Below are 57,671 nucleotides of genomic sequence, written 5' to 3' on the forward strand. Positions count from 1 at the left end.
GTGCCTGTCTCATTATCAAACATTGTTCCCAGTGTACTGCCATCCGCTTCTTCTCCCGTTTCAAAGGTTGGATGGTAAACATACTTCTGCTGTTGATCAAGAATAATCGCATAGCCATTTTGTCCGATAGAAACTTCTGATGCCATCTGCTGGATAAAATCAATGTACAGGCTGATTCCCATTACTCCAGAACCGTCATCCAATGTTTTCGTGATACTTACTACTGTTCCTGTTCCGCTTGCGCTTTCAAATGGTTCTGAAATTTGCACCTCTCCCGGATTATCCACAGCATTGATAAACCAGCCGCGTTCGGTTGCATCAAATCCTTCCGGCAATTCAGAAACAGGCTGTCTATAGAATAGATCACCGTCATTAGAAGCCATATATACCTCGGAAACGCCTTCGTTCATTTCTTTATATTGTCCCAACACCTGTTCTAATGCCTCTTCATCATCATCAATTTGCCCACTATTAAATTGTGCTGCAAATGTATTCAAATCATTTATTTTTAATTCCAATGCATTGTCTACTGTCTGGTTCAGCAGTGCAGTAATATCTTCTACCTGCTCTGTTTTTTGATCCTCTAAAGTGCTGATAGAGCTGAAATATGTAATTGCTCCAATGATTATCCCCGGAGTCAATAGCATTAAAAAGAAGGATAATACTAATTTAAATCTAATTCCTTTTGGTTTCATTATTTTCTTCACAACTGAATCTCCCTTGCTGCTATATTTGATTTTCACGATTAAAATGGTAAGAGAAGAATTATTAACATCGACATATTCGCCTTCTCTTTAATGGTTTATTTAAAGTAGGCAAAAATACCCACAAAGCAAGTATACAGTAGCCGTTAATGATTCACTCCTTTTTCTGCTAAAATACAGTACTCGTCCTTAAAAATTCATACTTTATATTTATCGGATAATTTTTCATAATATAAACACATTCGTTTTGTTTTAAAACTTTCATTCTACTCCAAACTATCAACCCATGACTAAATACTTACAAAAAAAAAAAAAACTGCAGCTGATAACAAAGCTCCCTGCTTAGAATTTCGTTCAACTGCCGTTCTTTTTATCCATGTTTAATATTTATACATTTTAACCTTTTCCGTTAATTCCTCTGCCATAGACGATAATGATTTCGCCGATGCCGAGATTTCCTGCATGGATGCTAATTGCTCTTCCGTTGAAGCTGCTACTTCCTCAGAAGTTGCTGCATTCGTTCTGGCAATAGCGGCTAAATTATTTGCTGTTGCAGTAACCTGTTCAACAACGGCAGACATCTGCTCAGAAATTGCTGTAACCTCTTCCATCTGCGGTTTGATACTGTCACTTGTCCGTATGATTTCCCCAAATTTGTCAATTGCATCATAGGATACATCCAGGCCATCATTCACTGATGATGCCACCCGCTCCATTTTCTCAACAGCATTTTGGACATCACTTTGAATTCCTTGAACAATTGCGCTGATTTCACTTGCAGATGCCTTAGATTGCTCTGCCAGCTTCCTCACCTCATCAGCAACAACAGCAAAGCCTTTTCCATGCTCTCCGGCACGAGCTGCTTCAATTGCTGCATTTAAGGCAAGTAAGTTAGTCTGCTCCGAGATATCGGTAATTGCTTTGAGAATGGTATTTACTTCTTTAGAACGCTCTAATAAAGATGTTATATCTTTATTCGTATCTTCTACAGATGACTGGATGGATGTCATTTGATTTAGTGTATTACTTACGGCCTGTCCACCTACATCTGCCTGCCCGCTCATCTGGGTTACATATTCAGAAACCTTTGTCGAGCTTTCTACAATTCTTCCGACTCCGGTTGATACTTCCTCCAAGGAATTCACACTGTCTTCCGTACCATTTAACTGATCTTCTGCACTGGAGGATACCTCTTGAACCGCAAGCGATACTTGTTCCGATGAATTTGTCATTTGATCCGCATTGGCGTTTAACTCCTCTGCGGATGCTGCAACCTGCTGCGCATTTACTTCTACATCACGGATCAATTCTCTTAAACTGCTTTGCATCTCGTTAAACGCATTGCCTAGCTGACCAATCTCATCATTTTTGACAACTTTAATCTCTTCCGTCAAATCTCCGGTGCTGATTACCTTTGCTCTCCTTTTTAATCCATTGATTGGACGAAGAATAGACTGAATAGTGACCGCATTTATGACACAGCCGATTAGAAAAGCAGCAGTCATTACAATGATAAGTGTTTTTATAATGGAAGCTGCATTGTCCTGTACTTCACTGTAATCAATACTTCCAGCCAGCGTCCAGCCTGTGAAGTCATCGGTATCATAAACCAGAATTTTCGATTCATTATTCTCTGTATATTCAAAAGCTCCTGCATTCTCTGCGGATACTTGATTATAAAAGCTTTCTTCCATCTGTGCGCCTATTTCATTTTCAGGATGGAAAATAACATTTCCGCCTCTGTCTAACAAAACAGGGTAACCGCTTTCACCAATTTCAACAGAGGATGCCATTTCCTGAACAAAATCCATCGACAAATCAATGCCGACGACTCCTGAACCACCTGCCAACGCTTTAGAAAGTGTCACAACCATATCTCCGTCTAAAGCTTCTGTTGGGTAAGGGTCAGAAATAATTAATTCTCCCGGAGCTTCCATTGCTTCTATGTACCATGGACGATCACGAGCATCGAAATCATCAGGCAGTTCTGTTTCCGGCTGAATAACTAATGTGCCTTCTTCAGAACCAAAATAAACTTTATCTACTTCATCGTGAAAATGTAAGTATTGACCAACAACAATGGTTAGTTCATCGTCTTCCTCTTCTATCTGGTCCCCTCTTGTATTTTCAGCAAATACGTCAATATCTCTACTTTTCAAGGCAAGTGTATCCTCGATATTTTGTCCCATTAAAGTGATGATTTCATTTACCTGTTGTTCCTGCTGTGCTTGCATGGAATTGACGGAGCTGTTGTAAGTCAAAAAACCAATAAGAACGATCGGTATGATTAAGATAGATGAAAAAGATATAACCAGCTTTCTCTTCACTCCATTTATTTCTTTGTTTTTCTTTTTCAAGCGGTTCATCCTCCTTTTATTGGAAAAAATCCTCCGCTTTTAATATCGGTTTCATTTGTCTAAAATGAATCCTTTTTCCTTATTTCCCTACTTATATTCTATAACAAAAACTGACGAATAAACCAAAAGACCTATCCATTCCCTCCTTCTATTAAATGAAACCAATAATAAAAAACCAGACCTCTATACAAGTATGTTTCACTACTTGGAATAAAAGGTCCGGCTTTTTCTAGATTCTATTAATATTTGTATTGATTAATCTTCTCAGTTAACCCTTCCGCCATTGATGACAGAGATTTTGCTGCTGCAGATATTTCTTCCATAGAAGCAAGCTGCTCTTCTGTAGAAGCTGCGACTTCCTGAGAGGATGCTGCATTATTTCTGGCAATGGATGCTAAATCATTTGCTGTACTTGCCACTTCCTGCACTGCTGCTGACATTTGTTCAGAAATGGCCATAACTTCTTCCATTTGCGGCTTAATATCTGTACTTGATTGAATAATTCCTTTAAATTTGTCCATCGCATCATCGGATACTTCTAAGCCTTTGTCTACATTTGCTGTTACCTGCGACATTTTTTCAACAGCGTCCTTTACGTCTGTTTGAATTCCCTGCACAATCGCACTAATTTCACCGGCGGATGTTTTCGATTGTTCAGCCAGCTTACGTACCTCGTCCGCTACAACAGCAAATCCTTTTCCATGCTCTCCGGCGCGGGCTGCTTCAATTGCTGCATTTAGGGCAAGTAAATTAGTCTGTTCCGAAATATCTGTAATTACCTTCAGAATCGTGCTTACTTCATTGGAGCGCGTCATCAATGACATAATATTAACATTTGTATTATCCACGGAGGATTGAATAGACGTCATTTGATTCAATGTATCCGTAACAGCTTTTCCACCAATTTCTGCCTGTTCACTCATCTGATTTACGAGTTCAGCTACCTGTGATGAGCTCTCGACAATTCTGCCGACACCTGTCGATACCTCTTCTAATGAGTTAGCACTGTCTTCTGTACCATTCAATTGTGTTTCAGAGCTTGAAGATACCTCTTGAATAGCCAGTGATACTTGTTCAGACGAGCTCGTCATCTGATCAGCATTGGCATTTAATTCTTCGGCTGATGCTGCAACCTGCTGTGCATTAAATTCAACATCGCGAATTAATTCTTTTAAGCTGTTTTGCATCTCATTAAAAGCAGTGCCTAGCTCTCCAATCTCATCTTTTGTTTTCACTTCAATAGATTGTGTTAAGTCGCCCGTACTGATAATATGTGCTTTCTCTTTCAACTCCTTGATTGGTTTAACAATGGAACGTACGATAAATACCGTAACTGCCAGTCCAATAATAACAGCACTGATTAATACAATTAATAAGGTGTTAAAAACCGTAGCGGCCTCTGTTTGAATTTCACTATAATCGATTGTTCCAGCTATTTTCCAACCAGTTAAATCATTGGTTCCATAAACCATGATTTTATCTGTATCTTCATAGTTATATTCAAATTCACCACTACCTGAATCGTATAGGCTATTATAAAAGGCTTCGCTTGCTTCTTCACCGATTTCCATAACCGGATGATAAATAAAGTGCTGCGTTTTATCTAATAAAATCGCATAGCCGTTTTTACCGATTTGGACTCCAGATGCTACCTGCTGAATAAAATCAATCGATAAATCCAACCCGACAACTCCTGAGCCGTCCTCTAACGCTTTGGATACTGTGACAACCATATCACTATCTGCCCCTGCTGATACATAAGGCTCAGAGATAATAATTTCTCCAGGGTTTGCCATTGCTTCTATGTACCACGAACGTTCACGCGGATCATAATCTCCCTCTATCACATCCGTTGATGCTTCCATAAACGCCCCATCCTCAGAACCGGCATAAGCGGATACTACTTCATCATGGAAATAAAAATATTGCTCCAAGGCTGTAGCTAATCCTTCTGACTCATTATCTATCAGCTCTCCCTGAACCTGCTCCGCTAATACTTCTACATCCCTGCTCTTTAAAGCAAATGTATTATCAATCGTCTGATTCATAATCGTGATAATTTCTTTCACTTGATTTTCCTGCTGTGTCTGTAATGTATTGACAGAGCTATTGTACGTCATAAAACCAATTACAATGCCCGGAATCAATAACATACATATAAATGATATAATCAGCTTAAAACGAATCCCTTTTTTCTTCATTGCTGTCCCTCCACCCTATCGTTTTTCTTGAAAAAAGTGCTTCTATATTTATCTATCGGCTGCATATTAAGAAATTGAATACATTTTAAGTTATTTAGTCCTGCAAATTTTTTTAACATAAACTAATTATCCTAAAAAATGTATGAAAATATTCTTGCTAACGTAAATAAATATAGGTAAATATGTTTTTCCTACACAAAAAAGTACAGCAGTGAAAATTATCACTACTGCACTTTTTATATTTTCATCCTGATTCAATATTTATATTTTGAAACTTTCTCTGATAAATCTTCAGCCATTGCTGATAGTGATTTCGCAGATGCAGAGATTTCTTCCATAGACGCAAGCTGTTCTTCAGAGGACGCCGCCACTTCCTGTGAAGATGCCGCATTATTGCGGGCAATAGATGCTAAGTCGCTCACTGTTTCCGTTAATTGTCCTACAGCTGCAGACATTTGCTCTGAGATGGATGTAACCTCCTCCATTTGCGGTTTAATACTCTCACTGGAGCGCATGATTTCCCCAAATTTATCAATCGCATCATAGGAAACATCCAGTCCGCTATTTACATTAGAGGTTACTTGTGACATTTTATCGACCGCATTCTCTACATCCGTTTGAATTCCGACGATAATATCTCTGATTTGTGTAGCTGAAAGCTTGGACTGTTCAGCTAGCTTCCGGACTTCATCTGCTACTACCGCAAACCCTTTTCCATGCTCTCCAGCACGTGCTGCTTCAATCGCTGCATTTAATGCTAAAAGATTTGTCTGTTCAGATATATCTGTAATTGCATTTAAAATTGTGTTAACCTGTTTCGAACGTTCTAATAAAGATGAAATATTTTCATTAGTATTCTCAACAGACGACTGAATAGAGGTCATCTGATTCAATGTATCACTCACAGCCTGTCCGCCGACCTCTGCCTGCGTGTTCATTTTTTGAACCAATTCTGTCACTTGTGTAGAGCTTTCCACTACTCTGCCGACACCTGTTGATACCTCTTCCAGTGAATGAACACCGTCCTCTGTTCCGCTTAACTGATGCTCGGCGCTGGAGGATACTTCCTGGATTGCCAGAGATACCTGTTCGGATGAGCTTGTCATCTGGTCTGCATTTGCATTTAATTCTTCAGCAGATGCGGCAACCTGCTGTGCATTCAATTCAACATCCCTGACTAATTCCCGCAAGGTTTCTCCCATTTTATTAAAAGCTGTACCCAACTGACCAATTTCATCATTTGTTTTAACTTCAACCGATTGTGTTAAGTCTCCCGTACTGATAATTTCTGCTTTTTCTTTTAAATCCTTAATTGGACGGATAATGGAACGGATAAGTAGTAAAATAACAACTGTTCCGATAATTAAGGTAATACCCTGCGTAATAGTAACCGGAGTAGAAATTGACATAGCAGTAGTCCCTACTTCACTTTCATCAATTGTTCCTCCCAGCTTCCAGCCTGTCAAACTGTTTGTATCATATACCATAATTTTAGACATATTATTGTATTCATAGTTAAATGTACCGGAATCATTATCATACATTTTCTGGTAGAAAGATTCTTCCGCTTCTTCCCCGGCTTCTGATTCTGGATGATAAATAAAGTTTTGATTTGTATCCAGCAGGATAGCGTAACCATTTTTACCTATACTCATTTCTGATACAAGCTGCTGAATAAAGTCCATAGATACATCAATGCCAATTGCTCCTGATCCATCTTCCAGTGCTTTAGAAATACTGACAGCTATCTGTCCGTCGCCGCTCACTGTCAGATAAGGATCAGATATAATCACTTCTTCCGGATTTGCCATTGCTTCCTGATACCAGTCACGCTCTCTTGGATCATAGCCATCCTCCATCTCTAAATCCGGCTGCATATGGTAATCTCCCTCTGCAGTCCCAAGATAAAACTCAGGAGCCTCAGGATGTAACCCGATATAATCAGACATTATTCTCTCTAATTCGTCTGTATCCTCTATTACATCTGCCGTAATGACGCTCGATAAGACTTTCATATCATTCTGCTTCAGTTCAAATGTATTATTAATTGTCTGATTCATCACTGCGGTTAACTCCTGTACCTGATCCCGCTTTTGCTGTTCTATCGTATTCATTGAACTAAAATATGACATTACTCCAATGGTTATTCCCGGTACTAATAAAATTAAGATAAAAGATAAGACTAATTTAAATCGTATTCCTTTGGCTTTGAATATTTTTTTCATTTTTCCATCTCTCCTAATTGTCTATATTTATTTATCGGAAGAAATGAGAGAAAATGTATCTAAAAATGAGAAATTTTATAAAAACTTTTTATTATTTCCATTAAAAAGGTAATAAAAGTAATTAAAAGGTAATTATGCAATATAATAGATTCTATTAATAAACATAAAAAGGTCTTTTTTATTAAAAAAATAATTCATATAACCATTTAAACAAACTAAAGTTGTGCATATTTCAGATTACATTTCCTGAAATAATTACGGGATTTAATAGTTGAATCAATACTTATTGCCTATAAAAATAAACCCAAATCAAAAAGGTCTTTATTCTCGAATATAAAATAAATTATTTCTCCAATAATGCTATATACATTAAGACATCAAAAAAATGAATAATTTTAAGTTTAAAATACTTATATTTGGAAATAGATAAAATATAGAAAGGAATGATTTTTATGTTTAGTTTTATTTGGAGTCTAATTGTTGGTGGAATCATCGGCTGGATAGCCGGATTAATAGTAAGTAAGGATTTACCAGGTGGAATTATCGGAAATATTCTGGCAGGTTTCATCGGTGCCTGGCTTGGTTCTGCTATCTTTGGAGAGTTAGGACCTGAAATAGGAGGATTCTATATTATCCCTGCTCTGATTGGTGCTATTATCCTTATTGTCGTTGTCAGTTTCGTTATGCGCTTATTCCGCCGTTAAGTTCAGACGATACGGGAGAACGGATGAACAAAATCGAAGCAGCTGCATAGGTTAGGTATATAGCTCATACAGAAAAGAGGAATGTATATGCAACCTGACCCAAATCATGCTTATTCACATGCAGATGAATATCAAGTGATGGATTATCAGCATCCAGAGCAGTTTGATATGCCTGCTTCACAATATAGCCCATACCCTGCTCAAGCCCTTCATCAACATGGACCAGAGCAGCGTGCGTTCTTTTTTCCATTTATCGGCGGGTTAGCTGGCGGCTTATTAGGAAGTGCCTTTGGTTCTGGTCCCGGACCAGGATTCTATGGTCCCCCAGGGCCGCCCGGACCTCCTGGACCACCGGGACCAATGGGATATTACGGTCCGCCGGGTCCACCAGGCCCTCCTGGACCGCCCGGGCCTCCTGGATACTATAATGGATACCCGTATCCGCCATATTATTAGGTATCTGGAAAATAGAAAAAGGGAGAATAACACGGCATAAGCCTGTTAAACTCCCTTTTTCTTATGCTTCTTCTAATGTGTGTTCAAAAAGTCCGGTAAACAGGACCCGTCGGCTAAGACCGCGTCGTCCTGGGGTTGCGATTACTCACCCCATCGAAAAAAGTTGCTGCAACGCTGACACTAGCATATCCTGTGCGTCGAAAGTTCAAGGCGACTAGCTGCTATTTCCAAACGTATTTCTCACGTGTTGCGGTGGCTTCTACGTTGTCCACACGACGTGGGCGTTCTTAGTAGAAGATCCTCTTATCGCCGTGTCATCTTTATTGAGCTTTTTGAACATCCTCTACTACAAAATCATCATGTAATGCTTTAATCTCTTCTACCGTCAAACCAATCGTTTTTAAGAAGCCGGCAGCATTCTCATATTTTTCATACATATAGTCCAAGAATGCTTCCATATAAGAAGGCTCACATTCCAACATTGTTTTAAATTGATTGCGCGACATCAGCAGCGGGCGATTATTAAGCTCTTCATCCGTTATTTTCTTGTACTCTCCTGTTAAAGCATAATCCTTCACAATAATATCTCTAGGTACACCTGCTAAATCTAATAAAATAGCAGCCAGGACACCCGTACGATCCTTTCCGACACGACAATGAAAAAGAACAGGATTTCCTTGCTTTTTTAGAAATATGTCCATGATTTCTTTAAATTTCGGTTTACTGGTCTCCAACATTAAGATATACATATCTATAAGACTTTTCGGAATTTTTGTTGTAAATGTAGCTGGATCCAGCAATGGAATATTATAAAAATCATAAAGTGCTTTATCTTCTTTTCTATACTTTCCTTCCATGCTGAGACGCAAATCTATAATGGTATGGACGCCTTTTTCCTTTTGCAAAAAAGCATGTCCCTCCGGGGATACATTATGTAAGGAATCAGCACGGTAATATTTCCCCCATTTTGTCTGTTTGCCATCCTTTGTCGGATAGCCTCCTAAATCACGAATATTTTGTGTTCCTTCTAATTCAATATGTCTTTGCGGATTAAATAATAATGCCTCTGCAGTCATACTTTTATTTCCCCCTTTATGTACAAGCCTTATCCTTCAATAATTTTGACATATACCTTCCGTGTTCTTGGTCCATCAAACTCACAAAAATAAATACTCTGCCATGTTCCAAGGACTAGCTGTCCATTTGAAATAATTAACGTTTCGCTGGCCCCCACAACGGAGGATTTCATATGACCATCTGAGTTTCCCTCCATATGAACATAAGCCGCTTTATTCGGAAAGGTTTCGTTCATACCAAGTGATAAATCACGTCGGACATCTGGGTCAGCATTTTCATTAATCGTAATCGCACCAGTTGTGTGTGGACAATACACAATCATGATCCCTTCCTGCACACCGCTATTTGCTAAAATTTCTTCCAGCTGGCTATCTAAAAAAACGAATTCCTGCTTCTTATTTGTTTTTATTTGAAATAATTCTGTATTTGTAGGCAAACTTTCCCACCTCTTCCCTTCGAAATCATGTCAAAAGTATACTTCCATCTTAACGAAAGTTCTGCTAATCAACAAATAATTAAGCAGTTTTGAAACATAATCTTATCTCAATCGTAAGTATGTATATAACCTTAAAATAATCAATCAATACTTAGCACAATCATAAAGAGGAGTGAAGAGCTTGCGAAAAAAATACATATTTCTTATTGGTCTTAGCCTTGCCATCCTCTCTGCCTGTTCAAGCCAAGAGAGTACCGCTGAAGAAAATACCGAAAAATTGATTCAGCAATTACAGGGGGAGGAGTACCAGCAGATTGAACAAGAATACTTTTCAGAAGCATTGCAGGAAAAATATCCAGCTGCAGAATTACAGCTCTCCTGGGAAGCAAATCGAGGAACTGTATTGGATGAAATAAAGAACATGGAAGCTGCTGCTAAGGAGGAAAAAACAACTGTTTCTGGTGAAGTTATTTTTGATGACGCAACAGTGACGGTTAAAACGAAATGGAATGAAGAAGAAAAGCTGGAAAGCTTACAAATTGAGCGCCTGTATGAAGAGTTAACACTGCCTGGTTCAGCTGTAGAGGAAGAAATTACAATCGAAGCTGAGGAAGGCTACCCCTTAAGTGGAAAGCTGACCCTTCCGGATGATGGAGAAGGACCTTTTCCTGCTGTCGTGCTCGTACAAGGCTCAGGACCGAGTGATATGGATGAGGCTATCTACAGTTACAAGCCTTTTCAAGATATTGCCTACGGATTAGCAGAGAATGGAATTGCTGTTCTCCGCTATGATAAGCGTACATTTACGCACGGTGCGAAAATGATGGAAGATTTAGGTCCTGCCCTGACAGTTAAAGAAGAAACCATTGATGATGCAGTAGAAGCAGCACGTCTGCTACAAGCGGATGATCGAATTCAGGCAGATCAAGTATATATTGGCGGACACTCACTTGGTGGAATGCTTGCACCACGGATTGATGAAGAAGCAGATACAGCCGGAATGATTCTTTTAGCCGGTTCTCCTCGTTCTCTATGGGAAATTATGTACGATCAGCAATTAGATTTGATTCCTGAAAATCTGAGTGATAAAGCAAAAGAGCGGGTAAAGGAGCAGGCTGAAGCATTTAAAGAGCTTACAGAAAGCTTTCAGGATATGTCTGCAGAAGAAGCAATGGAATATGATCTTTCTGGAATGAGCGGATATTATTTTCAAGAAATGGATCAGTATGATGTTGGCCAGATAGCCCTTGATTCCAACAAACCGATACTTGTCCTTCAGGGAGAAGCAGATTTCCAGGTAACGATGGAAAAGGATTTCGCCGCATGGCAAAGCATTTTTGAGAATGACCCGCAGGTAACGTTAAAATCATATCCAAACCTTAATCATATCTTTATTTTGTCTCAGGGAGAAAATAAAGGAAGTGTTCAAGAATACCAAATTCCCGGTCATGTTGATGAAAAAGTAATTACAGATATAAGCGACTGGATTATTGAGCATAAAAATTAAAAAAAGGAGCATAAAAATGAAATTAAAACAATTAATTATTCTATTAACATCTTTTTTATTAATTATCGTACTTGCAGCATGTGGAAATTCAGATTCACCCTCTGAAACAGATAATGACAATAGCCCGGAAGATACACAGACAAATCAAGAAGAGACGGAAGAGGAAGAAACAACAGGCAATGAGGATACTGCTTCCATAACATCTGAGGAGGCCTCTGAAACTGCTGAAGCATTTTTAACACTGGTGGCTGATGAAGATTTTGAAGGGGCAGCAGCACTTTTTGATGATACTATGGCGTCTGAAGTAACTGCAGCTGATTTAGAAGAGATTTGGGATCAGCTTACTACAGATTTCGGGAAGTTTGCAGGATACGACTATGTGGATGAGCAGCAAGTTGATGGATATTACTCCATTCTTTATGAGGGAGCATTTAATAATCAGCCTGTTGTTTTAAATGTATCTGTTAATGGAAATAATGAAGTTGGCGGATTTTTTATTCAGTAAGCATGTGTAAAGCCGCTTCTTATTCCATAACGCCCCTCGTTCTAGTTTACAAGTTGAGAATCGGACTATAAAATAATACTATAGGTGTATGTGTTCAAAAAGTCCTTTATAAGAAATTATTGTTTTTACTGGCAGGAGGAAAGCTTTTGTTAAACCAAGCATTAATTAAGAAAATTATTATCGGTATTTTACTTGTAGCACTTGGTGTGTTCTTGTACTTTTACTTTTCAGTATTTATACCTGTCTTACTCGCATTACTGACAGCAGTTATTTTTGAACCGCTGGTAAAGCTGTTGAAGAAAGCTTTAAAAACAGAAAAACGAATTTGGCCGGTAACCATTGTCTTTACAACATTTGTAGTGGCAGCGTGCGCATTGCTTTATGTTATGCTTACAAGCACAATCAGCCGTATTGTAGAATGGAGCTATAATGTTCCGAAGTATGGAAGTGAAATTCAATCTATTATTAATGAAATTATTTATAAATTTAATGATTTGATTGCTGATTTACCTCAGCGCGATGCAATTATCAGTGAACTGGAACGACAATCGGAGCGGTTATTAAACACCGGATATGACTTAGTGGAGAGCATGATCGGCATGCTCGGATCATGGGTGCAATCTATTCCCAACCTGCTCTTTATATCTCTTGTTTATCTTATCACTTTCTTCTTATTCAGCCTTGATTTACCAAAGCTGTTTCAAGCATTCTTTGCTCTTTTCCCAGAGAAAACAGCTATCAAATTAAATAACTTCTTCGGTCGTTTAAAAGTAGTGTTCTGGGGATACTGGAAAGCACAGTTCTTACTTAGTATTATGATTTTTGTCATTACTTATTTGAGCTTATTATTTATTTCGCCGCGATTTGCACTGTTAATGACCTTTATTATCTGGATTGTAGATATTATTCCTCTTTACGTCGGTCCTGCATTAATCCTTGTTCCCTGGGGAGGATTAATGATGATGATCGGAGATGTTCCAACTGGCCTGCAGCTGATGATATTAGCATTATTCCTGCTGGTTATCAGACGGATTACGGAACCAAAGGTACTTGGCGATCAAATGGGACTCGCAGCGTTGCCGACAGTCTTATCCATGTATTTTGGTTTTGTCTTTTTCGGGGTACTCGGGCTGATTTTTGGACCATTCGTTGTCAGTGCATTCCAGGCAGCCCATGAGGTTGGATTGTTCCAATTTGTAAAGAAGAAAACAATTGAGAATGCAGAAGAATAGCGATAATATTGCACAAAAATCCGAATCTGAATTCACACTTTCTTAATCTAAAAATGTGAATCAGATTCGGATTTTTTATAAAAGTATAATTGCGGCTTTAAATATGTCTTTCATTACTCGATTATTTCATTCAGTGCATAACCGACGCCATTTTCTTCATTGCTTCTTGTTACATGATCTGCATATTCCTTTACTTCCGGCTCTGCATTCTGCATTGCCACAGCAGTTCCTGCATATTGGAACATGGAAACATCATTATAGTTATCTCCAACGGCCACAACATCTTCCTGGGGAATGTGATAGTATTCCGCCAGTCCTTTCAAGGCATTTCCTTTACTCGCATCTGGATGAGCAACCTCTAATTTTTGATAGCCTGAGGTTGTTACAGAGATATCCTCTCTATCCTTCCAGGCTTCCGCAAGCTTCTCTAATTCTTGACGACGGAATGACAGGATAAACACTTTGTAAGGCTCCAATTCTGCAACTCCCGCTTCTAAGTAATCATCTACTTCGACCATACCATATTGCATATTTTGTATTTGAATAATATGTTCTGCATTTTCTTTTTCCTCTGGTGTATCAAAAAGCGTTTCCTTTTCCTCTTCCAGAATCGGCTGTTTATCTTTTTGGATATATACACCTTTATTTGTATAAATTTCAAAATATAATTCCGCCTCAGATACTTTTTCCATTATTTCTATTAACTTGTCTGAAGTAAGTATCTGGCTGCGGATAATTTCATCATTTACACTTGTTAATGAACCATTCGCACAGATTAGTGGAAGCTCCAAATTAGCTGCTGCTGCAATCTCCTTCATATCATGCAGTGATCTTCCAGAGCAAAAAACAACGCTATCTCCATTCGCTTGTCTTTTGCGAATGGCTTCCTGATTTACTTCGCTAATTTTTCCATCTTCCCCCAGTAACGTACCATCTAAATCAATTGCTATTAACTTCATTCGCTTCACATCCTTCCACCTGATATCTTACCATATTTTAATACAGGTTTATTCTCTGAAATATTTCTATTCATTTCTTTCTTATAAAAATAGCGGGACAGGATTCAACTGCCCCGCTATCTATTAGATCCTACATTCCCAATAAAGTGGTTACAATCCAGTTAGAACCATAGAATATCATAAATTGAACACCGATTCCTACACCGAGGAAGCGATTCAATAAACCTCCGACCATAGCCATTCCAAAAGTAACAGTAACACTCACCAGGCCGCCTTCATAAAACGCAAGCAGCGTAACTACACCAATAAACATCGCTATAATTGCTTCCTGGTTAATATGTTTTAGGACAAGAACTGTTGCTTTTCTTGCAAAGTTCATTGAGAATGGGTAAGCGATAATTGCGGCAACAATAATTCCGATCAATCCGTAAAGAAGAAAATCCAGCGGCTCCATTAACGTATGTAGATTATGAACCGGCTCTGTTGTAAATACAGGCGGTGCATTAAATAATGCCTGCGCCGGACCAATTGCTACAGGACTGAGCGGAATTCCGAATGCAACCAGCGGAATAATCGTTTCCGCAATATAAGTAGACTCTGTTACACCATTCATCGTAGAAAGACTAGTCGTTGATTTTTTGTATTGCCCCTTCACACGGGATCCTATCAATTCCCCCATCAATGCCGTCATCCCGACAGGACTGAGAGCAAAGGTCAGGGAAGACAGGAAGGATGTTCCACCGACTGATCCTGCTTGTTTTTTCGTTAAAACTTTAAATGGATTGGGAAAATAGCCGGACCAGGATTTCTTTTCTGGAGCTAATTTATATTCATTTGGCTGTTGACGCTGAATCATTAACCGTCCACTTGCAGAAGACGCTAATAGAATATCTGTAAACATTGGTCCAATAGCAATTCCCAGGAAGAAGCTTATGGATAATCCTGTTCCTAAAATCGTTGTGCTGACCAGATTTAACCCTTGAATCACAAGAGCAAGTGGAATAATTAAAATAATACTTGCCCAGCGCCCCTTGGAAAAATAACCGATTAAAACAGCGGCTAAAGTAAAAATAATCCCTGCATTTTCTTGAAAAAATTCGCCAAACTGACTCAAGAAAACAGCAAATGCCAATGACACAGGAAGTGCAATAAATGCACCAATAATTCCTCCAGAAATCATTTTTCGCAAAGCAATATGCGGCAGACCAATTCTTCGCATAAAGTTGGCATGATCCAGCATTGGCGTCGCTGTTGTATCTCCAGGCACACCCATTAACGCAGTTGGTATCGCATGCGTGAGATGCTTTGAAAGTACCGCCGACATAAAAAATGCAAAAACGGCCTCTGGCGGTGCCCCTAACAATACAACAATTAATGTTGCCGGAACAAGCACGGCTGTTTCATCCGAACCGGAAATTAAACCGATTGCGGTGAATATAATCCCCGCTACAATTGCCAGCAGAATTGATATGAGTAATACATCCATTTTTGTTCATTCTCCTCTTTCACCATTTCTTCTCTTCTGTGTGATGCTGCTCCTTATCATCAGGAATAAACATGTCATAAAATCCTTGTTCCTTCATTTCTTGCGCTGTTACTGGATCATTTAATATAGATTCACGCTCTTCTTCCATATCCAGTTGCAGCTTCTCATATATTTCCGATAGTTCATTGCTCGTAGATGCTGTTTCATTTAAGGTTCTTTTTGGTTTAAATAAAAACGTGTTTATCAGCAGGCCTATTACGCTTCCGGCTATTCCTAGCAGCAATGAATAGGACTGAATCATTTCCTCTGGAGCAATTCGTGGAAAAATAAGCTCTCTGCCTATAAAAAAACCAATAAAACTGAACATCACGCTGATGATAATTGTAAAAATTAAATGCTTCCCATAAACTGTATCACCAATAATTTCAACATATGTCCGGGAACTCTTTGGTTCTTGTTCTGCCATATTTCAGGTCCCCCTTCTCTAAATTCATTTATCTGCAGAATGAAATAATCTGATTATACTACATACAAGCTAATTATACTAGAACCTATTAGCAGATACTAATTATAGATTTAACTCCTCTTTACCTCGTCTAAATATTTTTCCAGTGCCAGAAAAAAATATAATTTAATCTCTCTAACATTTATTCAAAATACATAGCAAATCTTATAGTTTATTCAGTAGCTTGAATTATAAATTTCTTTTTCTAGTAAAATAAATATTTATTTTACTTTCCTGTTACTACTATTATTTCAAAATTTTATGTAGGATAAAACAAGATGCATTATCACAATGTTGTACAAAGATGATTCTCTACTTTGTGATGTAAACGCATTCATTAATTATTCAGCAATTGTTATGATTCTAATCAAAGGAGGCAGGCGTTGTGTTAGGAGAAAGAGAAGAGATTATTTTTAACGCACTAATCAATGATACAAGTATTTCAAGTTCAGAGCTTGCAGATAAATATAATCTTTCTCGCCGACAGTTAGGCTATACCTTTAAAAAAATAAATGCTTGGTTAAAAGACAATCATTTGCCAGAAATAGAACGAACCAGGAAAGGTCAATTTATTATCGATCACTCTATTTTAACTGCAACTGTGAAGCAAAGTTCTGCTGGAGATTCCAAGTTCCGGGACGGAATTATGTCTGAACAGGATCGGGTAAAATTTCTGATTATGGCCATCTTGGGCGGAAAAGATACTATTTCATTAAGCGATTTAACCAGACAGCTGGATGTCAGCAAAAACACCATTTTAAATGATATGAAGCATGCTCAGAGGCTGTTAGATTCTTATCAATTGGAAATACAGCATACCAGAAAAGAGGGTTATCAGATTATAGGAAATGAATTTCAAGCACGCAAGATGATGATAGGACTTGCAAATGAATTAATCCTGCATGATGACAACAAAAGAAAACTCCAGGAAATACTGATGCTCGAGGATGAACTGCTTGACCAGTTTGAGCGCCGGCTGGAACGGGTGGAACAAAAGCTTACCATCCAATTCACAGATGAAATTATGATGTCGCTCCCGGCAATATTTGTATTAATTCTGCGGAGAATCCAAAAAGGGTATCCAATTCAACCTTTCTTTATCCGCTACGACGAGCTTTCTAATACAAAGGAATATCAGGCGACGGAAGAAATTTTATACGATAAAAGTCTTCCAACTCCTGAGCGTATCTTTATTACATTGAATCTGTTAACTGGCAGTGTCCACCGGAATTCTTGGGTGACAGAGGACTACATTCCTGACTTAATTCCGGCGATTGATAAAATGGTCCGGCTTTTTGAAAAAAATGCCTGTATTAACTTTCATGATCGTAAGCAGTTAATTGATAAGCTCTTGCAGCATTTAACACCGGCGTACTACCGGATTAAATATCAGCTGACAGATTCCATCCTTTTCGAAGATAACGAGAATGAAGAATTTGAACAAATCCGTCACCTGGTTCATTTAGCAATTAGTCCACTCGAAGAAGTGATGGAAAGCAGGATTCCTGAAAATGAAGTTACTTACATTGTCATGTTGATCAGCGGCTGGATGCATAAACAGGGAGAAAGCATAGCCCAGAAAATAAAAGCACTGGTTGTCTGCCCGCGCGGAATCTCTGTTTCCCGGCTAATGTTCCAGCAGCTGTGTGAGCTGTTCCCTGAATTTGTATTTTTGGATTGGCTGTCTGTCAGAGAGTTTTTACATTACGAGCTGGATTACGATATCGTTTTCTCGCCAATTACGTTAGAGACAGATAAAAAGCTGTTTATCTGCAAACCGGTTCTGCGCGCAGAAGATAAACAGCGCATTCGAAAACAAGTCATGCTGGAAATATATGATTATATTCCAAATGAAATCAATGTGGACGATTTAATAGAAAAGATTCAGCAGCATTCCAATATCTCTGATGAAAAAAGTTTGCGAAAGGAGCTCTATGCTTACATCCATCGCAATAAGAATGCAGCCATTACAAAACAGGCCTCTGCAAATGAAGAGAAAGACTTACATGATTTTCTGACTATAGATCATATTACGCTAAGGGAATCTGTCTCCTCTTTTGATGAGGCCATTCGATTATGTGGTGCACCGTTACTTAAACTTGGATACATTACACCAAATTACATCGATGCAACCATTCAGCATTCGAAAGAGGATTCTTATATTGCTATCGGCGAGCATGTTGCTATTCCTCACGCCACACCAGAGGAAGGTGTTCAAAAAGTTGGTATGAGCCTGTTAAAAATTCGTAACGGTATCGCTTACGGGGAAGAAAATCATCAGATTCATTTGATGATTATGATTGCTGCAGTTGATAAAAAGCAGCATATTCATGCACTAATGCAATTAATGAAGGTTGCTTCCTCGTCTAGCCTGTTACCGAAACTGATTCAGGCAAGTTCGAAGGAATATATATACAAATTGATTCGAGATTATATTATTAATTGATTTATAGAAGGATGTTCAAAAAGCCCAATAAACAGGACTTTTGAATACGCACTAATAGTTAAGGCAGGAGTGGTATTTCATGAGTGAATTTCGTTTTAATGAGGAAGTTATTTTAATGAATTTAGAGGCTGCTGACTACACTGAGGTACTTCAGCAGATGGGAGAAAATCTAGTAAAACATCATTATGTCAAAGACAGCTTTATTCCGGCAATTATCGAAAGAGAGCAAGAATTTGCAACTGGATTACCGACAGCAGGCGTATCTGTGGCTATTCCACATACAGATGCTGTCCATGTAAATCAGAAAACTATCAGCATAGCAACATTAAAGAATCCGGTAGACTTTGTCATTATGGGAGAAGAAAGCGAGACCACTCCTGTTCAAATCGTATTTATGCTGGCAATGGATGAGCCTCATTCACAGCTTAAGCTTCTGCAGGATTTAATGAAAATTTTTCAAGAAGGTACTTTTCTCGATCAATTACTTCAGACAGATAGTGTGCTGGAGATGAAGAAACAAGTAACTGAGAAACTTAATTTGAGTGACTTTAAAGGAGGTGAGAAGCTATGAAACAAGTACTTGTAGCTTGCGGAGCAGGAATTGCTACATCCACTGTAGTGAACAATGCGATTGAAGAATTAGCGAAAGAAAATGGGATAAAGGTAGATTTAAAACAAATCAGAATTGCAGAAGTAAGTACCTACGAGGATACAGCAGATCTACTAGTTACTACTGCAATGACAAAGAAGGAATATTCTTTCCCGGTTATTAATGCACGCACATTCCTGACAGGGATTGGTGTAGAAGATACAAAGAAACAGATTTTAGAAGAATTACTAAAATAATATTTTGCTGCTCTATTCCTTTTAAAGTTCCTCTTAAATAGAGCAGCATCCTATTCCATAGGAGGGAATTTCTTATGCAAGGATTTGTTGATTTTATACAAGCATTTCTAGGTTTAGGGGCTACTGTCATTTTACCTGTTGTCATCTTTTTACTTGGAATTTTATTTGGCCAAAAGCCTGGGAAAGCTTTTCGCTCCGGTTTGACAATTGGTGTTGCATTTGTAGGTATTTTCCTTGTTATAGACTTATTGACTTTAAATTTAGGCCCTGCAGCGCAAGGAATGGTGGATAGACTCGGTGTCAGTTTAAATACAATTGATATTGGCTGGCCGGCAACCTCATCCATTGCATGGGCATCAACAATTGCTGCCTTTATTATTCCGTTAGGTTTAGTTGTAAACGTTATCATGCTGGTAACTAAAACCACGAAAACAATGAACGTAGATATTTGGAACTTTTGGCATTACACCTTTATGGGAGCGATTGTTTATACCGTATCCGGAAGTATCGTACAAGGGTTAATTGCAGCAACATTATTCCAGATTATTTGTTTGAAAATAGCAGACTGGACCCAACCAATGGTTCGTGATTTTTATGAGATGCCTGGTGTTTCAGTAGCAACAGGAAGTACGATTTCTTATGCACCATTTATTTTTGTTGTCAAAGGACTTCAAAAAATCCCTGGTATCAACAAACTCCATGCTGATCCAGATTCCATTCAAAAGCGCTTTGGTGTGTTTGGAGATTCCATGGTTATCGGTTTAATTCTGGGAGCTGCAATTGGTGCTCTGGCCGGCTATGGTGTTGGTGACATTATTAACATTGGTATTTCTATGGCTGCCGTTATGGTATTGATGCCAAGAATGGTAAAAATCCTAATGGAAGGATTAATGCCAGTATCTGAATCTGCCCGCACATGGCTGAATAAGCACTTCGGTGATCGTGAAATTAATATTGGTCTGGATGCAGCTGTTCTTTTAGGACATCCATCTGTTATTGCTACAGCGTTAATTTTAACTCCAGTGACTGTACTGATCGCTGTTATTTTACCAGGAAATGCTGTACTTCCTTTTGGGGACCTGGCAACTATTCCATTTGTTATTGCCTTTGTTGTTGGAGCTTCTAAAGGGAACATTATTCATTCTGTTATCGTCGGTTCGATTATGATTGCAGTTTCACTCTATGTGGCAACAGATATCGCTCCATTATTTACGGATATGGCGATGCGTGCAGATATTAATCTTCCTGAGGGTTCAGCGCAGGTATCCAGTATTGACCAGGGCGGTAATATTGTGAACTGGGTAATTTGGAGATTCTTTGACCTTTTTAATTAATGAAAAATTCTATTTGAATCAAGAGTTACTTTTGATATGTAAGTAGCAGAAAATAATGATGTTATGAAAAATTACTTATGATTCTCTTTTCTTTAATGCATGAGCATAGCTCATCATTATTTCTGCTAACCCTTTCTTTCGCACTGAAACAAAAAGGAAATTATTGAAGAGGAGAATAAACGATGAAAGCTCTCGTTAAGACCGAACTGGGACATGGTAATTTACACCTCCAAGATGTAGAAGATCCCATTGTTTCCAGCCATCAAGTAAAAATCAGAGTTGCATACGCCGGAATCTGCGGCTCCGACATCCATACCTATGAAGGACATTATAAAGTCGCAGCTCCAGTTACATTAGGACATGAATTTTCAGGTGAAATCGTAGAAATTGGAGAAGGTGTATCAAATTTTAAAATCGGTGATCGCGTTACATCAGAAACCACCTTTTATATCTGTGGGCAATGCCACTATTGTCAATCAGGTGACTATAATTTATGTAACCATCGTAAAGGGCTTGGCAGCCAGGTAAATGGCGGTTTTGCCAAATATCTAATCGCGCGTGAAGAAAGTCTTCACCATTTGCCGCAGGAGGTAGATGATCGTTCAGCAGCAATGACAGAGCCCTTGGCGTGTACGTATCACGCCATTCAAAAAACAGTAATCCGTGAGGGAGATCTGGTTATTGTCCTCGGCCCGGGCCCAATCGGCTTATTTGCTGCCCAAGTGGCAAAAAGCTATGGAGCAACTGTTTTAGTTGCCGGCCTGACAAATGATCAGATCCGTCTCGATAAAGCTACGGAGGTTGGCATGGATTATGTTATCAACCTTCAAAAAGAAAACTTAAAGGACAAAGTAAATGAACTGACAAATGGTTACGGTGCAGATGTTCTCTTAGAATGCTCTGGTTCAATTCATGCAGCCAATCAAGGATTAGATTTATTAAGAAAAAAAGGCCACTTCGCGCAAATCGGCATCTTCCCGGAAGCTCAGGTTGCCTTCGATATGGAAAAAGTCATTCAGAAGGAAATACAGGTGGTTGGAAGCAGAAGTCAAAAGCCAGCTGATTGGGAGCCTTCCATCCAATTAATGAAGGAAGGCAAAGTGAACGCAAGAAGCCTGGTAACGCATGAATACTCTATCGACCAATGGGATAAAGCTTACCAGGCAATCAAAAGCGGAGAAGCTATTAAAGTCTTACTGACCCCTCTGGATGATTAAAGTGTGTGAAATTGATATCGAAATGAGGTTTTAACATGGTTGATATGTTTTTAGATTTTATGCTTGGCCCTATGCGCGGAATAAGTCAATTTTATTTTGAATACCAGCTTATCTTTAACTCGATTATCGTCGGTATCGCCGGCTATTTCTTAGTGAAAAAGAGAAAAAAATCGAACCAGTCGCAATAGAAAGGAGTTCTGATGTGAAGGCTCTAAATTTATATGATATAGAGGATTTACGTTATGAAGAAAATACACCTCTTCTTCAACTAACTAGTAATGAGGAGGTTCTAATCCAAGTTAAATCCGCCGGAATATGCGGTTCGGACTTGTCCCGATATAAGAAGCTTGGGCCCTATGTTTCAGGAACAACCTTTGGTCATGAATTTTCAGGAATTGTAGCTGCTGTCGGGAGTGCAGTAACACATTTTAAAGAGGGTGATCGAGTAGCCGCCTGCCCGACTTTTTCCTGTGGTCACTGTATCTTCTGCAGACAGGGAGCCCCGACTCGCTGCACCGAACTGACAGTTATTGGTGCAAAGCATCCCGGTTCTTATGCTGAATACGTTATCCTGCCCGCATCTCATCTGTTACAGCTGCCAGATGAAATTGACTTTGACACTGCTGCCATGCTGGAACCCGCTTCCGTCGTCGCACATGGTTTTTACCGTACATCCATTCAGCCGGGTGCAGCAGTAGCTATCATGGGTGTCGGCAGTATCGGACTTCTCTCGATTCAGTGGGCGAAAATTTTTGGAGCAGCGACTGTTTTCGCCATTGATATTGATGATAACAAGCTTAAAATTGCTAAGCAGCTGGGTGCTGATATTCTTATTAACCCACTGAAAGAAGATACAGAAACAGTTATTAAAAAGCATACTTCTTTAGGAGTTGATCTGGCAGTTGAATCAGCAGGCTCTCCCATTACAAGTGAGCAGGTGCTGGCACTTCCTAAAAAAGGCGGCGAGGTTTTATACTTGGGAATTCCCTATGGAGATATTACCCTTCAGCGCTATTATTTTGAAAAAATTGTCCGGAATGAACTGCGCATCCTTGGATCCTGGAATGCATTATCTACACCTTTTCCGGGAAAAGAATGGGAGACTGGCCTCCATTTTATGAAAACGGGCCAGCTTGATGTGAAGCCGATGATTTCACATCATCTTCCGTTAGAAAAAGGCCCTGAGATTTTTCATCAGCTTACGCATAAAGAAATAGATGCTGTGAAAGTTCTCTTCCATCCTTAGGTTATGAAAGTGAAAAAAAGAAGCCGGGAACCACTCCGACTTCTTTTTTATAGCGGTTTAAATATTCTCTTCACCAATTTTCCTTAATAAAAATACGCCCTATCGGCAATCCCAAAATACGATTATACAGCTTCTGATAAAAGGAAATATCATAAACATCCGTACTATCCAAATTATCCATCATTCTTAATGGAACAAAAAATGAATTCACCTTCATATTCGGATTCATATGCAGTCCATTCTTTTCATAGAAGCTGATTCGGCGAAGTCTTGTCGTATAGTCCTTCTTATCCTTCGCTGCTTCTGGATCCTCTACTTCCAGCAATATGCCATTAGGGGATAAATTATTTAGCTGACTGATTAAAGTGCCCCCAAGTCCATTCGACCTATACTTAGGAAGAATAGCCAGATAGGAAATAAAAATCCCCTGTAATGACGGCAATTTCTGATAAATAGCATAACCATATTTCTCCTGTCTATCCGTCAGATAAACAGCTTCCATCCTCCCCTTTTTGAAATTACGCTTCAGCACAAAATGAGGAAATAGTTCGAGCCGTTCAAAGTCCTGTTTTAAATAGTTGTAGAGAACCTTTATATTTATATTGGTCGGATTCATCTCTTCTAAATAGTATTTCTTTTTTTGCATCGAAACCTCCATATTTTTATATGTACTTAATCAATCCATCATAAGCAACCTCAACCCCATAAGGTTCAAATATCTCCAATAGATCCTGATACAGCAATCCGCAGTTATGAGAAAAATGCGTTGCGATAATTTGCGTCTTTGCATTTTCTTCATTCCACGCCTGAAACTGCTTCTGCACCTCTATAACCGTTTCCACACTCATGTGGTTACGGCTTTTAGGATTTCCATTCTGTCCAACTGTGCAATCCAATATCGCCATATCGATCTTCTTGCCTTTGAGCCAATCCCATGTTTTTTCAGGAAACCAGCCGGAATCATTTCCATAGAGTAAATACTTGCCATCCTTTTCTATAAAGAATAAAAAGCAGGTTTCCCGCGGATCATGATCTGCCAAAATCGGAGTAATTTTTGCCTGCCCAATCCAGAAAACTTCAAAAGGTATTAATCTTTTCATCATAAATTGCTTTTGAATACTGCCTTCCTCTAAAAAACCAATTCTACATTGATGCAGAGCTAAATCATTTCCATAAATATTTAAAGGCTCTTCTACACCATGGGCAAAGCCTTCAATACGAGAAAGCAGGTCCCCTGCACAAAGATGATCGTAATGTGTATGTGTCAGTAAAAGGTGATTCACTTTGGACATATCAATCTCATCTCTTACCGCTTGATAATAAGCGTCCGGCGGATAATCCACTCTCCATGCATCATCAATAATGACAGAGCTTCGAGTACGGATATTTCTTCCCTTTGCCTTCCTGGAATCCTGACAAGCCTGGCATCTACAAAATACATTTGGAAAGCCTTCTGCAGCTGCCGTTCCTAAAAAATGTACCTTCATCTATAATCCCTCCCCAAAGCTAAGAAACAGCTACCATAATAACGCCTATAACCATAACAAGAGCAGCAATTATCCGTTGTCTTCCAAAGCTTTCCTTCAAAAAGACAACCCCTAAAACAGCTCCGATTAAAATACTCAATTCTCTTACAGGAGCTACATAACTCACAGGAGCATGAACCATTGCAATCAGGACGAGGATATACGCCAGCGGATTAAATAGACCAATCCCGATTGTTTCCAATTTTCTGCTGCTCCAATCCAGACGAACATCCTGCCAGTGTTTCTTTGCAAACGGAAATAACAGAAGGCTTACTCCCAGATTGGTTCCATAGTTAAGCAAAATCGGGTGGATTATCGAAACACTGACGATATACTTATCTAAGAGTGAATAGCTGGCAATCATACAGCCAATTAAAAGGCCATAAAGAATGGAAGAAAGCACCGTTCTTTCTCTCAAAATCCGAAAGCCACCGGTAAAAATAAACACACTGCAAATAATTAGAAAAATACCCATTTTTCCTAATCCGTTTAATTCTTCCTTCAGTATGAAAAATGCAGCAAATGCAATCAGCATCGGACCTATTCCCCTTGCGATAGGATAAATAAGCGAGAAATCGCCAATCCTGTATCCTTTTTGCAGCGTTACAGCGTACAGCAAATGCAATAAAGCACTTGCTGCTATTAATCCGACCTCCACCCATCCAATGCTTACATCCGTCCACAAAATAACCCCTAAAACAAGCGGACTATAAATTACTGTACTTGTGAATGTATATAGCCATACAAACGAAGTACCTCCCAATGACTTTTTAGCGAGAAAATTCCAGATTGCATGCAGGATTGCTGCAGTCATAACAAGAGATAACGCCCATATTGACAATCTTTCACTTCCCTTATATTTGACCTGTTCTTAAACTTTCCATAGTAGAGACTTTCTTACCTCACACTATCTCTCAAAATTAACTCTGTAGCCAATAATATTTTTTTTGCAATAGTTCTTCCGTCTAAGCGTTCTAACAATGTATCTACTGCAGCTTCTCCCATCTCTTCTGTGAATACTTTCACTGTAGACAGTGAAGGGTAAACATACTTTGAAATAGACATATCGTTGATTCCAATAATGCTTACTCTTTCCGGCACTGAGATATTTGCTTCATGTAATGCTCTTAAACTTCCAATTGCCATGACATCACTGCTGATAAAGAAAGCAGACGGTAATCGTTCACCCAGCTCTTCAATTGCTTTTTTCATAAGTTTATAACCGTTGTCAACGGAGAAAATATCAACATAAACATAATCTGGCTGAAATAAACCTAACTCCTTCATATAAGAGCAGAATGTCCGCTCTCTCAAATCAGGAATAACCTCTTTTTCTCCTTTAGCAATTTCTCTGCCGCCAATAAAGCCGATTTCCTGATGGCCTGTTTCCAGGAAGTAATCGATCACTTTATAGGTTGCCCTCTCAAAATCAACAATCACCGCATCAAAATGGTCCTGATCGGGACTGTAGTCAACAAAGACAACATGCTGATTAACCTTTGCCAATTCTTTTACCTGGGAATAACTAAACTTTCCAACAGCAATTATTCCATCAACATCTTTAGACGCTATTTCATTGATATTATCAAAGAAATAGACATCTGCATTCATATTTAATTCTTTACAGCGTTGTTCAATTCCCAGACGAATCGATAAATAATATAAATCATTTAATTCTTCCTGTTCTGTATACCAATGCACAATTGCAATCTTATGCCCCCCAAATTTATGGGCCGATTTCTTTTGATAAGAGAGCTCTTCTGCTGCTTCAAATATCCGTTTTTTTGTCTGATCTGTCACGGATAAGGACGCATCATAATTTAATACACGTGAAACCGTTGCCGCTGAAACACCAGCTAATTTCGCAATATCTTTAATCGTTGCCATGTAAACACCTTCTTTATCCCCTCTGTCATTCGTATTAATCGTACCACTTTTATTTCTAAAAATCATGATAATTCTGGGTTTTCGAAAGGGTTAACGGCAATCTTTTATTATGGAATCAATATTTTTAAAGATTTATTTTATTGCTCCAGTCGCATACGCAGAATAAAAATCATCAATATGAATAGACTGTCCGTGATTAAGCCTTGATTCTTCAGCAGCAAATGCCATTAAATGACTCCTTAATGAAGTAGCAGCAGAGGAAATGCTTTCCTGCTCTCCATAATGATCAATATCATGCAGGAACGTACGAACAATATTATTATCCCCGCCGCCATGACCGCCAACTGGTTTGCTAAACTTAATAATGGATTCCTGCTTACTTGAAAAATCGTAAACAGAAATTTGGTTTTCAGCCATATTACCCCGAATTTCACCTTTTGTACCCATAATCTGCACCATACGCGTCTGCTCTCTGGTGAATCCTGACATGCTGAAGGTTGCCGTAGCCCCATCTTCAAATTCCATATTAACAACCTGGTGATCTACCACATTATTATCGGATTGATACACACACTTCCCATAATCCGTTTCATTAAGTGCTTTAATAATTCCTTCATTGGTATGATCTTCCGTGAACTTTTTAGCCCAGCCTCTGCCCTCACCTAAATAATAGCGTCCTGCATGAAAAGGGCATTCCAATTCAACTGGACATCCTTCTAAACAGCGTTTGGGAGCTCCTTCTGGTTTATTTTCTTTTCGAAAATGCATTAACGAACCATAGGAGCTGATACGCTCACATTTTTTCCCCATAACAAAATTAATAATGTCCATATCATGACAGGATTTCTGTAATATCATTGGGCTCGACTTCTCTTTATTACTCCAATTTCCCCGTACAAAGCTATGCGACATATGCATAATTTCCACATTTTCATTCAATTGGATAGAGGCAACCTGCCCTATATCACCACGTGCAATAACCTGCTTAATCGTTGACCAGAATTCTGTATAACGAAGCACATGGCAGATGGTCAGCTGACGATTATACTTAGCTGCTGTCGCCTCCATCTCAATACATTCCTTTGGATCAGGAGACATCGGCTTTTCCAAAAGAACATGATATCCCATTTCCAATGCTTTTATGGTCGGTTCATAATGGAAACGATCTAAGGTACAAATAATTGCAATATCTGCTTTTTTACCCCCTTGCAAAAGCTCTTCCCAGGAGGTGTAGCAAGCATCTTCCTCCAGTTCATATTCTACTTTCACTCGATTTCTCCGTTCATCATTCGGATCGGCTACTGCGACAATTTGAAGTTCATTAGGATAATTTAATGCATAAGGAGCATACGCTCTGGCTCCACGATCTCCCGCACCAATCAATACAGCTTTTTTTGCTTGCATATTTATTCCTCCTTATAAATTTATTCTGCTCTACGCTCAAATCTGGCGAATGTTAACTGTCCTCCCCATGTTAAGATAAAAGCAGCCACACTTCCTCCCATTAAAAATAGCAATCCGGGCATACTGATAAAAACAAGATAATAGATTCCTGCGACGGCCATAAACAAAACTATCGTCAGGACGGGATGTAAAAACCCAATCATAAACGGCCATAATAGATACTGTATATTTGACAGCTTAAAATGTGAGAATACAGGAAAGAAATACAGGAGAATCACAATAAATAAGACTGCTAAAGCAAGGATAGCAAAGCTTGCAACATAATACACAGCTTCTTCCTGCGAACGTAATATTTGATATTGGATAAACAAGCCATAACCGATGAAAAAGAGTATACCTCCAAGAATATTACTTCTCAGAAACTCCTGTTTATACGTCTTCCTAAACAATGGAAATATTGGTCTATCACCATCACCTTGAACCCATTTCCGGACAACGGCAAACATAGCAGCCGTTGCAGGCATTATTCCCAGCACACCCAGACCAAGAATTGTAAAACCTACCCATAGAAAGTGAACATATAGAAATCTCGTAATCCATAGACAAAAATTATAATATCCTGCAATAAATCCTGTCATTTTCTCCCCTCCTGTTGTACATATCTCAAATTTAAGATATGGAATATGTTTAAAGTTGAAAACATTGCTAATTTAATTATCGTTTCTTATTCTTTTACAGATCCAATCAATACACCTTTGACAAAGAAACGCTGAACAAATGGATACACGATTAAGAGCGGCAAAGAAGATACAATAATAACTGCATACTTAATGAGAGAGGCTGTCTCAATTTGTTCCGCAAATGAATTCACTGATCCTCCTTCACTACCTGCCCCGCCAGTCATTCCTTCGTTTAAGATTAATATTTCTCTTAAAATCAGCTGCAAAGGATATTTCGTTTCATCTGATAAATAGATTAATGCGTTAAAGTACTGATTCCATAAACCAACTGCATGGAATAATGCCATAACAGCAATAATTGGCAAGGATAGAGGTAAAACAATTTTAAAGAAAATATGAAAATCGGTAGCGCCATCAATTTTTGATGCTTCCACGAGCTGATCCGGGATACTCTGCTGAAAGAAAGCACGGGCAACGAGAATGGACCAGGCTCCAACAACATTTGGAACGACAATTGCCCATATCGTATCAATCATCCCTAACGACTGAATGACCAAATAAGTAGGGATTAACCCTCCATTAAATAACATGGTGAACAAAATAAACCACATAATAAACTGTTTCCCTGCAATTTCTTTCCTGGATAAAGCATAGGCACAGGGCAATAATATGACTAAATGAAGAATGGTTCCAACAACCGTATAAATAATCGTATTTCGATACCCGGACCAAATTGCATCATTTTGAAAAACTGTTTTAAAACCACTAAACGAAATATCTACCGGCCATAGCCACATTTTACCTGTATTGACGGCAGATGGACTACTGATAGAAGCACTTAATACAAAGATAAGCGGGTAAACAATCAGCAATACAATAATTGTTACGAATATCGTATTGAGAACATCAAAACCCTTATCGGACAACTGAAACTTTCGCATATCAATTCCTCCTTACCACAGACTGTTCTCACTGGTTTTCCGCGCGATTTGATTGACGATTACCAGCAATGTTAAATTAATGACGGAATCGAATAGACCAATTGCTGCAGCAAAACTATATTGTCCTTCTAACAAACCAGTTTGATATACAAACGTCTGAATAATATCTGATGTCTCCGCATTTAAGTTATTCTGCATTAAGAGTACCTTCTCAAATCCAATCGCCATAAAGCTTCCAATATTTAAGATAAATAAAACCACAATGGTCGGTAAAATCGCCGGAATATTAATATGAAGGATTCTCTGTATCCTTGACGCTCCGTCTATCTTTGCAGCTTCATGGAGCTCTGGATTAACTCCGGATAATGCTGCCAAATAAATAATGGTTCCCCACCCTAACGTTTGCCATTGACCAGACCATACAAAAATATGGCGGAACCATTCCGGGCTTGTAAGGAATGAAATAGACGATCCGCCCAAAGAAGTGATCACATGATTTATAATTCCAGTAATTGGGTCCAGAAAAGCAACAAGCATCCCTACAATAACCACAACAGACATAAAATGCGGCGCATATGTAAGTGTCTGTGACCATTTTTTAAAAGGACCATTTTTCAGTTCATTTAACATGAGCGCGAATATAATCGGCAATGGGAATAAAATAAGCTGATAAAGGCTTAAAATAATGGTATTTTTAATTAACCTCCAAAAATAATAAGAATCGAAAAAACGGGAAAAATGGTCAAATCCAACCCAGGGGCTCCCTGTAATTCCTTCTGTTGCATAAAAGTCTTTAAAAGCAATTTGCACCCCATACATTGGAATATAATGAAAAATAGTAAAGTAAAGAATTGCCGGCAAAAGAAAAACATATAATCGCCAGTTTAAAAGCACATTTTTCTTAAATCTATCTAATCTGCTATTCATGCTTATTGCGCGTGCAGGATTCTTTGCCATTCTAGCCCTCCTTTTACAGCCATAACTACGCATTAACAAAGTAAAACTTTTATAGAGTAACAAGTCTATCATCAAGCACTTTCAAACGAATAAACTCTATAGGTTATGCATCTTAAGGATACAAGAGGGAATGATTCTGCATTCCCTCTCTCAAAAGCTCTCCTTCGCAATTAGTCTGCTGTGGCAAATCAGGTACTTCTCTTAGTTGCTCAAGTAGCGTTCGTAAGCATCCTGTTGAATTTCCATATACTGTTCTAATCCCATGTTTTCAAGAGTTTCAACATAGGTATCCCATTCTGAGAGCGGAGTCTGACCAGAAATAAATTGATCTGTCATTTCTGTTACATACTTCTCAATATCTGCCCCCACTGATGTCATGGTATTATTCTCCTCTTCTGTATACGTGAAGGATGGCCATACTTCTTCAATAAAATCTGGCTCCAGTTTTTCAGCGGCCTCTTTGGATGATTCTGTACCTTCAGCGCCTTTAAAGTAATCCTCCATTAAAATTCCTGGATATTGACCGCCCGGCCAAGTCAGGTATTGCGCTACTGCCTGGTCTAATGTTAATCCATCTGGATTATCACGTATTTCTTCTACATACTCATACTCGCCGTCTTCTGTTTTTTCAAAAGTCTCTCCTTCAATCCCCATAAAGAACAGTTCAGCACCTTCATCGCTGTAGAAGTAATCCATCCAACGCGCAGTTGCTGCCGGATTTTCATTTTGACTGGTAATGACAAACCCAGTCGTACTGGAAGGGAATGAGATACCGGTAAATGCTTTATCTCCATGAGGACCTTCCAATGTCAACCCACCTGTAAAGCTGTCTCTATGCTCTCCAGGAAATAGTTCTGCCGGGCTATGATTATACGTACTTCCATAGACTCCTTCACCTGCATTTGCATAAAATTGTTCCGGGCTGATAGAGAAAATATTCTCTTCAATTAAGCCTTCATCATACAGCTTGTGAACATATTCAATCATTTCCTTATAGTTTTCTGTCGTCGGATAAAAGCGCACTGTTTTTCCATCTGGATCTAAATCAATAAAGCGATGCCCTTTTCCTTTATTTCCGATTCCAAAAGAACCTTTTAAATAAGTGAGAAGTCCATTGATGGATTGTGCACCAAATGGGATTTCCTCGATGCTTTCATCCCCGCTCGGATTACCTTCCTTCACTTCTTTTAAATACTCATAAAATTCATCCGTTGTTTCCGGCACGTCCATGTTTAATGCTTCAAGCCAGTCTTCACGGATCCACGGTCCTTCACTAATACGCAATGCAGAAAACTCAGGGTCATAAATTAATGGGAAAGAATAAATATTGCCGTCCGGGAACGTAATCGCTTTTTCTACTTCCGGGTACTCTTCTAAGATGCTTTTTAGATTTGGCGCATGCTCCTCGATAAGATCATTTAAAGGAATAAAGGTTCCTTGCTGTCCATACTTAAAAATATCAGGAACAGGAATTAATGCGCTATGGAAAGCATCAGGCAAATCTCCACTTGCCAAAGCAAGATTTCGTTTCTCACTCAGCCCTTCATGCGGTACCATGTCCCAATTCACATTAATATTTGTCATTTCCTCATACTCATTCCAAATTAGAACATCATTCCAATCATCTGCGGTTGCCGGTGCCTTTCCTGCGAAAATATCTAATTCAATCGGTTCTTCTACAATCGGCAAGCCAGAGTCGGTCAGATTATCCAAGTCTTCCTCTTCCGCCGCATCACTGCTTGAATTATTATTACTACACGCAGCTAATATAAGAACTAACAGCATCAACACAATAAATAATTTTTTTAGTTTCAATGAAAACCCTCCCCTTAAATTAAATAGTTTAGTTTAATAAAAGCGATAACTGAAATGCTCAAGACTGCAATATAGTTTCTTTCACCCCCTTCTAAAATAACTTTTAATCAGTTCATTTTAAAACGCTTACATTTTTAAGAGCATTTCTACTCGCTCCAATTACTCCGGCATCTTCTTTCAATTTACTGACTTTAATTAGACTATTTGCCTTCTCCTGTACTAAAATCATATAATTATCAACTAATTTATTTAGTAAATCAACGATATACGGCTGGTGATTAATTACACCGCCCCCACAAACTATTTGATGCGGATTAATTAGGCAAGCAATGGTATAAATTCCTCCAGCTAACGATTCAAGCATCTGGTTAATAACCTTTTCAGCCTGTTTTTCATTTTTTTGATATTTTAAAAACAATGTTTCTATTTCCATATCTGGATCATTATAGATGTCTCTTGCCAGCTGTAAAATCCCGGGCCCTGAAGCGATATTTTCTAACGTTGTACTTGTCTGCGACTGGTCAATTCCCGGCATCGGAAGAAGACCAAGTTCCCCTGCAAACCCATTTCCTCTAAGAAAATTCCCGTTATGTATAATCGAACAGGAAATACCAGTACTTACAGTCACATAAACAAATGTTGCATTCCCTGGTAAATTCGCTGCCTCCCATTCTGCATAAGCGGCCATATACACATCATTATCTATCGTAATATTTTTTACTGACGGAAATTGCTCTTTCAATCTCTTAATAATAGGAAAGTTCCTCCACGGTAAATTATTTTGGAAAATAGCTAATCCCTTCTCGCGGTCTACTTTCCCTGGAACGCCAACTCCCATTGAAGTTACTTCCTGCATAGAAACATCTGCTGAAAAAATTAATTTTTGAATGCATCTGACTACTTGCTGAAACATTTCCTCCGGATTTTCCTTTATACTCGGCAGTTCACAACGATGAACAATGTTCCCGACAGAATCTGCAACAATTGATGCAATTTTTGTTCCTCCAATATCTACACCAATCACATATTCCAATTTATCACCACCTCAAGTAAACATTTACTTATTATTTAATAAATTATTTACTAATGTTTTTCTTATATTAACATACTGTTTTTTATTCGTCTATAATATTTTTAAAATTAAAAATTAACAAATAAATACTTCTTATACAATCAGTTTACTAAGAATAAGGAGCTTTGTTTAATCTATCAAGTAAAAAAGACGCATCCTCGGATACGTCTCTTATCATTTATCATGAAATTTTCTTAACCTCAATCTGTTTTAAATAATACTCCATCTGATTTAAGCTAATTCTTCCGGTTTGTTCTTCTAAAGCATTTAATACCCCCATCACAATTCCAAACCGGATAAAATCCTCCCCTTCCAGCCCCCGCCGGCAGCCTGCTGCCAATCCGGCGATCACTGCATCTCCAGATCCGACTGGATTCACTGCTTCTACTGTCGGACACGCAACCTGGTAAATTTTATCACCATACTTTGCAATGGCTCCGTTTTTTCCAAGTGTAACAATAACCCAGGATAATTCATTAAATACTGGCTTTCTTAATGCTTTTATGACATCTTCTTCATACGAACATATTATCCCTGCAAGCTCTTCAAATTCTTCCTGGTTTGGTTTAATCAAAAATGGAATATATTGATTTTCTAAAGTATTCTGGATAAGAGAGCTTTTTGTATCCAGCAATACATGTTTATTTGCTTTCACAGCAATATCGATCAGCTGCTGATAAAAGTTTTCTGGAACACCTTCAGGTAAACTGCCAGAAATGGTGATTACTTCTACTTTTTCTGCCTTTTCTTGAAAAGTAGCTAGAAACGTTTCTATTTCCTTTTCGGCAATTGTCGGGCCTTTTTCCAGAACTTCTGTCTGCTTCCCATCATGAATAATAGCAATACAATTTCGTGTTTCTCCTGCAATTGGGGTAAAGTAATGCATAATACCATGATGATTTAATTCCTCTTCAATAAAGCTGCCAAGATGTCCTCCCGCAAATCCGCAAGCAGTCACTTCTTCCCCCAATTGATGAAGAACCCTTGTAACGTTCAGACCTTTGCCCCCCGCTGTCTTAGATACAGCTGCTGCACGATGAATACGATTTTCCTGAAAATGTTTTACCCGATACTGTATATCCACCGAGGGATTTAGTGTAACTGTAAGGATCACTGTCATTCTTCCCCTTTCGTGCACAATCTCATCTTAAGCGTTACCAGCACTCATGCAAATAGCGATTTTTTCCTGGACAGCGGCTTTCATTGCTTTTTTAGCAGGCTCCATATACTTTCTTGGATCTGTTTCATCCGCATGGTTTATTAAATATTCCCTCAACCCATAAGAAAAGGGGATTTTTAATTCTGTAGAAATATTAACCTTTGCACATCCCAATGCAATACACTTTTGTACATCTTCTTTTGAAATACCAGAAGCTCCATGCAGCACAATAGGAATATCAATTAAATTTTTAATCTTTTTCAACCGCTCAAAATCCAAATTGGGCTCTGTTTCATATAAACCATGACCTGTTCCAATAGCAACAGCAAGAGAATCTACACCAGTCCGTTCTACAAACTCAATAACAGTCGCCGGATCAGTATAAGCCGCTTCACTTGCTTCCACAATCAAATCATCCTCTTGACCGACAAGCTTTCCCAACTCTGCTTCTACCGTTGCTCCATAAGCATGAGCCTCCTCCACTACTTTTTTGGAAATAGCAATGTTTTCTTCAAAAGAATGATGTGAGCCATCAATCATCACAGATTTGGTCCCAAGCTCTAAAGATGCTTGAATAGAATCAAGTGTTTCATGATGATCTAAGTGCAATGCTATCGGAATATTATTTTCTTTTGCTGCAACTTCTGCAATTGCCTGAATATAGGCACGTCCGGCGTATTTCATAGTTCCTGGTGTTGCTGCCAAAATAACGGGAGACTGTTCCTCCGCTGCAGTCTGAACTACTGTTTGGACTGTTTCTAAATTATGAATATTAAATGCTGGAACTGCATACCCTTCTTTATTTGCTTTGATGAGCATTTCTTTTGTATTCTGAATCTCTCCCATTGCAGCACCTCCTCTTATTTTTCTCCATCTCCGGAATAATCATAAATCGTAACCCCTTGAACAACTCGATTGAGACTTCCACTTGGACTTGGATTATCTGGTGTAACTCCTAATTGAGCAGATTTCTTTAAAGCCAGCACTTGCGGAAGGATAATATAAAGCAGGCTATTATAAAAATCATTTTGAATAACCGACTCGGTATGGTTAACAAACAATGACCAATCTGCCAGCTCTTCTACTGCCTTATCATAACGTTCTCCAATTACAATCAGCTTCAGCTGTGAATCCTCTGCTGCAAGTTCTCTCACAATATCCAAATCATACTTTCTTGTATATGGATCCTCTGAAAGAAACACGACAACTGCAGATTGATCATTCAAAATAGATTTCGGACCATGACGGAATCCAAGGGAAGATTCATAGACTGCAGCTACCTCGCCACCTGTAAGCTCCAACATTTTCAAAGACGCTTCATGCGCCACATGCTGAAGCAGTCCGGATCCTAAATAAACAATCCGGTCCATAGGGATTTCTAATATTTCTTCGACAGTTGGAGTAACTCTACCTAAAACGTTTTCTGCACACTTGGCTAACAATTCAAGACGCTGCTTTGATGTTGGCTTAAGAGAAAATAGCTCGTAGCATAAAAGCATCATACTCGTATAGCTGCTGGTCATCGCAAACCCTTGATCATGTGCATCATCAGGAGTTAAGATACTTAGACTATTCGCATCATTCTCTGTCCGCTTAGCCAGCTCCCCTTCCTTATTACATGTAATCACTACTTGATAAAAATCCTTTACTATCTGTTCACCCAGCTCAACAGCAGCTACACTTTCCGGGCTGTTTCCTGATCGTGCAAAAGACACAAGTATTGTCGGCACTTCTTTAAATAAATAGTTTTCGGGATTCGATACAATATCTGTCGTTGCTGCTGCTTCAAACTGAACAGCACCCTGATATTGTCGCTGCAATACATAAGCTGTAACATCTCCTGCAAAAGCTGATGTCCCAGCTCCTGCTAAAAGTACTTTAACCTGTGTATGCTTTTTTAAAATAGATTGGATAAAATCCTGATACCGCTTTCTGTTTTCCTCAAAGTTAGCAAAAGCCTCTAACCATACTTTGGGCTGCTGATTAATTTCCTTCGCTGTATATCCTCCATAGCCTTCTTTTAATTCCTGTTCCGTTAATTGAAACATATCAAATTCCTCCTCTTCATCTGGTTATGTTGTCATGACCAGATGTTTTTTATAAAAAACGCGAACAATTTTATCCGCGTTTAATTTACGTTAATTCAACTCTGTAATTAAACTTATCTCCTCTGGCAACACTAATTGTATATTCAATCAGCTGCTCCTGATGATAAGCAAAACGTTTAATCAGCATCACCGGCTGATTTTCTGCCAGCTTCAAATAAACTGCCTCCTGCTCGCCTGCAGAAGTGGCTGAAAAATCTTCCTCTACACGTGTAACTTTTCTTTGATAATCCTCTTCAAACACCTCATACATCGGCTTTTCAATTAATCGCTGCTTCGTTAAACCAGGAAAAAATTTTTGCGGGATATAGGAAGTCTCATAGATAAGTGGTTCTTCATCTGCCAATCGCAGACGGATAACCTCATATACCGTTTCTCCTTCTTCTAACCCTGTCGCTGTCATCAGCTTCTCGTCAATTGATTTCTCCTGGAACTCTAAAACATTTGATTGTGGGTTTTTATTCTTTTTTCTCATTTCATCAGTAAAGCTGTAAAGTCTTTTTAAATCTTGTTTAAACGCTCTTTGTGAAACGAAGGTTCCTTTGCCATGAAGCTTATAAATATAACCTTCCTGCTCCAATGCCTGGAGAGCCTGCCTCACAGTAATTCTGCTCAGCTCATAACGATCACATAATTCCCGCTCAGAAGGAAGCTTTTCGTGCTCATGATAGGTTTGGTTTTCAATTTTCTCCTTTATTTCTTCAATTAATTGCAGGTATAAAGGAATTTTGTTTGACTTATCCACGTATTCCAGCATCCTTTCTCACAACTGGTTATTACCAGTTGTGTATACTATATCGTGTTTTTGAATGAAAGTAAATACTTTTTTAAAAGATAAGAAAATATATATAAATGCTTAGGTCACCGCTGCAATGGTTTTCATGGGGGGAGTAATCGCAACCCCAGAAATACACTACGCTTTCCATGGGCCCCAAGCTCATCTCCTCGAAAAAAAGAAGAACACTTTTTTCCTGCGGAGGCATACAGGATGTATGTCAGTTCGGTGCCTGAGACAAGACGTCGCGAACTTAACCGAACTTCCTTTCATTTTGGGACTGCGATTACTCGTCCCACCGAAAACCGTCGCGGCGGACATCTCCTTGGCAAGTACCCCAGTATTTTAAAGACCAAGTGATTTTCTTGGTTTTTCTTACTGTGAATAGCAAGTTTAAAGACAGAAACCAGTTGAACCATGGCATACAATCACTATTTTCAGCAGCTGTATTATTGGACAGTCATAGATGCTTTATACCCTTTTCTGATAACCTCCTGAACCTGATGAACAGTTACATAAGCGTTCACATCAATTTTTTTGATTAATTCTTTCGTCTTCAGAATATCTTTTTTCCTGCATACCAAATATAATATTTTCTTTTCATTTTTGGAATATCCGCCATGCCCATCTAAAATCGTGATTCCATGAGCCATTTTATATAATACATCATTTGCTATTTCATCAGCATGATTGGACATGATAAATATCGCTGCTCTTTCATCCATTCTATCCACAAAGTAATCAATTAACTTAGCACCAATATAAACGGAAATAACTGTATACATGCCTTTATCAACTCCAATAATAAATACAGAGCTCAGCACAATAATAATATCTATCAGCAGCATCGCGTTTCCGACAGATAAACCCAGATACTGATTCAGTCCTCTTGCTAATACAGTAGTTCCGCCATTTGTTCCTCCAAATCTAAATATCAGTCCTAATCCGCCCCCTACAAATAATCCTGCAAATACAGCAGAAAGCAAAACATCATCTGTTAACGGTCTTGTATTCTCTGTCAGATATAAAAGTAACGAGGATGAAAATACAGAAAACAAAGTATAATACATGGTTTTTTTCTTAAATAATTTAAAGCCTGCCAGAATAAGAATCAGATTAAATATCAGATTTGTTACACCTAATGGCCAATTAAACAGATAATGTGTAATCACACTGATTCCTATTATTCCACCTTCGGAGAGCATATTGGGTATAATATAAAAATTAACACCAATAACAAAAAGAAGACAACCAATAAAAATTCCAAACAATTCCTTAAAAACCTGTTTCATTTTAATATCCGCTACTTTCCATAGTTAATATATCATCTAAAAATACTTTGTAATTCTTTCTCTTTACTAATCTTTGTATATTTTCTTTATTCTGAGCCCATTTTGAAAACATCTCACATAAGATATTTAAGTGATGATCTCCGTCTCTTTTCGTTTTTATTAAAAATAAAACTCTTACAACATCATTGTCCCAGACAATTGGATAATTAAGGACAGCAATATAACAGACAGGCTTCCTGCAAATCTTATACAAGTCTTGTAAATGAACGATATTATTCCCTATCTCATGTGCGACAAATGGATTCGCTAATTCGGAATGCGGTTCAACAATACCTTGTGATTTTAGATCCTGCAGAATATTTTGAAGAATACTTTCTTTATCGCTGCCTTCTAAATGAAAGTTCGAAAAAGTTTCTTGAAAATATCTGTTAAAATAACCGCTAAAGTCTCCTCTATAAAAATCAATATTATTAGCAATTTGCTGGATCTGCTTGATATAGTCTCCTTTTTCTATTGCAACCTGTGGAATTGCTTGGGGTATATCCAATTCATAGGAAGATACAAAAATATCATAATCCCCTATCCGTCCTATAATATCTTCTACAGAATCACAATTTGTGATAACATACTTATCCTGTGGGAACTTATCCCGCAGCTCTTCTAAATACATTATTGTTTCTGCGCGGCCTCTCCCGCTGACCATACAGATTGAAATTTTACTTTTTTTGTTTAAATTACGTAGTGCAACATTAAAATAAAGCATCAAATAGCCAAATTCATTAAGGTTTATTTTTATATTAAAATAATCCTCCATTACTTTGACTGCAGATATCGTAACCTTTGCAGCAAAAATATATTTTTGTAAATTTTCATGTACAATGGGATTTCGTAAAACCATGCCGCTTCTTACTCTTCTCAACATCTGGTAAACATGCAAAGCTAAATATTTTTTTAGAATAAAATCATTTGAAACATCGATATCAAAATTATTCTTTATCTCAAAATAAACTGCTTCTAACGCTTGATCAATTCTGGGCCAATTCGCTTCTTTTATCATATTTTTATTTTGTAAAATTTGCTTTGTCTCCAAATGCATGCTGATATACAGCATTTCATTATCATTTAATTCTGCATTAAATTTCGAGTTCAGTATTTCCACAAACTGCTTACTAGCCCTGCCTACATGAGAATTATCCTGGTTTAATTCCTTCGTGGTGTCAGCATGTAAATCAATAGGATGCTTTTGCTTATTTCGTATAATAGATATTAATACGTAGACAGCTATGTTCTGTAAGGAAAAGTCTGATAAGATAACATTAAAGCGATCGCATACTTCTTTTAACACGCTCTCTGTCTCGGGAATAAATGCACGATTATAGTTTTCAAAGCGAATATCTGGGTCGTTATGATTCTCTGCTCTGAAGTTATTTTGAAAAAAGTACTCTTCTATACAGGTTCGTTTATTTAATTCATGTCCCTTAATCGTTATTCCATAATTAGCTTTTGATATTAGAGATAATTGGTAAGAATATAAAATTCTCTTCACTTCAGGCATGTCCACATTTAATGTTGATCTGCTTACAAACATTTCTTCTGCTAAATCATCTAATTTAATATATCCGACATTTACTAGTAGTCTCCGGATAATATAAAAGATACGTTCATAATTATTTCTTTTATTTAAATGCAGTCTATTTATATTGATATGGGATAAATATTTATATAGATTTAACTTTACCTCTTCTGTTTCAAAATATAATTTATATCCTTTATTCTGGGTAGAATCAATCATAATTCCTTCTTTATCCAGCTTATTCCTTAAATTTTTTATATCACTTTTTATTGTACGGACAGAAGCGTCTGCAGCTAAAGCCAATTGTGCCGCTGTTTTATATTTTAATGATAATAATTCATTTAATATTAATAATTCCCGTCTATTAAAATACAAATTAATTACCTCTCTTCAAAAGAAGATATCTATTATCTATTGTAAAGAACCCCTATCTAAAATCTATATAAATTTTAGATAGGGGTGTAAAGCAATAAAGGAGAGATTTATTCCACAACTAACGGGAAATTCCATCGTTTTCGGTACTAAATCAATACTCTCCACAGGTAAAATCCATTAAATAATCCCTATTAAAGAACCAATAATACCAATAGCGATTGTTACTAATAAAATAGTAGTCGGCTTCATTCCTTTTTTCAAAAGGTAGAACATAAGAATAGTATACAATAATGGTAATAACAACGGGAAAATTTGATCTAAATATTCTTGCATTGGAATTTTTTCATCTCCAATAGTAAATACAAGGGAAGACTCCAGTTTTACCATAGAGGCTGTCATCGCACCAATAACCATCAAACCGACAATTGTTGCACCTTTGGATATTTTTTGCATGATTCCTGAGTTATTAGCCTGATCCATAATCTTTGTTCCAAATTTGTAACCAAATACACCACCATAATATCTGACAAGCATATGAGGTACATTAAATAAAAGCAGGAAAAGAATAGGTCCAAGTATACTTCCTTGTTGAGCTAAGGATAAACCAATACCTACTGCAATAATACGCAAGGTCCCCCAAAATAACGAATCCCCTATACCAGCAAAAGGACCCATCAAACCAATTTTTACATTATTAATAATCTTTTTATCAAAAGATGGATTTTCACTGGCTTCTTTTTCTAAAGCAGTAGCAACACCAGTAATGGTTGTTACAACATGGGGAGTTGTATTAAAAATGTTCATATGTCTTTCTAATGCTTCTGCCCGGTCTTTCTCATTTTTATAATATCTTTTAATAGCGGGCCACATTCCAATGGAATACCCAAGCGCCTGCTGTCGTTCGTAATTATAAGAAGCTTCCAGCATAAAAGAACTCCAAAATATTTCACGCATTAATTTTTTCTCATCTTTGGTTAATTTTCTTTTATCAGACATCAAACAGCTCCTCCTCATCCTCTTTATCAGTTGTATCCTGATCGCCGCCATTTTTACCGCCAAATTCATAGACAATGATGAAAGCCAGCACGACACCAAACAAGGTAATTCCCAATATAGGAATATTCATATAAGCTAATAATGAAAAGCCTAACAAAAAGTATAAGACATTTGTTTTTTTCATCATTGGAAGTAATAACAAAGCAAAACCGACTGCAGGCAATAATCCTCCTGCTACTTCTAAACCATTCATAATGGCGTCAGGAATATTATTAACAAATGCTTCCACGGCATTTGATCCAAATAATATAGCTACAAACCCGACAACAAAGTACAGCGCACAGTGAAGCAGTAAGCCTCCAACATTAAGATTTATCATTCCTTTTATATTAGCTGCTTTTGCCAGCTTCATTGCATAATCCATAAACCAGCTTCGAATAATAAAAACCAGAACTTTGATAGATTGTGCTAATAAAGCAATTGGTAATGCTAAAGCAAGAGCAACTTCAGCTCCATTATTACCGATAATTGCATACGCTGTTCCAAGTCCGGCACCAACCAGGACATCTGGCGGGACAGCTCCGCCCACTTGAATAAAACCCATAAAAACCAGCTCTAATGTTGCTCCAACCAGCAGACCGGTCTGTACATCCCCAAGTGCTGCACCAATAATTGTCGAAACGACAATTGGTCTGATTACCATTGGTGTTCCAAGCATCTTTTCAATAAACCATAGTAAAGCTAGAATTATACCTACAATTAATGCTGTTTGCATGACAATCCCCCTTAAGCTAATTAGTTTTTCATTTTATTCTTTAAATCCTTGTACTTTTTAGCGCTTTCATCAGGAACCTGTCGAGCTTCTATTTCATATCCTAAATCTATGATTTTATCCAAATAGTGCATATCTTCCTTAGATACATAAACCGTTGACGATAGAGCTTTCTTATCGTCTTCTTTTTGCATATTACCTAAATTAAGAACAGGCTTTTCATCTATTTCCTTTATAAATTGATAGGCCGACTCTGGATTAGAACATATAACAAATACCCTCATTGCTTTTAACTTCGGATGTTGCACAAGCTTTACTGCTTCCTGAACAGGACGAATAGCGAGTCTCACTCCATCAGGATTACTTAACTTTAGTGCCTGTTTTCTAACCTCATCATTTGCTGCGTTATCATCTGCTATAACAATAGCTTCATAAGATAATGCTGATTTCCAGCTATATGCCACTTGTCCATGCAATAATCTATCATCTATTCTCATTTGAATAATCATTTATTTCTTCCTCTCTACATTTTTATATATCAAATATTTCATTAGCCGCTTCATTCGTTTGATGCTTTTGATTATCTGTATAAATAATTTGTTCTTTGGATCTTTTAACAATCTCTTTTAACTTTTCTTCTGTTACATCCACCTCGTTCAGCATTACTGCTTCCAAAAGTAATGGAAGATTCACTCCAGTAATGAAGTGTGTATTTTCTCTATCCATATATTCGAGAAAAGCCTGGTTTACACTGCCGCCAAATAAATCTGTAAAAATGATAACAACATCTTCTGTGGCAGCATTCTGCTCAAAAAATGTTTTTATTTTTTCTTTTAAAGGGACTTCATCTAAATAAGCATTCATATAATGCAGGTTATCCTGCTCACCTAAGATCAAGTTAATAGAAGAAATGATCCCTTCTGCAAAGTTTCCATGTGTTGCAACTAATATTTTTTTCATCTGACTCCCTCCTTTTTATTTACAGTGATTTATTAATGTAATCTACTACCCGCGGGTAAATACCTTTGGTCAAATCTCTGCCTCTATCCGTCGACAGCATATATGCAAGAACTTGGAAATACGTTATATATTCCAAATTACTGAAATATTTACTTTCAGGACTTACATTAAAACTTGCTTCATCATAATCACCAATTAAATAGCAGGAAGAAATTTCTTTTTCAATAAAGGCTGCTATACTTCTTGCTTTTTCACGATCCTCATTGCTTCTGCTTAAAATGAAATACCCTATATTTTGATTAAAAGAATTCTGCGGACCATGGATCAGTTCTTCCAATTCAAAACTATTTGTAAATACAGGAAGCATTTCCATGAACTTTATATCTGCTTCCTGAGCAACTGCCCATAAATCGTTTGTCCCGGCGAATAAAAAATTATGCTTCTGCATTAACTCAAACTTATGTTTTTTATACCATTCCATTGTATTCTCTTTAATTTTCATCAAATTTTTAATCATACTATGATAATCCTGCATATATATATCAATTTCTTCTTCATTTATTTTATCGCAGATATCTAATAAAGAGATATAAATCCAGGATAATGTAGCACAGGTAGCTGAATAACCAAGCGTACGATATAAATACTCTTCGTTTTCTGAGCCGATTTCCAGAGCTATATCAGCTATATCTGCAATTGGTGAGTTCAATGTTTCAGTAAGTGAAATCGTTCTGTATTTTTTGTTTTTTACTATTTGCAGTGCTTCATAGACAAGCTTTGTTTTTCCTCCTTGCGAAATAAATATATATAAATTTTTTTCATCTAATAAGGAGTGGTTATAATAATGAACAAACATATTCGGGTAAATAATATCCACTGGAACCTGATTAATATTTTCCGCAAAATGCTTTGTTGTAAAAGCAGCGTTGTAGGAAGTCCCTGAAGCAATTATTACAATTCTCCTTATTTCAGAATCCGCTTTCAAAAATTCCTTTAATTTTAATTTCAATCCTTCTTTGTTTTGACCTATTTTTTGAAGCTGGGTTGGTATACGATTAATAACCTCAATCATACTCATGAATTTCCTCCTAAACATCTTAATAACCCAATGATATTCCTCTTTATAAGTTATATCCATATACAATATTGCACGATTAATCATGCAGTATTGTATATATTTCCGTTATTAGATTGCTTAATAGGATAGATGGAAATAATATAAAAATCAATTAGTAATTATTTCCAAATGTATAAAATTATATTTATATTGCTTTAGTTTTTAGCCCCTATGCATAAAAAAAGCAATACATGATATTAGATTTCTCCAATTACATATCATGTATTACTCTCTTATTCTACTTAAAATTCAACAGTTATCTCTTCTGCATCAGTCAGCTTATTATCTGCTTCATCGAAAAGATCACTTGTCAAAATCGTTAACTCTGATAAATCTTCCGTTTCATCTACAATAAATCCCAAATTTCCTTTTCTTGATTCTCCAGGCTCTATTGGTTCATTTAAACCTTCGAGGTATAGTTCATCTTCCCAGGAAGTATTTTCACCATCATTTGTTTCTACCAGAGCGGCCGGACTAAATTGTAATGTTTCAGCAGTCGTGTTTGTTATTTCTACAAATACTTTTACATAATTAAATTCGGATTCATTGTCTGTTAACCCATGAAAATAATCTATCATTCGATAAGAAGGACGCAGATGAATCCATTTTGCGTCTCGCAGTGTCATTTCTATATCGCCAATTTGATATGTTTCATTGACTTGTTTTATTTTTATTAAGGTGGATTTCCCCTTTGAATCTTCAACAACCTGATCCACCACAAGTAATTCGCTATCATCTGGCAATTGCGGGTTTTCCAAATATCCATCTAAATAGGAAGTTGTCTGCGTATATTCTTCCTTATCTGTATCATTTTTTGCTTCAGCCTCTTCAGCCGGCTTATCTTTTGCACAGCCTGCTAATACAAATATTATAATTAAAAAACCAAATATCCTGTTCACACGACATACTCCTTATCGGTTTAAAGCGTCGCATATGCTCCACTAATGAATTCATATGCAACGCCTATTTATTGTTGATTTACATTTTAATCTTCGTCTTTTTTATCTTCTTCCGCTTGTTCTTCCATATCCGCATCCTCTACTTCAGCCTTTACATTGCCTCCATCCAGAATCCCAAAGACTAATTTAGCTTGGTCTGTATTATCAACCTGACCTGCAAACAACTCCGATTGCGGACCAAAAGCATACACGTTTACATCCTCTCCCGTATGACCACCTGTTGTCCAGCCTGTATTCGAACGGACATCAAAGATAGCTTCAATAGCATCATCAATTTCCAGCATATCTTCTGCTTTTGCTGCTTCCTTCACAGTATTAATTTCTTCTTCTGTTAATTTTAGATCAATGTATTTCCCTAGTGTTTCTTCTACATCAGCACCATTAACAATTTCTTCAGCCATAAAGTCTGGTGTACGCGTTGTTGCGCGAAGCGGCTCCGGGTTCCAGTTGTAGTCATCATCGGCTGCAATTGAAAATCCGCCAGTTGAGTGATCTGCTGTAGCCACAACTAATGTCTCTCCATCCTGTTCTGCAAAGTTAATTGCCGCTTCGAATGCTGCTTCAAAGTCTTCCATTTCACTCATTGCACCAACAATATCATTATCATGACCTGCCCAATCAATTTGACTCCCCTCTACCATCAGGAAGAAACCATCCTCATTTTGACTAAGACGATCTAATGCCGAATTTGTCATATCTGCTAAAGATGGAACATCTTCTTTACGGTCAATCATTTTAGGCAAGCCTTCTTCTGCAAATAAACCAAGTACTTGTTCATTCGTATCATTTATAAGTTCATCTTTATTCGTTACATAGCTAAAACCATCGGCTTGGAATTCTTCTGTTAAATTACGGTCTTCTCTGTCAAATAAAGTTGTTCCTCCGCCAAGCAGTACATCAATTTTATGGCTTTCATTAATTCGTTCATCATAATAGTCATCAGCAATACCGTTCATATTTTTTCTTGTTTCATCATGTGCTCCAAATGCAGCCGGCGTTGCATGCGTAATTTCAGATGTGGCAACAAGACCTGTTGATTTACCTAATTGTTTCGCACGCTCTAACACGGTTTCTACTTCTGTTAAATCATTATCTACCGCAATAGCATTATTATATGTTTTAATCCCTGCGGACATCGCAGTTGCTGCAGAAGCTGAATCTGTTACATTCTCTTCCGGGTCCTCCGGGTATGTTGTCTGCTGCCCAACTAAGTACTTATCAAATACTGTCTGATTCACAAATTTTTCTTCTCCATTATCTTTAAAATACCGATATGCTGAAGTATAGGACACTCCCATCCCATCCCCAATTAAAAAGATAATATTTTTCACCTCTGTGTCCTCTGTTTTGGGAGGTGCGGCTTCACTTGCCAGTACATTTTGTGTGCCAGTTGTTAAACTGGTTAATGTTAATCCTGCAGCCGCTGCCAGTGATACTAGTTTTTTACTTAATGCCATTTTTTGATTTCCTCCTTCAACTTATCAATCTATTATCTATAGTAAGCAATGGATATTAACTAGAGGTTGAGGAAATGTAAGTTAATTGTAAAGTTTAGTTGTTTGTATATTAAAACAAGCCTTGGCATGAATAAATGAAAAAAAGCATCGTTCATCACCGGCGCTTTAGGTGTGAACAATACTTTTACTGAATACAAGATATAAATTCTACTAAGTCTTTTCTAGTTACTTTTCCACTTAAATCGCTGGACGCCTGAGGTCAAAAAAACATAAAATTTACTTCCCTTCACTTATTTTTTCTATTAACCCAGTTCCACAAGGATTCCCGTTTTATCATCCGCATGCTTTAAACGTGGATAATTCCGCAAGAAAATATCCGTTCCCTCTTGTTGAACAACATAATCCAGCAAGCTGTCGATACCATATTGAAAAGCAAAATTAGCGGTCTCTTTCCAAACATTACCATCCACTCCATGTAGCTGCATTCCGTCTGTAATCAGTAAGATTTTTTCCACCTGATGAAGCGGGACTCTTCCAGAGGTTAAATATTCCATTGCCTCGGTGGTGCCATCAATAATGCTGTAGCCTCCCCGGGTATTTAATTTCTCTCTGTTAGCCTTAAGAATAGGAATAATACGTTCTTTTTCCTCTTGATAAATTTCTTGAAAAGCTTCTCCGTCGATCTCTTGATTAACCCGCTTAGCGATAGCACCATACAATTCAGAAATAGCCTTCTGATCTAATCTCATAACATGATCATAAGAAAGTGTCTGGACTCCTCCATCCTGATAAGCCACAAAAATCATACAATCTCCAGATTGAGCATATTCCATATAATTTTCATGAATTTGTATTGCTGCAATGCCGCATGCACTCCGCTTTTCTTTTGCAATTGTTTCGATTTCCTGTCCCAATTCCTGTTTTGTCTTTTTTGCTAAATCTGTATTCCCTTTGCTAACCCTCTTGATTAAGCTGTCTTCAAAATTTCCTGTATCAAAACAGTTTTGAATGGTTTCTGCTGCTATTTTCCCAGACAGTCCGCCCAGTCCTGTCGCTCCATCAATTACTGCAAACAGCTCTTTTTTCTGATTTACTACGTAAGCATCTTCATTTACCGGGTTACTGCCCTGCTTATAAACTTTTGAAAAATGAATCATAACATCCCCGCTTTCTTCTCTTTAGTTATCCTGCTTCCCTGTAGTTAGGTATGTAAATGTAAGCTTTTAATTAGTTTAACATGTTCATAGTGCATGAAAGAATATATACTTTTTCACATACAAAAAACTATCACCTGCTAATCAGATGATAGTTTCTTTTTTCTTATTATTTTGCTGATTTTGTAATTATTTTTCCGTCCGTACCAACCCGCTTAATAAAGAGAGCCAGAATAAATGCTAAAACAATAATTAACAAGGAGATAAAGAATGAGAAATTAATTCCATGCAGCATGGCTTCATTCATTATTTCAGCCTGCATCTGATCTGCTGCTGCACCAGTCGGCATTTGCGATGGATCCATATTTTTCATTGCTTCCTCAGCCAGTGTCTCTGCCTCTTTATTAGTTCGGCTGTTCATTACTGTAATTAATAATGCTGAGCCGATCGCACCGGATACCTGCTGCAATGTGTTGTTCATTGCAGTACCATGCGGATTTTGATGCATTGGTAATTGATTCAATCCATTTGTCATAACAGGCATCATTACCATAGACATTCCCAAAGAACGAACCGCAAAAATAATCATAAGAGAGGTTATCGTAATTTCCATATCTAATCGTGTAAAGAAGAATGTTGTTACCCCAGTAATAGTCAGCCCGATAATAGTTAATGTACGAGCACCGAATTTATCAAACAATCTTCCAGTAATCGGCGACATAACTCCCATTACAAGTGCACCTGGAAGCATTAATAAACCTGCCTCAAATGGTGTAAATCCCCTGATTGTCTGTACATATAATGGAATTAAAATCATTCCTGAAAATAATGCCATTGCTAAAACAACAGAAATAGCAGAAGATAAGGCAAACATCGGATAGCGGAAAATCCGGAATTCAAGCATCGGATCCTTCATACGTAATTGACGAAGAATAAGTGTCACCACTCCAATTACGCCAACAACTAACGTAATATATACGGATGGATGATCCCAGCCTTTATCTCCAGCTGAACTGAATCCATATAATAAGCCGCCAAAACCAAAACTGGATAGGATAATGGAAAATACATCAAGCTTGATTGGGCGCTGCGGAGTAATGTTTTTCAGTTTAAATACGCCAATTAATAATGAAATAATAGCAATTGGGAAGACTATATAGAATAAGGTTCTCCAATCATAATGCTCCACAATCCATCCTGATAATGTCGGACCGATGGCAGGTGCTACAATCATTACAAGACCGAAAGTTCCCATTGCTGTACCGCGTTTTTCAATTGGAAAAGCAGTCAGCATGACATTCATCAAGAGCGGCATCATCACTGCTGAACCTGCTGCCTGAATTAATCTTGCAACTAAAAGAATAGAAAAAGTCGGTGAAATAGCAGCTAATAATGTACCAGCTGTAAATAACGTCATTGCTGTTAAAAACAGCTTTCTATTTGTAAAACGTTGTATTAAGAATGCACTTGCCGGAATAAGAATCCCGTTTACAAGCATATAACCATTTGTCAGCCATTGAACAGAGGTTGGTTTCACTTCAAATTCTGTCATGATAGAAGGTAGTGCTACGTTTAATAAAGTTTCATTTAAAATTGCTACAAACGCCCCAATAAATAAAATAGCTATCATGCCATAGGGCGGTTGTTTATGCATTTCTTGAATATCTGTCATTATAGACCCTCACTTTCTTTTCTTAGAAAAAAATTACATTTCCCCGCCTTTCAGAGAAATGATTATTTTTCTACCTGGTGTTATGTTTAATTTTTTTGCCATATCAAGATCCTTCATAACCTTACTTTTATGCTTTCCTCAAACGCAAAAAATATCATCTTACAGAGGTTTAAAAACTTCCTTACTATAATTCAAAGCAATTTTCTCTTAAAGACTTAACTATTTTATACCTGCAGTCCAATAAATGCAACAAAAATATTTCATTAATTTTCAAATGTTGATATATCAATAGATATGGACTAATATAAATATTGTACTCCAGTTCTATTTTTCTTAAAATTATATAAAGGGACGGTTATATGAATAAAAAAAAGCAACAAATTATCGAAGCTGCACAAATACTTTTTATTAAAAAGGGATTCTCTGTCACTTCGATTCAGGATATATTGGATGCTGCCAATATATCCAAAGGAACATTCTACAATTATTTTTCTTCCAAAACAGAATGCTTAATGGCTATCCTGTCATTTATAAAAGATGAAGTAATCTACAATAGGCAGCAGCTGGCTATTGGAAAGCCAGCTTCAGATAAACATGTTTTTGTAAAGCAGATTGCTGCCCGGTTTCATATTGACAAAAAACATAATCTAATGGCATTATTTGCTTCTTTGACGAGCACAGACACAGCGCATCAGGAATTAAAAGAATTTTTAAACCAGCAATATCTGAAAGAAGTCAGCTGGATGGCAGAACGAATTTGCGAGGTGTTTGGTGAAGGACGGCGCAAACAATCCTACGATGATGCAGTTACCTGCTTTGGAACAATCCATTTAACCTCAAAAGTCTTAATGGATATTGGCAAAACAGAAGTTCCAATTGAAGAGACGATTTATTTCTCTCTCAAAAAAATCGAACAAACCGGCGGACAGCAGCCATTTTTAAAAGAGGATTATTTCCTGGCTTATCAGCAAAATAAGAATACAGAGGATAAAAATATTAAAAAGCAATTACAGCAAACATTGACCGATTTAGAAGCAAATGTGAAGAAGCTGAAAAATAAAAAATTAGCATACTACCAGAAGTTTTTATTAGAACAGCTTACATCTGACAATCCAGATCTTTTCCTGATGGAGAGTGTTATTTCCTCCTATCAGAATGCTGTACAGGATACAGACATAGAGGATAAAGGAAGATATATCCAAATACTTTTTATGCAATTATTAGAGGAAGAAAAGTGAGTCAGACAGCTGCTCACTTTTCTTTTTTTGAGAAACAAAAGAATAATTTTCCAAAAACAAGTAAATAATTGCATATTTTTCTTTGCTCTACCTAATTTACAAAACCTTCATGATTGATATAGACTATTAGATAGAGTGCATGATAATCTACCCAAAACTTAGGAAAGGTGGTGAAAATGTGAAAAAAATATGCGCTTTGCTTGCTGTTTCTCTGTTTTTCTTTTTAGTAGCCTGTTCTCAAGAGGCAAGTGAAGAAGAGGTTATTGAAAATGTCCTGAATTCGCACCGTGATGTCAATCAATACGCAGCGAATTTTAATATTGATACATCTGATGTTGCAAAAACAATCAGTCATAATATAGAAGTAAATTTAACAGAAGACCCTGCTGCACTGCACCAGATTTTAACTATTGAAGCAGATGGAGAGGAATCATCTGTTAATACTTATCGCGTAAACGATGAAATATATACGCAAGAAGAGGACAATCCTTGGGGAAAGAGAGAAGCAGAAGAAGATGAACCGCTATTTACCCCTTCCTATAGAGATGTCGTTTCTGTTTTGGAAAATGTGATTGACTATGCTGAATTTGATTCTGAAGGTGGAACCTACACCTTTAGTTATGAGGGCTTTGAACGTGAAATTTATGAAGCATTCGAAGGTCCATTCAACATACTATTGGGCGGCAGTGATATCGCTGATGAGGATATGTCTTTGGGTTTTACCTTTGAAGTAAATAAGTCTGATTACTATATTGAGAATTTAGAATATAACCTCTCTGTTGAAAATGAGACTGGCACCGTAAATATAAATATTCAGGTCAATTACGATGATATAAATGATATTAATGAAATAGAAGTACCCGATGAAGCAATTGAAGAAACATCCTGATTATAATCTGCAACAGACAATACGTCAGATAACATATGGTCAGCTTTTATAAAAATATATTAATAATAAAAGAACCGCTTCGCAATCTTTTTGTAGTGAGATTGCGAAGCGGTTCTTTTATTATTCAATTCGTCACAGATTTAGAAATAGCCCGGTCAGGCTTATAAGCAGCCATGTCCAGCTCAATATCTTCATTTAAAATCTGCTTTGCTGCCAGTTTGCCAACGTATGGCCCCATTGTTAAACCAGAACGGCCGAGCCCATTCACTATATAGAGATTTTCGATCTCTTTAATCGGTCCAATTAAAGGCAATCCGTCCTTGCTCATCGGTCGGAATCCAATTCGTACCTCTTTCAGTGTTCCATCCTCTAATCCAGAAGCAACATCCAGAGCAGCTTCCAAGACATGGTTGACACCACCGGCAGTCAAACGATAATCAAATCCCGAACCATCCTCTCTTGTTGCTCCTGCAACAATTCTCGAATCATCAAATGCCAGCATATAATGACTCGTCTGAGGCAATATAACCGGCCAATCAGCTGTATCCTGACCCGGGAGGGAAATATGTGCGATTTGCCCCCGCTGTGGTTCAATAGCTAAATCCATTCCTAACGGCTTCAGTTGCTCCGGTGCCCATGCTCCAGTGGCTGACAATACATTATCCGCGATAATATCTTCTCCATTTACATGTACACCGGATACCTTTTGATTTTCTACTATAAGTACAGCCTCACCTTCTATAAACTGTGCGCCATTTTTTATAGCAGCCCGTTTCATAGATTCACGCAGTAATCTGCCATCCATTCGGGCAGCTCCTGATACATAGACTCCTTCCAAATCATCCGATAATGCAGGGAATCTTTTTTTCGCTTCTATATGATCTAATCTTTCAATCTCTCCCAGCTCTGGAGCTTCTTGCTGCTTTTCGCGCACCTGACGCTCAATCTCATCTAACTCAGATGAACTATTACTGACGCTTATCGCTCCAACCTTCTTATATCCTGTATCAGTTTCTCCATCTTTTTTCAACTGTTCTATCAATTCAGGGTAATATAGCGCCCCTCCCTTTGCAACTGCATACCAATCCGGGTCTTCCACATGAGAAATCCAAGGACAAATAATGCCAGCACCTGCAGAGGTTGCTTTCCCTTCTTCCGGACGATCTACCATAACAACCTCAATACCTTGTTTCACTAAATAATACGCTGCACTTGCACCAACAATTCCTGTACCAACAACGATTGTTTTCATTCATTTTTCCTCCTCAAACCATATGTAGCTAACAAAATTCACATTATTTTCTGCTTATTTAAGTATATCATTTTAAATTTAAAAGAACGAATCGTTTTTACTGATTATGAAATCATTTCCATAACTTCGCCAACAAAAAAACACGATATCCTCTATTCAAAGAAGACATCGTATCTTTTCCATTTATTTATTAATCCATATGCGATCCGCCATTAATATCAATATCTTCACCTGTAATATAAGAAGCTTCATCAGATGCCAGAAAAGCAATCGTTGATGCAATTTCACTTGTCTCTCCCGGGCGTCCAAGAGGAATTCCATCAATTACCTTTGCTGCATCTGCTTCAGGAAGTGACTTCCAAATTTCAGTATTAACCAGACCTGGCGCTACAGAGTTTACTGTAATACCATCTGTCGCAACTTCTCTTGCAAGGTTTTTTGCAAATCCCAGCACAGCTGCTTTGGAAGCTGAATAATGCGCTCCGCCAAATACACCGCCGCCTCTTTTTGCAGATACTGAAGAAAGGTTAATGATACGGCCAAAATGCTGTTCTTTCATTGGCTTTAATACTGCTTGTGAGCACAGGAATAGTCCAAACATGTTTACACTGAAAATCCGCTGCATATCTTCTAAAGTCATGTCCTCTACCGTTACTTTTTGAGAGATTCCCGCATTATTTACTAAAATATCGATACGGCCAAATTCCGATAATACTTTTTCAATCATCGCATCCACAGATTCCTTGCTTGTTACATTGAGCTCTACACCCAATGCTTTCGCTCCAGTCTCTTCTACAGCTTTTACCGTATCCTGAATGCCTTCCACATTTAAATCAGCAACTACAATCGATGCGCCCTGCTCTGCTAATTTCAATGCAATATCTCTGCCAATTCCTTTCAATGATCCGCTTCCTGTTACAATAGCTACTTTATTATTTAATTCAAACATGTTTTTTCCTCCTGATTTTAGCGTATAATACGTTGTTGAATTTCATTCTATTATTGATATAACCTTATAAGTTATAAGAATAGCAATGTCAGCTGTGGAATTACGGCAATCAGAGCGAGTCCAAACAAAATTACAAAGAAGAATGGAATAGCTGCTTTTGCCAAGACCGGCATACTTAAGCCCGATAGTCCTGATCCCACAAACAAGTTTACTCCTAATGGCGGTGTGATAAATCCGATTGCCAGCGTAACAATCATGACAATACCAAAGTGGATTGGATTCATTCCAATTTCCAGCGCCACCGGATATAGAATTGGAGTAAATATGATAACTGCTGCCGCAGTATCGATAAAACACCCAATGATTAACAGCATGATAATAATCATAATTATGACGACTACGCTATTTTCAGAAACAGATAAGAATCCGTCTGCAAATGCTTGCGGAATTCTTTCCATAGATAGAATCGTTCCAAATGCATTCGCTGTTCCAATAATAATTAAAATAGCTACAGAGCTTAATGATGCATTTCTGAAAATAGCATGCAAATCCTTAAACTTGATGGATTTATGTAGGAACATACTTACAAATAATGCATAAACCACTGCGATTACAGCCGCTTCTGTCGGTGTAAATATACCTCCGTAAATACCACCTAAAATTATAATCGGTACAAGTAAAGACCATTTTGCTTTATTCAAAGCCTGTAACAACTTTTTAAAGCTGAATGATTCCCCAGTACCTGCATAGCCTTGCTTTTTAGAATAAATATATGCCCATAATAGAATTAGTCCGCCAATCAATAGCCCTGGCAGAATCCCTCCAAGGAATAAATCTCCAATTGATTCATTTGCTGAGATTCCAAAAAGAACCATTGGTATACTCGGAGGCAGAATAATTCCTAATGAACCGGCTGATGCAATCAATGCAGTGGCAAACTTTTTATCATACCCTTCTGCAACCATGGCTGGAATCATAATACCACCTACTGCTGCAACAGTAGCCGGACCTGAACCTGAAATTGCAGCAAAGAACATAGAAGTAATTACAGCCGCCATCGCAAATCCGCCAGTATATCGTCCGACAAAGACATTTGCTAAATCAAATAAACGGTTGGAAATACCGCCTTTTCCCATTATTTCCCCAGCAAGGATAAAGAATGGAATTGCCATTAAAGCAAAGTTATCCGTGGAGGTAACTAATCCCTGTGATAGAAAAGTAACGGATATATTTGCTGAGTACATAGCTGTAACCAGGCCTGCGATCCCCAGTGCAATCCCGATAGGTACAGTAAGCGCCATAAATAAAAAGAAGGTGCCGAATAAAATGAACGTTGTCATACTGTCTTCTCCTCCTGACTTGCTAAGGACTCTTTTCTATCTAAATTCTTATAATCCTCATCCCTTTTAACAGATCGATAATCTCTTACATCATAAGCCATATTTTGTAATAATCGGATGGAGGTTATTATCATACCGACAACTGGAGCCAAGTACACCCAGAACAATGGGATTTGTAACGCAGCCGACGTTCTTGTTACTCTGGCAACAATATCGATTCCATAATATGTCATCACTAATGCAAAGATTAAAAAAGAGATATTCGCAATCATAGCGATGATTAATCTGCCTTTTCGTTGAAACAACATCGATAAAGCATCTACCCCTAAATGCTTATTTCGTTTTACCCCATAGCTTACGCCGACATAAATCAGCCAAATAAATGCATATCTGGCAATCTCTTCAGACCAGGCCAGTGAGTTTCCGAAAACATACCTCATGACTACCTGCATAAAAATAATAATTACTGTAAAAGCACTTAAAAAAACAAGAATATATTCTTCAAAATGCTCATCTAACCAATTTAGTATTTTCATGATTTCCCCCTCATCCTACTCTGTCGCCTCTAAAATCTGATCTAAGAGTTCGCTTCCATAGCTATTTCTAAACTGCTTATAAACTGGCTCACTCGCTTGTTTAAAAGCATCTATATCTGGATCTTCAATTACTGTCATACCTTGTTCCTTTAAGTTTTCTATCATTTTCGCTTCATTTTCCTGTAATAAATCTCGGTGGAATTGAGCAGTCTCTGAAGCACTTTCTTCAATAATCTGCTGTTCCTCCGATGTCAATGACTGCCAAAACTCTTCACCAATTGCAACAGGAAGAGGTGAATATTGGTGTCCTGTAAGGATGAGATAATCCTGAACCTCATTCAATTTATTAGCATAAGTATTGGCAACAGGATTTTCCTGTGCGTCAATCGTTCCCTGCTGCAAGCCCATATAAACTTCACCAAAAGACATCGGTGTCGGGTTACCTCCAAAAGCAGCAAATGTTCTTAAAGATATCGGAAACTCTGGTGTTCTGATTTTTACCCCTCGTAAATCAGCAGGCTCTTCAATCGGTTTATTTGCAGTAATGTGACGGAAACCGTTTTCAAAGTAAGCGATAATTCTCAAATTATCTTCCAGCAAGGGTTCAGCTGCTAATTGTCCTACCTCTCCATCCATAGCATCCCAGGCTTGCTGATGATCTTCGAATAAATATGGAAGTTCAAGCACACTAATTTCTGGATTATATTGGCTGTATGCACTCGCTGCAACCATTTGCAAATCGTTCAACGCAACACTTTCTACCATCTCTGACTCTGATCCCAGCTGGTTATTCGGATAGACAAGCACTTCCATATGTCCGCCAGACCTTTCTTCTACTAATTCTTTAAAACGCATTACTGCAGTATGTCTTTCATTTGTCTCGGCTGCATCATGCCCAAAACGAATTGTAATTGTATCATCTGTCAAGGCATTACTCGTTGTAAAAAATGAAACAACAATTCCTACAGCTAAAGCAACAATGGCAAAAATCGTTATATTTCTAACTATTTTCAATTCTTTACCTCCGTCTCCTGTACAAGTAATTTAAAGTTTTTATTCCTTTCATCATAAAATAAAATGTGCTTATTCTCTCATCTATGCTCAACACAATAAGACTTCCTTCAAACAGATATCAGCAACCTATTTTGTCATTTTCTGCACTGAACATAGATTGTTATTTTCACTCTGTAAATAAGCACATTTTATCTATCTTCTCTACCTATAAAGGAAAATTAAAGTAATTCTTCTGCTGTATTAACGATATTCTCAACAGTAATTCCATTGATTTCTAGTAACTTTTCATAAGGTGCAGATTCACCAAATCGATCCTGTACACCAATTCTTCTAACTCTGGTGTTCCCCTCTTCCGCTACCAC

54 protein-coding genes (2 of these 54 only partly in view) are annotated in these 57,671 nt (G+C 37.7%); 14 read left to right on the plus strand and 40 right to left on the minus strand.

Going from position 1 to position 57,671, the window contains the following annotated elements; genetic code table 11:
• The 4 genes from MKY30_RS01250 to MKY30_RS01265 form a co-directional block, all read right to left on the minus strand.
• Positions 1 to 707, minus strand: partial view of a methyl-accepting chemotaxis protein gene (locus tag MKY30_RS01250; RefSeq protein WP_341082589.1) — the start only. It extends 1,267 nt beyond the left edge of the window; only the first 707 of its 1,974 coding nucleotides appear in the window; it begins with the start codon at positions 705 to 707; its stop codon lies off the left edge, out of view.
• A 377-nt stretch (positions 708 to 1,084) separates the two neighbouring features.
• On the minus strand, positions 1,085 to 3,070 hold the full coding sequence (locus MKY30_RS01255; protein WP_341082590.1) for a methyl-accepting chemotaxis protein: 1,986 nt from the start codon (positions 3,068 to 3,070) through the stop codon (positions 1,085 to 1,087).
• 230 nt (positions 3,071 to 3,300) lie between these two features.
• Positions 3,301 to 5,262, minus strand: a complete 1,962-nt coding sequence (locus MKY30_RS01260) for a methyl-accepting chemotaxis protein (RefSeq protein WP_147210684.1) — start codon at positions 5,260 to 5,262, stop codon at positions 3,301 to 3,303.
• A 254-nt stretch (positions 5,263 to 5,516) separates the two neighbouring features.
• The gene (locus MKY30_RS01265) at positions 5,517 to 7,487 is read right to left on the minus strand and encodes a methyl-accepting chemotaxis protein (protein WP_147210685.1); all 1,971 of its coding nucleotides are present in this window, start codon (positions 7,485 to 7,487) and stop codon (positions 5,517 to 5,519) included.
• A gap of 452 nt (positions 7,488 to 7,939) precedes the next feature.
• On the opposite strand from MKY30_RS01265, the gene MKY30_RS01270 reads away from it, so the two are divergent.
• Together MKY30_RS01270 and MKY30_RS24065 are read left to right on the plus strand one after the other, a co-directional pair.
• A complete protein-coding gene (locus tag MKY30_RS01270; protein WP_147210686.1) occupies positions 7,940 to 8,191 on the plus strand; it encodes a GlsB/YeaQ/YmgE family stress response membrane protein in 252 nt (83 codons plus the stop codon).
• Between the two features lie 87 nt (positions 8,192 to 8,278).
• Entirely contained in the window at positions 8,279 to 8,647 is a 369-nt protein-coding gene (locus MKY30_RS24065; RefSeq protein ID WP_379545819.1) for a hypothetical protein, read from the plus strand.
• Between the two features lie 320 nt (positions 8,648 to 8,967).
• On the opposite strand, the gene MKY30_RS01280 is transcribed toward MKY30_RS24065, so the two are convergent.
• Both MKY30_RS01280 and MKY30_RS01285 read right to left on the minus strand, forming a co-directional pair.
• Positions 8,968 to 9,723: a tyrosine-protein phosphatase gene (locus MKY30_RS01280; protein ID WP_147210687.1), complete on the minus strand. Its 756-nt coding sequence runs from the start codon at positions 9,721 to 9,723 to the stop codon at positions 8,968 to 8,970.
• A 29-nt stretch (positions 9,724 to 9,752) separates the two neighbouring features.
• Positions 9,753 to 10,160, minus strand: coding sequence for a secondary thiamine-phosphate synthase enzyme YjbQ (locus tag MKY30_RS01285; RefSeq protein WP_147210688.1), 408 nt, complete (start codon positions 10,158 to 10,160; stop codon positions 9,753 to 9,755).
• 181 nt (positions 10,161 to 10,341) lie between these two features.
• Here MKY30_RS01285 and MKY30_RS01290 point away from each other — a divergent pair, with 181 nt between their 5' ends.
• The 3 genes from MKY30_RS01290 to ytvI all read left to right on the plus strand — a co-directional run bounded on the left by MKY30_RS01290 (position 10,342) and on the right by ytvI (position 13,404).
• Positions 10,342 to 11,667, plus strand: coding sequence for an alpha/beta hydrolase (locus MKY30_RS01290; RefSeq protein ID WP_186813650.1), 1,326 nt, complete (start codon positions 10,342 to 10,344; stop codon positions 11,665 to 11,667).
• 16 nt (positions 11,668 to 11,683) lie between these two features.
• Positions 11,684 to 12,172 carry a DUF3887 domain-containing protein gene (locus MKY30_RS01295; protein WP_156984960.1) on the plus strand — a complete coding sequence of 163 codons (489 nt, stop codon included), beginning with the start codon at positions 11,684 to 11,686 and terminating at the stop codon, positions 12,170 to 12,172.
• 146 nt (positions 12,173 to 12,318) lie between these two features.
• Positions 12,319 to 13,404, plus strand: coding sequence for a sporulation integral membrane protein YtvI (ytvI, locus tag MKY30_RS01300; protein WP_147210691.1), 1,086 nt, complete (start codon positions 12,319 to 12,321; stop codon positions 13,402 to 13,404).
• Positions 13,405 to 13,517: 113 nt separating this feature from the next.
• Here ytvI and MKY30_RS01305 read toward each other — a convergent pair whose 3' ends face one another.
• From MKY30_RS01305 to MKY30_RS01315, 3 genes are all read right to left on the minus strand, one after another.
• A complete protein-coding gene (locus MKY30_RS01305; RefSeq protein WP_147210692.1) occupies positions 13,518 to 14,363 on the minus strand; it encodes a Cof-type HAD-IIB family hydrolase in 846 nt (281 codons plus the stop codon).
• Between the two features lie 130 nt (positions 14,364 to 14,493).
• On the minus strand, positions 14,494 to 15,849 hold the full coding sequence (locus MKY30_RS01310; RefSeq protein ID WP_341082592.1) for a tripartite tricarboxylate transporter permease: 1,356 nt from the start codon (positions 15,847 to 15,849) through the stop codon (positions 14,494 to 14,496).
• A 19-nt stretch (positions 15,850 to 15,868) separates the two neighbouring features.
• Positions 15,869 to 16,315 carry a hypothetical protein gene (locus tag MKY30_RS01315; RefSeq protein ID WP_147210694.1) on the minus strand — a complete coding sequence of 149 codons (447 nt, stop codon included), beginning with the start codon at positions 16,313 to 16,315 and terminating at the stop codon, positions 15,869 to 15,871.
• Between the two features lie 424 nt (positions 16,316 to 16,739).
• On the opposite strand from MKY30_RS01315, the gene MKY30_RS01320 reads away from it, so the two are divergent.
• The 7 genes from MKY30_RS01320 (at position 16,740) to MKY30_RS01350 (ending at position 23,443) form a co-directional block, all read left to right on the plus strand.
• Positions 16,740 to 18,800: a BglG family transcription antiterminator gene (locus MKY30_RS01320; protein ID WP_147210695.1), complete on the plus strand. Its 2,061-nt coding sequence runs from the start codon at positions 16,740 to 16,742 to the stop codon at positions 18,798 to 18,800.
• A gap of 79 nt (positions 18,801 to 18,879) precedes the next feature.
• Positions 18,880 to 19,371 (plus strand): PTS sugar transporter subunit IIA, encoded by a 492-nt coding sequence (locus tag MKY30_RS01325; protein WP_147210696.1) that lies wholly within the window; start codon positions 18,880 to 18,882, stop codon positions 19,369 to 19,371.
• On the plus strand, positions 19,368 to 19,646 hold the full coding sequence (locus tag MKY30_RS01330; RefSeq protein ID WP_147210697.1) for a PTS sugar transporter subunit IIB: 279 nt from the start codon (positions 19,368 to 19,370) through the stop codon (positions 19,644 to 19,646). Before MKY30_RS01325 ends, MKY30_RS01330 begins: the two co-directional genes overlap by 4 nt.
• 74 nt (positions 19,647 to 19,720) lie before the next feature.
• Complete coding sequence (locus tag MKY30_RS01335) at positions 19,721 to 20,980, plus strand: PTS galactitol transporter subunit IIC (RefSeq protein ID WP_147210698.1); 1,260 nt, start codon at positions 19,721 to 19,723, stop codon at positions 20,978 to 20,980.
• 182 nt (positions 20,981 to 21,162) lie between these two features.
• Positions 21,163 to 22,197: a zinc-binding dehydrogenase gene (locus MKY30_RS01340; protein ID WP_341082594.1), complete on the plus strand. Its 1,035-nt coding sequence runs from the start codon at positions 21,163 to 21,165 to the stop codon at positions 22,195 to 22,197.
• 35 nt (positions 22,198 to 22,232) lie between these two features.
• Positions 22,233 to 22,385: a hypothetical protein gene (locus MKY30_RS01345; RefSeq protein WP_175637080.1), complete on the plus strand. Its 153-nt coding sequence runs from the start codon at positions 22,233 to 22,235 to the stop codon at positions 22,383 to 22,385.
• A 14-nt stretch (positions 22,386 to 22,399) separates the two neighbouring features.
• Entirely contained in the window at positions 22,400 to 23,443 is a 1,044-nt protein-coding gene (locus tag MKY30_RS01350; RefSeq protein WP_147210700.1) for a galactitol-1-phosphate 5-dehydrogenase, read from the plus strand.
• A 70-nt stretch (positions 23,444 to 23,513) separates the two neighbouring features.
• Here MKY30_RS01350 and MKY30_RS01355 read toward each other — a convergent pair whose 3' ends face one another.
• The 25 genes from MKY30_RS01355 to MKY30_RS01475 form a co-directional block, all read right to left on the minus strand.
• A complete protein-coding gene (locus tag MKY30_RS01355; protein WP_186813651.1) occupies positions 23,514 to 24,089 on the minus strand; it encodes a GNAT family N-acetyltransferase in 576 nt (191 codons plus the stop codon).
• A 16-nt stretch (positions 24,090 to 24,105) separates the two neighbouring features.
• A complete protein-coding gene (locus MKY30_RS01360) occupies positions 24,106 to 24,930 on the minus strand; it encodes an MBL fold metallo-hydrolase (RefSeq protein ID WP_147210702.1) in 825 nt (274 codons plus the stop codon).
• 19 nt (positions 24,931 to 24,949) lie between these two features.
• The gene (locus MKY30_RS01365) at positions 24,950 to 25,810 is read right to left on the minus strand and encodes a DMT family transporter (RefSeq protein ID WP_246145145.1); all 861 of its coding nucleotides are present in this window, start codon (positions 25,808 to 25,810) and stop codon (positions 24,950 to 24,952) included.
• 56 nt (positions 25,811 to 25,866) lie between these two features.
• Entirely contained in the window at positions 25,867 to 26,856 is a 990-nt protein-coding gene (locus MKY30_RS01370; protein ID WP_147210718.1) for a LacI family DNA-binding transcriptional regulator, read from the minus strand.
• Between the two features lie 132 nt (positions 26,857 to 26,988).
• Positions 26,989 to 28,260 carry a Gfo/Idh/MocA family protein gene (locus MKY30_RS01375; protein WP_147210703.1) on the minus strand — a complete coding sequence of 424 codons (1,272 nt, stop codon included), beginning with the start codon at positions 28,258 to 28,260 and terminating at the stop codon, positions 26,989 to 26,991.
• 20 nt (positions 28,261 to 28,280) lie between these two features.
• A complete protein-coding gene (locus MKY30_RS01380) occupies positions 28,281 to 28,898 on the minus strand; it encodes a DUF624 domain-containing protein (protein WP_156984965.1) in 618 nt (205 codons plus the stop codon).
• Between the two features lie 86 nt (positions 28,899 to 28,984).
• Positions 28,985 to 29,881 (minus strand): ABC transporter permease subunit, encoded by an 897-nt coding sequence (locus tag MKY30_RS01385; protein WP_156984966.1) that lies wholly within the window; start codon positions 29,879 to 29,881, stop codon positions 28,985 to 28,987.
• A gap of 12 nt (positions 29,882 to 29,893) precedes the next feature.
• The gene (locus MKY30_RS01390; RefSeq protein ID WP_186813652.1) at positions 29,894 to 30,838 is read right to left on the minus strand and encodes an ABC transporter permease; all 945 of its coding nucleotides are present in this window, start codon (positions 30,836 to 30,838) and stop codon (positions 29,894 to 29,896) included.
• A gap of 201 nt (positions 30,839 to 31,039) precedes the next feature.
• Positions 31,040 to 32,653, minus strand: coding sequence for an extracellular solute-binding protein (locus MKY30_RS01395; RefSeq protein WP_156984967.1), 1,614 nt, complete (start codon positions 32,651 to 32,653; stop codon positions 31,040 to 31,042).
• Between the two features lie 112 nt (positions 32,654 to 32,765).
• On the minus strand, positions 32,766 to 33,677 hold the full coding sequence (locus MKY30_RS01400) for an ROK family protein (protein WP_341085584.1): 912 nt from the start codon (positions 33,675 to 33,677) through the stop codon (positions 32,766 to 32,768).
• Between the two features lie 229 nt (positions 33,678 to 33,906).
• Complete coding sequence (locus tag MKY30_RS01405; RefSeq protein WP_341082598.1) at positions 33,907 to 34,845, minus strand: 1-phosphofructokinase family hexose kinase; 939 nt, start codon at positions 34,843 to 34,845, stop codon at positions 33,907 to 33,909.
• 27 nt (positions 34,846 to 34,872) lie between these two features.
• Complete coding sequence (locus MKY30_RS01410; protein WP_339282905.1) at positions 34,873 to 35,730, minus strand: tagatose-bisphosphate aldolase subunit GatY; 858 nt, start codon at positions 35,728 to 35,730, stop codon at positions 34,873 to 34,875.
• A gap of 14 nt (positions 35,731 to 35,744) precedes the next feature.
• Positions 35,745 to 36,932 carry an SIS domain-containing protein gene (locus tag MKY30_RS01415; RefSeq protein WP_341082600.1) on the minus strand — a complete coding sequence of 396 codons (1,188 nt, stop codon included), beginning with the start codon at positions 36,930 to 36,932 and terminating at the stop codon, positions 35,745 to 35,747.
• An 85-nt stretch (positions 36,933 to 37,017) separates the two neighbouring features.
• Entirely contained in the window at positions 37,018 to 37,734 is a 717-nt protein-coding gene (locus MKY30_RS01420; RefSeq protein WP_246145149.1) for a GntR family transcriptional regulator, read from the minus strand.
• Positions 37,735 to 38,213: 479 nt separating this feature from the next.
• Positions 38,214 to 39,056, minus strand: coding sequence for a YitT family protein (locus tag MKY30_RS01425; RefSeq protein WP_147210138.1), 843 nt, complete (start codon positions 39,054 to 39,056; stop codon positions 38,214 to 38,216).
• Between the two features lies 1 nt (position 39,057).
• Complete coding sequence (locus MKY30_RS01430; RefSeq protein ID WP_147210137.1) at positions 39,058 to 41,004, minus strand: BglG family transcription antiterminator; 1,947 nt, start codon at positions 41,002 to 41,004, stop codon at positions 39,058 to 39,060.
• A 177-nt stretch (positions 41,005 to 41,181) separates the two neighbouring features.
• Positions 41,182 to 42,000 carry a PTS system mannose/fructose/sorbose family transporter subunit IID gene (locus MKY30_RS01435; RefSeq protein WP_147210136.1) on the minus strand — a complete coding sequence of 273 codons (819 nt, stop codon included), beginning with the start codon at positions 41,998 to 42,000 and terminating at the stop codon, positions 41,182 to 41,184.
• Positions 41,993 to 42,775 carry a PTS mannose/fructose/sorbose/N-acetylgalactosamine transporter subunit IIC gene (locus MKY30_RS01440; RefSeq protein ID WP_147210135.1) on the minus strand — a complete coding sequence of 261 codons (783 nt, stop codon included), beginning with the start codon at positions 42,773 to 42,775 and terminating at the stop codon, positions 41,993 to 41,995. The genes MKY30_RS01435 and MKY30_RS01440 overlap by 8 nt, the downstream gene beginning before the upstream one ends.
• A gap of 20 nt (positions 42,776 to 42,795) precedes the next feature.
• Positions 42,796 to 43,281: a PTS system mannose/fructose/N-acetylgalactosamine-transporter subunit IIB gene (locus tag MKY30_RS01445; RefSeq protein ID WP_147210134.1), complete on the minus strand. Its 486-nt coding sequence runs from the start codon at positions 43,279 to 43,281 to the stop codon at positions 42,796 to 42,798.
• Positions 43,282 to 43,303: 22 nt separating this feature from the next.
• The gene (locus tag MKY30_RS01450; protein WP_341082601.1) at positions 43,304 to 43,732 is read right to left on the minus strand and encodes a PTS sugar transporter subunit IIA; all 429 of its coding nucleotides are present in this window, start codon (positions 43,730 to 43,732) and stop codon (positions 43,304 to 43,306) included.
• 19 nt (positions 43,733 to 43,751) lie between these two features.
• Entirely contained in the window at positions 43,752 to 44,810 is a 1,059-nt protein-coding gene (locus MKY30_RS01455; RefSeq protein ID WP_339282914.1) for an SIS domain-containing protein, read from the minus strand.
• 281 nt (positions 44,811 to 45,091) lie between these two features.
• Complete coding sequence (locus MKY30_RS01460) at positions 45,092 to 45,748, minus strand: DUF4352 domain-containing protein (RefSeq protein WP_341082603.1); 657 nt, start codon at positions 45,746 to 45,748, stop codon at positions 45,092 to 45,094.
• An 86-nt stretch (positions 45,749 to 45,834) separates the two neighbouring features.
• Positions 45,835 to 47,265: an alkaline phosphatase gene (locus tag MKY30_RS01465; RefSeq protein WP_147210130.1), complete on the minus strand. Its 1,431-nt coding sequence runs from the start codon at positions 47,263 to 47,265 to the stop codon at positions 45,835 to 45,837.
• Between the two features lie 302 nt (positions 47,266 to 47,567).
• The gene (locus MKY30_RS01470; protein WP_147210129.1) at positions 47,568 to 48,422 is read right to left on the minus strand and encodes a PP2C family serine/threonine-protein phosphatase; all 855 of its coding nucleotides are present in this window, start codon (positions 48,420 to 48,422) and stop codon (positions 47,568 to 47,570) included.
• A 166-nt stretch (positions 48,423 to 48,588) separates the two neighbouring features.
• Positions 48,589 to 50,091, minus strand: a complete 1,503-nt coding sequence (locus tag MKY30_RS01475; protein WP_147210128.1) for a DHA2 family efflux MFS transporter permease subunit — start codon at positions 50,089 to 50,091, stop codon at positions 48,589 to 48,591.
• 359 nt (positions 50,092 to 50,450) lie between these two features.
• Between MKY30_RS01475 and MKY30_RS01480 the strand changes: the two genes are divergently transcribed.
• A complete protein-coding gene (locus MKY30_RS01480) occupies positions 50,451 to 51,329 on the plus strand; it encodes a TetR/AcrR family transcriptional regulator (RefSeq protein ID WP_147210127.1) in 879 nt (292 codons plus the stop codon).
• 178 nt (positions 51,330 to 51,507) lie between these two features.
• On the plus strand, positions 51,508 to 52,218 hold the full coding sequence (locus MKY30_RS01485; RefSeq protein ID WP_147210126.1) for a DUF6612 family protein: 711 nt from the start codon (positions 51,508 to 51,510) through the stop codon (positions 52,216 to 52,218).
• Positions 52,219 to 52,342: 124 nt separating this feature from the next.
• Here the strand turns inward: MKY30_RS01485 and MKY30_RS01490 are convergent, their stop codons facing one another.
• From MKY30_RS01490 to MKY30_RS01515, 6 genes are all read right to left on the minus strand, one after another.
• The gene (locus tag MKY30_RS01490; RefSeq protein WP_339282920.1) at positions 52,343 to 53,470 is read right to left on the minus strand and encodes an NAD(P)/FAD-dependent oxidoreductase; all 1,128 of its coding nucleotides are present in this window, start codon (positions 53,468 to 53,470) and stop codon (positions 52,343 to 52,345) included.
• A gap of 190 nt (positions 53,471 to 53,660) precedes the next feature.
• Positions 53,661 to 54,419, minus strand: coding sequence for an SDR family NAD(P)-dependent oxidoreductase (locus MKY30_RS01495; RefSeq protein ID WP_147210124.1), 759 nt, complete (start codon positions 54,417 to 54,419; stop codon positions 53,661 to 53,663).
• Positions 54,420 to 54,490: 71 nt separating this feature from the next.
• The gene (locus MKY30_RS01500) at positions 54,491 to 55,759 is read right to left on the minus strand and encodes a TRAP transporter large permease (protein ID WP_339282922.1); all 1,269 of its coding nucleotides are present in this window, start codon (positions 55,757 to 55,759) and stop codon (positions 54,491 to 54,493) included.
• Positions 55,756 to 56,295 (minus strand): TRAP transporter small permease, encoded by a 540-nt coding sequence (locus tag MKY30_RS01505; protein ID WP_147210122.1) that lies wholly within the window; start codon positions 56,293 to 56,295, stop codon positions 55,756 to 55,758. Before MKY30_RS01505 ends, MKY30_RS01500 begins: the two co-directional genes overlap by 4 nt.
• 15 nt (positions 56,296 to 56,310) lie before the next feature.
• Positions 56,311 to 57,309, minus strand: coding sequence for a TRAP transporter substrate-binding protein (locus MKY30_RS01510; protein WP_147210121.1), 999 nt, complete (start codon positions 57,307 to 57,309; stop codon positions 56,311 to 56,313).
• Positions 57,310 to 57,527: 218 nt separating this feature from the next.
• On the minus strand, positions 57,528 to 57,671 hold the 3' end of the coding sequence (locus MKY30_RS01515) for a transketolase family protein (RefSeq protein ID WP_147210120.1). 804 nt of this gene lie beyond the right edge of the window; the window shows 144 of its 948 coding nt (coding positions 805-948); the start codon falls outside the window, past its right edge; the stop codon is at positions 57,528 to 57,530.

Source organism: Oceanobacillus sp. FSL W8-0428 (assembly GCF_038004405.1).
GTDB classification, from domain to species: domain Bacteria; phylum Bacillota; class Bacilli; order Bacillales; family Amphibacillaceae; genus Oceanobacillus; species Oceanobacillus sojae.

Coding starts and splice junctions, on each gene's coding strand:
- MKY30_RS01315 (WP_147210694.1), bottom strand. CDS start 16,315: ATGGCAGAACAAGAACCAAAGAGTTCCCGGACATATGTTGAAATTATT.
- MKY30_RS01465 (WP_147210130.1), bottom strand. CDS start 47,265: ATGGCATTAAGTAAAAAACTAGTATCACTGGCAGCGGCTGCAGGATTA.
- MKY30_RS01445 (WP_147210134.1), bottom strand. CDS start 43,281: ATGATTATTCAAATGAGAATAGATGATAGATTATTGCATGGACAAGTG.
- MKY30_RS01490 (WP_339282920.1), bottom strand. CDS start 53,470: ATGAAAACAATCGTTGTTGGTACAGGAATTGTTGGTGCAAGTGCAGCG.
- MKY30_RS01435 (WP_147210136.1), bottom strand. CDS start 42,000: ATGTCTGATAAAAGAAAATTAACCAAAGATGAGAAAAAATTAATGCGT.
- MKY30_RS01280 (WP_147210687.1), bottom strand. CDS start 9,723: ATGACTGCAGAGGCATTATTATTTAATCCGCAAAGACATATTGAATTA.
- MKY30_RS01335 (WP_147210698.1), top strand. CDS start 19,721: ATGCAAGGATTTGTTGATTTTATACAAGCATTTCTAGGTTTAGGGGCT.
- MKY30_RS01330 (WP_147210697.1), top strand. CDS start 19,368: ATGAAACAAGTACTTGTAGCTTGCGGAGCAGGAATTGCTACATCCACT.
- MKY30_RS01475 (WP_147210128.1), bottom strand. CDS start 50,091: ATGACAGATATTCAAGAAATGCATAAACAACCGCCCTATGGCATGATA.
- MKY30_RS01340 (WP_341082594.1), top strand. CDS start 21,163: ATGAAAGCTCTCGTTAAGACCGAACTGGGACATGGTAATTTACACCTC.
- MKY30_RS01310 (WP_341082592.1), bottom strand. CDS start 15,849: ATGGATGTATTACTCATATCAATTCTGCTGGCAATTGTAGCGGGGATT.
- MKY30_RS01415 (WP_341082600.1), bottom strand. CDS start 36,932: ATGTTTCAATTAACGGAACAGGAATTAAAAGAAGGCTATGGAGGATAT.
- MKY30_RS01355 (WP_186813651.1), bottom strand. CDS start 24,089: ATGCAAAAAAAGAAATACTATTTAGAAGAGATGAATCCGACCAATATA.
- MKY30_RS01440 (WP_147210135.1), bottom strand. CDS start 42,775: ATGCAAACAGCATTAATTGTAGGTATAATTCTAGCTTTACTATGGTTT.
- MKY30_RS01470 (WP_147210129.1), bottom strand. CDS start 48,422: ATGATTCATTTTTCAAAAGTTTATAAGCAGGGCAGTAACCCGGTAAAT.
- MKY30_RS01295 (WP_156984960.1), top strand. CDS start 11,684: ATGAAATTAAAACAATTAATTATTCTATTAACATCTTTTTTATTAATT.
- MKY30_RS01325 (WP_147210696.1), top strand. CDS start 18,880: ATGAGTGAATTTCGTTTTAATGAGGAAGTTATTTTAATGAATTTAGAG.
- MKY30_RS01265 (WP_147210685.1), bottom strand. CDS start 7,487: ATGAAAAAAATATTCAAAGCCAAAGGAATACGATTTAAATTAGTCTTA.
- MKY30_RS01500 (WP_339282922.1), bottom strand. CDS start 55,759: ATGACAACGTTCATTTTATTCGGCACCTTCTTTTTATTTATGGCGCTT.
- MKY30_RS01255 (WP_341082590.1), bottom strand. CDS start 3,070: ATGAACCGCTTGAAAAAGAAAAACAAAGAAATAAATGGAGTGAAGAGA.
- MKY30_RS01375 (WP_147210703.1), bottom strand. CDS start 28,260: ATGCAAGCAAAAAAAGCTGTATTGATTGGTGCGGGAGATCGTGGAGCC.
- MKY30_RS01260 (WP_147210684.1), bottom strand. CDS start 5,262: ATGAAGAAAAAAGGGATTCGTTTTAAGCTGATTATATCATTTATATGT.
- MKY30_RS01480 (WP_147210127.1), top strand. CDS start 50,451: ATGAATAAAAAAAAGCAACAAATTATCGAAGCTGCACAAATACTTTTT.
- MKY30_RS01405 (WP_341082598.1), bottom strand. CDS start 34,845: ATGACAGTGATCCTTACAGTTACACTAAATCCCTCGGTGGATATACAG.
- MKY30_RS01385 (WP_156984966.1), bottom strand. CDS start 29,881: ATGCGAAAGTTTCAGTTGTCCGATAAGGGTTTTGATGTTCTCAATACG.
- MKY30_RS01495 (WP_147210124.1), bottom strand. CDS start 54,419: ATGTTTGAATTAAATAATAAAGTAGCTATTGTAACAGGAAGCGGATCA.
- MKY30_RS01370 (WP_147210718.1), bottom strand. CDS start 26,856: ATGGCAACGATTAAAGATATTGCGAAATTAGCTGGTGTTTCAGCGGCA.
- MKY30_RS01505 (WP_147210122.1), bottom strand. CDS start 56,295: ATGAAAATACTAAATTGGTTAGATGAGCATTTTGAAGAATATATTCTT.
- MKY30_RS01305 (WP_147210692.1), bottom strand. CDS start 14,363: ATGAAGTTAATAGCAATTGATTTAGATGGTACGTTACTGGGGGAAGAT.
- MKY30_RS01410 (WP_339282905.1), bottom strand. CDS start 35,730: ATGGGAGAGATTCAGAATACAAAAGAAATGCTCATCAAAGCAAATAAA.
- MKY30_RS01270 (WP_147210686.1), top strand. CDS start 7,940: ATGTTTAGTTTTATTTGGAGTCTAATTGTTGGTGGAATCATCGGCTGG.
- MKY30_RS01450 (WP_341082601.1), bottom strand. CDS start 43,732: ATGAAAAAAATATTAGTTGCAACACATGGAAACTTTGCAGAAGGGATC.
- MKY30_RS01360 (WP_147210702.1), bottom strand. CDS start 24,930: ATGAAGGTACATTTTTTAGGAACGGCAGCTGCAGAAGGCTTTCCAAAT.
- MKY30_RS24065 (WP_379545819.1), top strand. CDS start 8,279: ATGCAACCTGACCCAAATCATGCTTATTCACATGCAGATGAATATCAA.
- MKY30_RS01425 (WP_147210138.1), bottom strand. CDS start 39,056: ATGAAACAGGTTTTTAAGGAATTGTTTGGAATTTTTATTGGTTGTCTT.
- MKY30_RS01390 (WP_186813652.1), bottom strand. CDS start 30,838: ATGGCAAAGAATCCTGCACGCGCAATAAGCATGAATAGCAGATTAGAT.
- MKY30_RS01380 (WP_156984965.1), bottom strand. CDS start 28,898: ATGACAGGATTTATTGCAGGATATTATAATTTTTGTCTATGGATTACG.
- MKY30_RS01455 (WP_339282914.1), bottom strand. CDS start 44,810: ATGAGTATGATTGAGGTTATTAATCGTATACCAACCCAGCTTCAAAAA.
- MKY30_RS01345 (WP_175637080.1), top strand. CDS start 22,233: ATGGTTGATATGTTTTTAGATTTTATGCTTGGCCCTATGCGCGGAATA.